The 57,671-nt window shown below is 46.2% G+C and carries 50 protein-coding genes (2 of these 50 cut by a window edge); 27 read left to right on the forward strand and 23 right to left on the reverse strand.

All coding sequences use genetic code 11. The annotated features are described in order from the left end of the window. On the forward strand, positions 1–39 hold the end of the coding sequence (locus QUA53_RS10255; RefSeq protein ID WP_333096722.1) for a DoxX family protein. Its footprint begins 510 nt before the window's first position; 39 of the gene's 549 nt are visible here — the last part of the coding sequence; the start codon falls outside the window, past its left edge; its stop codon occupies positions 37–39. 368 nt (positions 40–407) lie between these two features. Further along, positions 408–713, forward strand: a complete 306-nt coding sequence (locus tag QUA53_RS10260; protein ID WP_333096803.1) for a transposase — start codon at positions 408–410, stop codon at positions 711–713. A gap of 97 nt (positions 714–810) precedes the next feature. On the opposite strand, the gene QUA53_RS10265 is transcribed toward QUA53_RS10260, so the two are convergent. Both QUA53_RS10265 and gloA2 read right to left on the reverse strand, forming a co-directional pair. Next, positions 811–2,103, reverse strand: a complete 1,293-nt coding sequence (locus tag QUA53_RS10265; protein WP_333096723.1) for an endonuclease/exonuclease/phosphatase family protein — start codon at positions 2,101–2,103, stop codon at positions 811–813. Between the two features lie 43 nt (positions 2,104–2,146). Next, positions 2,147–2,533 carry an SMU1112c/YaeR family gloxylase I-like metalloprotein gene (gene gloA2, locus QUA53_RS10270; RefSeq protein ID WP_333096725.1) on the reverse strand — a complete coding sequence of 129 codons (387 nt, stop codon included), beginning with the start codon at positions 2,531–2,533 and terminating at the stop codon, positions 2,147–2,149. 163 nt (positions 2,534–2,696) lie between these two features. On the opposite strand from gloA2, the gene QUA53_RS10275 reads away from it, so the two are divergent. Next, complete coding sequence (locus QUA53_RS10275; protein WP_333096727.1) at positions 2,697–2,819, forward strand: hypothetical protein; 123 nt, start codon at positions 2,697–2,699, stop codon at positions 2,817–2,819. Positions 2,820–2,842: 23 nt separating this feature from the next. After that, positions 2,843–3,892 (forward strand): ketol-acid reductoisomerase, encoded by a 1,050-nt coding sequence (ilvC, locus tag QUA53_RS10280; RefSeq protein WP_333040067.1) that lies wholly within the window; start codon positions 2,843–2,845, stop codon positions 3,890–3,892. A gap of 272 nt (positions 3,893–4,164) precedes the next feature. Here ilvC and QUA53_RS10285 read toward each other — a convergent pair whose 3' ends face one another. Together QUA53_RS10285 and QUA53_RS10290 are read right to left on the reverse strand one after the other, a co-directional pair. Next, positions 4,165–4,389 carry a hypothetical protein gene (locus QUA53_RS10285; protein WP_333096729.1) on the reverse strand — a complete coding sequence of 75 codons (225 nt, stop codon included), beginning with the start codon at positions 4,387–4,389 and terminating at the stop codon, positions 4,165–4,167. Between the two features lie 332 nt (positions 4,390–4,721). Then, positions 4,722–6,380, reverse strand: a complete 1,659-nt coding sequence (locus QUA53_RS10290; RefSeq protein ID WP_333096730.1) for an alpha/beta hydrolase — start codon at positions 6,378–6,380, stop codon at positions 4,722–4,724. Positions 6,381–6,455: 75 nt separating this feature from the next. Between QUA53_RS10290 and QUA53_RS10295 the strand changes: the two genes are divergently transcribed. Continuing rightward, entirely contained in the window at positions 6,456–6,689 is a 234-nt protein-coding gene (locus QUA53_RS10295) for a hypothetical protein (protein ID WP_333096732.1), read from the forward strand. A 487-nt stretch (positions 6,690–7,176) separates the two neighbouring features. Here QUA53_RS10295 and QUA53_RS10300 read toward each other — a convergent pair whose 3' ends face one another. The 3 genes from QUA53_RS10300 to QUA53_RS10310 form a co-directional block, all read right to left on the reverse strand. Then, positions 7,177–9,180, reverse strand: coding sequence for a cation:proton antiporter domain-containing protein (locus QUA53_RS10300; protein ID WP_333096734.1), 2,004 nt, complete (start codon positions 9,178–9,180; stop codon positions 7,177–7,179). A 562-nt stretch (positions 9,181–9,742) separates the two neighbouring features. Then, positions 9,743–12,499 (reverse strand): NHL repeat-containing protein, encoded by a 2,757-nt coding sequence (locus tag QUA53_RS10305; RefSeq protein WP_333096735.1) that lies wholly within the window; start codon positions 12,497–12,499, stop codon positions 9,743–9,745. 292 nt (positions 12,500–12,791) lie between these two features. Next, on the reverse strand, positions 12,792–14,189 hold the full coding sequence (locus tag QUA53_RS10310) for an amidase (RefSeq protein WP_333096736.1): 1,398 nt from the start codon (positions 14,187–14,189) through the stop codon (positions 12,792–12,794). Between the two features lie 305 nt (positions 14,190–14,494). On the opposite strand from QUA53_RS10310, the gene QUA53_RS10315 reads away from it, so the two are divergent. Beyond that, positions 14,495–15,763, forward strand: a complete 1,269-nt coding sequence (locus QUA53_RS10315; RefSeq protein WP_333096738.1) for a type IV pilus twitching motility protein PilT — start codon at positions 14,495–14,497, stop codon at positions 15,761–15,763. Positions 15,764–15,831: 68 nt separating this feature from the next. After that, a complete protein-coding gene (locus QUA53_RS10320; protein WP_333096741.1) occupies positions 15,832–16,632 on the forward strand; it encodes a circadian clock KaiB family protein in 801 nt (266 codons plus the stop codon). A gap of 339 nt (positions 16,633–16,971) precedes the next feature. Here the strand turns inward: QUA53_RS10320 and QUA53_RS10325 are convergent, their stop codons facing one another. Then, positions 16,972–18,612, reverse strand: coding sequence for a thioredoxin-like domain-containing protein (locus QUA53_RS10325; RefSeq protein WP_333096743.1), 1,641 nt, complete (start codon positions 18,610–18,612; stop codon positions 16,972–16,974). 295 nt (positions 18,613–18,907) lie between these two features. Between QUA53_RS10325 and QUA53_RS10330 the strand changes: the two genes are divergently transcribed. Beyond that, a complete protein-coding gene (locus QUA53_RS10330; protein WP_333096745.1) occupies positions 18,908–19,627 on the forward strand; it encodes a hypothetical protein in 720 nt (239 codons plus the stop codon). Beyond that, positions 19,627–20,103 carry a DUF2726 domain-containing protein gene (locus tag QUA53_RS10335; RefSeq protein ID WP_333096747.1) on the forward strand — a complete coding sequence of 159 codons (477 nt, stop codon included), beginning with the start codon at positions 19,627–19,629 and terminating at the stop codon, positions 20,101–20,103. Before QUA53_RS10330 ends, QUA53_RS10335 begins: the two co-directional genes overlap by 1 nt. Before the next feature lie 150 nt (positions 20,104–20,253). On the opposite strand, the gene arsM is transcribed toward QUA53_RS10335, so the two are convergent. Together arsM and QUA53_RS10345 are read right to left on the reverse strand one after the other, a co-directional pair. Further along, positions 20,254–21,222: an arsenosugar biosynthesis arsenite methyltransferase ArsM gene (gene arsM / locus QUA53_RS10340; protein WP_333096748.1), complete on the reverse strand. Its 969-nt coding sequence runs from the start codon at positions 21,220–21,222 to the stop codon at positions 20,254–20,256. Between the two features lie 83 nt (positions 21,223–21,305). Next, positions 21,306–22,934 carry a hypothetical protein gene (locus tag QUA53_RS10345; protein ID WP_333096750.1) on the reverse strand — a complete coding sequence of 543 codons (1,629 nt, stop codon included), beginning with the start codon at positions 22,932–22,934 and terminating at the stop codon, positions 21,306–21,308. Between the two features lie 642 nt (positions 22,935–23,576). Between QUA53_RS10345 and psaA the strand changes: the two genes are divergently transcribed. From psaA to QUA53_RS10370, 5 genes are all read left to right on the forward strand, one after another. Next, positions 23,577–25,871 carry a photosystem I core protein PsaA gene (gene psaA / locus QUA53_RS10350; protein WP_333096751.1) on the forward strand — a complete coding sequence of 765 codons (2,295 nt, stop codon included), beginning with the start codon at positions 23,577–23,579 and terminating at the stop codon, positions 25,869–25,871. A 110-nt stretch (positions 25,872–25,981) separates the two neighbouring features. Then, complete coding sequence (gene psaB / locus QUA53_RS10355; RefSeq protein WP_333037061.1) at positions 25,982–28,210, forward strand: photosystem I core protein PsaB; 2,229 nt, start codon at positions 25,982–25,984, stop codon at positions 28,208–28,210. 456 nt (positions 28,211–28,666) lie between these two features. Next, the gene (locus tag QUA53_RS10360) at positions 28,667–29,314 is read left to right on the forward strand and encodes a hypothetical protein (protein ID WP_333096753.1); all 648 of its coding nucleotides are present in this window, start codon (positions 28,667–28,669) and stop codon (positions 29,312–29,314) included. Positions 29,315–29,747: 433 nt separating this feature from the next. After that, positions 29,748–30,287 carry a group 1 truncated hemoglobin gene (locus QUA53_RS10365; RefSeq protein ID WP_333096754.1) on the forward strand — a complete coding sequence of 180 codons (540 nt, stop codon included), beginning with the start codon at positions 29,748–29,750 and terminating at the stop codon, positions 30,285–30,287. Between the two features lies 1 nt (position 30,288). After that, positions 30,289–30,630 (forward strand): hypothetical protein, encoded by a 342-nt coding sequence (locus QUA53_RS10370; protein ID WP_333096755.1) that lies wholly within the window; start codon positions 30,289–30,291, stop codon positions 30,628–30,630. A 108-nt stretch (positions 30,631–30,738) separates the two neighbouring features. On the opposite strand, the gene QUA53_RS10375 is transcribed toward QUA53_RS10370, so the two are convergent. Both QUA53_RS10375 and QUA53_RS10380 read right to left on the reverse strand, forming a co-directional pair. Further along, positions 30,739–30,933 (reverse strand): hypothetical protein, encoded by a 195-nt coding sequence (locus QUA53_RS10375; RefSeq protein ID WP_333063872.1) that lies wholly within the window; start codon positions 30,931–30,933, stop codon positions 30,739–30,741. Between the two features lie 231 nt (positions 30,934–31,164). Continuing rightward, positions 31,165–31,377, reverse strand: coding sequence for a helix-turn-helix domain-containing protein (locus QUA53_RS10380; RefSeq protein ID WP_242717445.1), 213 nt, complete (start codon positions 31,375–31,377; stop codon positions 31,165–31,167). A 175-nt stretch (positions 31,378–31,552) separates the two neighbouring features. Between QUA53_RS10380 and QUA53_RS10385 the strand changes: the two genes are divergently transcribed. Then, on the forward strand, positions 31,553–32,023 hold the full coding sequence (locus QUA53_RS10385) for a hypothetical protein (RefSeq protein ID WP_333096758.1): 471 nt from the start codon (positions 31,553–31,555) through the stop codon (positions 32,021–32,023). A gap of 41 nt (positions 32,024–32,064) precedes the next feature. On the opposite strand, the gene QUA53_RS10390 is transcribed toward QUA53_RS10385, so the two are convergent. The 8 genes from QUA53_RS10390 to QUA53_RS10425 form a co-directional block, all read right to left on the reverse strand. Then, entirely contained in the window at positions 32,065–32,271 is a 207-nt protein-coding gene (locus QUA53_RS10390; RefSeq protein WP_333096760.1) for a hypothetical protein, read from the reverse strand. 271 nt (positions 32,272–32,542) lie between these two features. Next, positions 32,543–33,865 (reverse strand): CO2 hydration protein, encoded by a 1,323-nt coding sequence (locus QUA53_RS10395; RefSeq protein WP_333096761.1) that lies wholly within the window; start codon positions 33,863–33,865, stop codon positions 32,543–32,545. Positions 33,866–34,042: 177 nt separating this feature from the next. Beyond that, positions 34,043–35,599, reverse strand: a complete 1,557-nt coding sequence (locus QUA53_RS10400; protein WP_333096763.1) for an NADH-quinone oxidoreductase subunit M — start codon at positions 35,597–35,599, stop codon at positions 34,043–34,045. Positions 35,600–35,711: 112 nt separating this feature from the next. Next, a complete protein-coding gene (locus QUA53_RS10405; RefSeq protein WP_333096765.1) occupies positions 35,712–36,431 on the reverse strand; it encodes a carbonic anhydrase in 720 nt (239 codons plus the stop codon). 104 nt (positions 36,432–36,535) lie between these two features. Next, positions 36,536–38,395 (reverse strand): NAD(P)H-quinone oxidoreductase subunit F, encoded by a 1,860-nt coding sequence (locus QUA53_RS10410; protein WP_333096767.1) that lies wholly within the window; start codon positions 38,393–38,395, stop codon positions 36,536–36,538. 324 nt (positions 38,396–38,719) lie between these two features. Further along, the gene (locus QUA53_RS10415) at positions 38,720–39,724 is read right to left on the reverse strand and encodes a glycosyltransferase (RefSeq protein ID WP_333096770.1); all 1,005 of its coding nucleotides are present in this window, start codon (positions 39,722–39,724) and stop codon (positions 38,720–38,722) included. Positions 39,725–40,063: 339 nt separating this feature from the next. Next, positions 40,064–41,179 (reverse strand): phospho-N-acetylmuramoyl-pentapeptide-transferase, encoded by a 1,116-nt coding sequence (mraY, locus tag QUA53_RS10420; protein WP_333096771.1) that lies wholly within the window; start codon positions 41,177–41,179, stop codon positions 40,064–40,066. Positions 41,180–41,309: 130 nt separating this feature from the next. Next, the gene (locus tag QUA53_RS10425) at positions 41,310–41,549 is read right to left on the reverse strand and encodes a DUF3134 domain-containing protein (RefSeq protein ID WP_006631296.1); all 240 of its coding nucleotides are present in this window, start codon (positions 41,547–41,549) and stop codon (positions 41,310–41,312) included. A 411-nt stretch (positions 41,550–41,960) separates the two neighbouring features. On the opposite strand from QUA53_RS10425, the gene QUA53_RS10430 reads away from it, so the two are divergent. The 6 genes from QUA53_RS10430 to QUA53_RS10455 all read left to right on the forward strand — a co-directional run bounded on the left by QUA53_RS10430 (position 41,961) and on the right by QUA53_RS10455 (position 45,878). Next, positions 41,961–43,637, forward strand: coding sequence for a glycosyltransferase family 4 protein (locus QUA53_RS10430; RefSeq protein WP_333096772.1), 1,677 nt, complete (start codon positions 41,961–41,963; stop codon positions 43,635–43,637). A gap of 149 nt (positions 43,638–43,786) precedes the next feature. After that, positions 43,787–44,371: a PAP/fibrillin family protein gene (locus QUA53_RS10435; RefSeq protein WP_333096774.1), complete on the forward strand. Its 585-nt coding sequence runs from the start codon at positions 43,787–43,789 to the stop codon at positions 44,369–44,371. Between the two features lie 321 nt (positions 44,372–44,692). Then, complete coding sequence (locus QUA53_RS10440) at positions 44,693–44,917, forward strand: hypothetical protein (RefSeq protein ID WP_333096775.1); 225 nt, start codon at positions 44,693–44,695, stop codon at positions 44,915–44,917. A 327-nt stretch (positions 44,918–45,244) separates the two neighbouring features. Then, positions 45,245–45,538, forward strand: a complete 294-nt coding sequence (locus QUA53_RS10445; protein ID WP_333096779.1) for a DUF433 domain-containing protein — start codon at positions 45,245–45,247, stop codon at positions 45,536–45,538. Next, the gene (locus QUA53_RS10450) at positions 45,535–45,717 is read left to right on the forward strand and encodes a hypothetical protein (RefSeq protein ID WP_333096781.1); all 183 of its coding nucleotides are present in this window, start codon (positions 45,535–45,537) and stop codon (positions 45,715–45,717) included. Before QUA53_RS10445 ends, QUA53_RS10450 begins: the two co-directional genes overlap by 4 nt. A 26-nt stretch (positions 45,718–45,743) precedes the next feature. Next, positions 45,744–45,878 carry a hypothetical protein gene (locus tag QUA53_RS10455; protein ID WP_333096782.1) on the forward strand — a complete coding sequence of 45 codons (135 nt, stop codon included), beginning with the start codon at positions 45,744–45,746 and terminating at the stop codon, positions 45,876–45,878. Here the strand turns inward: QUA53_RS10455 and QUA53_RS10460 are convergent. Beyond that, a complete protein-coding gene (locus QUA53_RS10460) occupies positions 45,860–46,039 on the reverse strand; it encodes a hypothetical protein (RefSeq protein ID WP_333096784.1) in 180 nt (59 codons plus the stop codon). The two genes, QUA53_RS10455 and QUA53_RS10460, sit on opposite strands and share 19 nt — an antisense overlap. A 6-nt stretch (positions 46,040–46,045) precedes the next feature. Here QUA53_RS10460 and QUA53_RS10465 point away from each other — a divergent pair, with 6 nt between their 5' ends. From QUA53_RS10465 to QUA53_RS10480, 4 genes are all read left to right on the forward strand, one after another. Further along, on the forward strand, positions 46,046–46,861 hold the full coding sequence (locus QUA53_RS10465) for a PD-(D/E)XK nuclease family protein (protein ID WP_333096786.1): 816 nt from the start codon (positions 46,046–46,048) through the stop codon (positions 46,859–46,861). 233 nt (positions 46,862–47,094) lie between these two features. Beyond that, a complete protein-coding gene (locus tag QUA53_RS10470) occupies positions 47,095–49,650 on the forward strand; it encodes a DHH family phosphoesterase (protein WP_333096788.1) in 2,556 nt (851 codons plus the stop codon). A 350-nt stretch (positions 49,651–50,000) separates the two neighbouring features. Then, complete coding sequence (locus QUA53_RS10475) at positions 50,001–52,307, forward strand: serine/threonine phosphatase (protein ID WP_333096790.1); 2,307 nt, start codon at positions 50,001–50,003, stop codon at positions 52,305–52,307. Positions 52,308–53,119: 812 nt separating this feature from the next. Then, entirely contained in the window at positions 53,120–54,361 is a 1,242-nt protein-coding gene (locus QUA53_RS10480) for a protein kinase domain-containing protein (protein ID WP_333096792.1), read from the forward strand. 172 nt (positions 54,362–54,533) lie between these two features. Here QUA53_RS10480 and QUA53_RS10485 read toward each other — a convergent pair whose 3' ends face one another. After that, a complete protein-coding gene (locus QUA53_RS10485) occupies positions 54,534–54,752 on the reverse strand; it encodes a DUF4327 family protein (RefSeq protein WP_006631282.1) in 219 nt (72 codons plus the stop codon). Positions 54,753–55,388: 636 nt separating this feature from the next. On the opposite strand from QUA53_RS10485, the gene QUA53_RS10490 reads away from it, so the two are divergent. Further along, positions 55,389–56,369 carry an aspartate carbamoyltransferase catalytic subunit gene (locus tag QUA53_RS10490; protein WP_333037021.1) on the forward strand — a complete coding sequence of 327 codons (981 nt, stop codon included), beginning with the start codon at positions 55,389–55,391 and terminating at the stop codon, positions 56,367–56,369. A 137-nt stretch (positions 56,370–56,506) separates the two neighbouring features. Here QUA53_RS10490 and QUA53_RS10495 read toward each other — a convergent pair whose 3' ends face one another. Next, positions 56,507–56,899, reverse strand: a complete 393-nt coding sequence (locus QUA53_RS10495) for an SH3 domain-containing protein (RefSeq protein WP_333096793.1) — start codon at positions 56,897–56,899, stop codon at positions 56,507–56,509. Between the two features lie 636 nt (positions 56,900–57,535). Here QUA53_RS10495 and QUA53_RS10500 point away from each other — a divergent pair. Further along, positions 57,536–57,671 carry the start of a molybdenum cofactor biosynthesis protein MoaE gene (locus QUA53_RS10500; RefSeq protein ID WP_333096805.1) on the forward strand. It continues 356 nt past the right edge of the window, so the window shows 136 of its 492 coding nt (coding positions 1–136); the start codon lies at positions 57,536–57,538; its stop codon lies beyond the right edge, outside the window.

Raw genomic sequence — 57,671 nt, forward strand, 5'->3', positions numbered from 1 at the left:
GGTGCATATTCGCTGGATGCTTTAATTTTTAGAGGCTAAATTATGGGCTGGCAGTCCGTTAGCTAGACTATTAGCATTTCGCGATCGCTCTTTACCTATTGTGCGATCGCAGTTTTGGCCTAAAGCGAGGCTGACTCTGCTAAATAAATAGTAACCCGAGCAAATAAAGATGAACAAATATATAAAAGACTGAATCAAGTTCTTGCCAGGATAGAAAGAAGCTTAACATACGCCTCCAAAGAAGTATTATCACCAAAACCATCAATCATTAATTAAATAACTAAAAATTGATAAAATAGCCTTAATTAAAAGCCAATGTAATTACTGTGCTGTATTAATAGATGTAATTAACTCAATGACCCTTATCGAAGAATGAATAAAACTTCAATTTAAATAAAATAATAAAAATAGCCCGATTAAAAAATATGTATTTCGCTCTCAAGATAATGCCTGACTTAAAAGAAAACTTTAGAGAAACTATTGAGCGGGAAATAAATTGGCGAGAGCGATTATGTAAACCTGGAGAATTACACTTGAGAGGAAAAAAATATTTTTCTGACAGCCGGCACACTATTATCCGTTGGCTAGATGAGATTATTGCTTACTTTGATAATATGAGTATAAGTCGTGGTGTTGAGGGTATAAAAAACAAGCTCCAGTTCATAAAACGTTCTGGTTATGGTTGGAAAAATCTTGAAAAATACTCTCGTTAGATGTTTGCTTACTGGCACTTTAATGGTGAGTTTTGCTGATCAACTAATCAATAGCCGAGTTAATCAATAAGTTGTGATAAAATATAGCATCCTGCCTTCAAAGGACCAAATCTGTAATTAATGGCAAATGATCCGAACCGACATTGCGACCAGTACGAATCTTCAAAACACCAATTTCTTTGCTGACTAGAAAGTGATCGATCGGAATATAAGCCAGCGGCATAAAAGTCGGCCAAGTCGGTAAAATGCCAAAACCCGATCGCGCATTTCGCAAATTTCCGGTTTTTACCATATTTTTGTAGAACGGCGACCACATTGTGGTATTGAAATCGCCAACCACAATCAGCGGATTTTTGACTTGGGCTGCATACTCGCCGATGCCTGCTAGCTGTTTATTGCGATCGATAAAACTCTCTTGTTTGACTGGCACAGTCGGATGAGCAAGAATCAGAGAAATGATTTTACCTTGAAATTTAACATCCGCCGACAAGCTCTTTCTTCGATTTGAAAAGGCTTTAACAGAGGAATTTTCTAAAGGCAGCTTGCTGTATATTGCACTGCCAAATCTCTCAGATTCTTGCTGGGTAGAAAAGTAAGGAAAAATCTCGCTTAAAACCGATAATTCTTTTGCCCAAGTTGAGTTAACTTCTACAAAAACCGCGATATCAGGTTGTTCTGCTTTAACCAGCGAGATCACCTCAGAATATCGCCGATTACTCCTTAAAACATTTGAATGCAAAATCCGCAAGTTGTGTCCGGGAGTTACTGCGGCAACTGCTGGCGCTGGAAAATACCAAGGCACAATTTCCGCCAAATTAATGATAATGCAAAATGCGCTCACCAGCAGCCATAGTTTTTTTGAGCGCACGAGAGCGAAAAATATAAAAGTAGAGAAACCAACCACTAGGTATTGTAGTTTAAAATGAGAACTCAATTCAAAAAAAATGTTGAATTGTCCTAAATAACCGACTATTGACAATACGACATTTACAGTTGCTGCGATAATAAACCATTTTAAAATTATGTGTTTTAAACTAAGGTTTTTGTTGGGTATGCTGTGCATCACCGCCCATTTAAGCTTGATTTTAAGGTCGTTAGTAATCGGCAATTTATCAATTTCTCTTACCAGTTGTTCTTCCTGTTCCAACTCTCGCCGCTTTTGATAAAATCTCACCAGCAAGCTATCTATCACAAAATAACTAAACGAATTGGCAACAAATCCTACAAATACCAACACACCTAAGCCGATCAGCATACCAAAGGAACCGCCGACTTTGACCAAACCCGACCAAACGGCGGCGTCACCTGTTTTTCCTGTAGCTAATATGGCGATAAATAGCATTAAAGTAGGCAATCCTACCGTGATTGTGTTTCTGATGAGAGAGTCCATTGTTTATTTTCTCTGCTAACCTTTTTTAGATTGGCTGGTTGCTCTAAATTTCATAAATTTCTAACGGTAAGTTGTCGGGATCTCGGAAAAATGTAAACCGTTTTTCTGTAATCTCGTCAAGGCGAATTTCTTCTACTTCTACTCGTTGAGATTTTAAGTATGTAACTGATTCTTCGATGTCATCAACTGCAAAAGCTAAATGTCTCAAACCGCAAGCTTCAGGATTGTTAATTCTTTCGGGAGGATGGGGAAATGAGAAAAGCTCAAGGGTGTCGCCGTTTCCGACTCGCAAATCTAGTTTGTAAGAATTTCTCTGGGTTCGGAAAGTTTCTTTGATAATGGAACATCCCAATACTTCTACATAAAATTTTTTGGAGGCTTCGTAATCAGAGCAAATAATCGCCACATGATGTATTGCTTTTATTTTCATTTTAAAAAACTTAGTTAGTTGCGTTTTTCTGAGATGTTGCACCATTCTCAATAAGCTTTTTATGAACAGGATTGCCGGCCTGTTCCACAAAAAGTGAATTTTCTCGCTTCACAGGCTGGAAATCCTGTTCTTGAGAATCGTCGAAGATGTGAGGTTTGTTCAAATGCACAGCACGCTATTAACAATTATATTTGACGATCGCAGACTCGGCGAAACACCCTGCGAAATTCAGCGCGATCGGTCTTTATTTTCCCCCGCACAAATCTTAATTGAAAAAATTATGTAAAAAAAGTACCCTACTTTGATAAAATGAGAGTTTTGCAGTCAATCACTCAATTTGCATCTCAGGAAACAAGCACTATGGCCCGTATGTATTACGACACCGACGCGAACCTAGACCTCTTAGCCAACAAAACGATTGCTATCATCGGCTACGGTTCCCAAGGACACGCCCACGCCCTCAACCTCAAAGACAGCGGCATGAATGTCGTTGTCGGTTTGTATCCCGGTAGCAAATCTGCCGCCAAAGCAACCGACGCGGGTTTAACAGTTCACCCGGTAGACAAAGCAGCCGCCGCCGCTGACTTCATCATGATTTTATTGCCCGATGAAGTTCAAAAAACTATTTACAAAGAACAAATCGAACCGAACCTTTCTGAAGGAAATGTTTTAGCATTTGCTCACGGTTTTAACATTCACTTCGGCCAAGTTGTTCCCCCTGCCAATGTAGACGTAGTAATGGTTGCCCCCAAAGGCCCCGGACACTTGGTGCGGCGCACTTACGAACAAGGGGAAGGTGTTCCCAGTTTGTTTGCAGTATATCAAGATGCTTCCGGTCAAGCGCGCGATCGAGCAATGGCCTATGCTAAAGGTATCGGCGGCACCAGAGCCGGCATCCTGGAAACCACTTTCCGCGAAGAAACAGAAACGGATCTTTTTGGCGAACAAGTAGTTTTGTGCGGCGGTTTGAGCGCATTAATTAAAGCTGGATTTGAAACTTTAGTTGACGCCGGATACCAACCGGAATTAGCTTATTTTGAATGTTTGCACGAAGTTAAACTTATCGTTGACTTAGTAGTAGAAGGAGGCCTCGCCAAAATGCGCGACAGCATCTCCAATACCGCAGAATACGGCGATTTAACTCGCGGCCCCCGCATCGTCACGGATCAAACCCGCGCCGAAATGCGGAAAATTCTCAGCGAAATTCAATCCGGCCAATTTGCCCGCGAATTCGTGCTCGAAAACCAAGCCGGCAAACCAGGCTTTACCTCCATGCGCCGTCAGGAAGCAGAACATCCTATTGAAGAAGTTGGTAAAGATTTGCGAGCTATGTTTAGCTGGTTGAAAAAGCACGCCTAATCAATTTTAGATTTTAGATTTTAGATTTTAGATGGGAAGACCAATCTAAAACAGTCCTGGAGGCATAACCTCTATCTGTAGGGTGTGCAATGCACACCTTACTGCTTTGATGAAAATCTAAAATTTCAAGTTTAATCGATTTGAGATTGGAGGAAAAATCTAAAATCTACAATCTCAAATCGTATTGTTTGGTTGTGCTTCGCTTCACCCAACCTACAAGAAAATGGCTAAGTATTGTTATAGAAACTGGCTTTTTCGCTGGTAGGTCAAAACTATCGACTGGGACTAGGAGTTTTTTGCAATTTTTCAATATCCTCTTGCCTTTTCTCGTTGAAATCTCTCGGCCTCAACCAATCTGGCCACAACCCGACGAAAAACTTCCGACTTGCCACGCTAGTATCTCTTACAGGTTTGGGGAGAAAAGTTAAGGTGTCGCCGTAAAGGGTAAACAGGGCTGCAAACAGCAGCAACAGCGGGATAAGATTTTTTTTAAGCATGGCAGTTTGGGGGTAGAGTTTGTGAAAGCGCTTTGTTATATTTTGCCCTTGCACGGACAAAATATATCAGAGACAGCTTAAGAAGAAAAATACACCCTTCGGGGCTACGCGGCCGCGCAGAGAACAGGAAAGACTGCTGCTCACAATATGATGTCCTCTCGAACGACCACTACAAACACTTTTATTATAGGTGTTGGACCGGACATCAAATTATTAGCTAATGACTAATAGCGGTGAGGTGCGCCGTGCGGACCCTACCTAATTATTTTCGAGGTCGAGAACTGTAGAAGATACTAGGGTTTTTGGGCGTTTACCTACTTAATTATTAATGACTACTTATTTCCTTGAATAAAAGTTTGCACTACTGCATTAATTTCAGGGGAAATTTCTGTTACCAGCCGCACCGGGATTTCATTGGTAGAGGCAAATTGGGCGTATTCGGGCGTTAGAAAAACTGCATATTTGTCAGCTTCAGGAGTTAGTTGAGCGGCGGTGGCTAAAGTTACAGCTTTTATATAATTGCGTATGCTAGCAGCTTGGTCGCCGACAAATTCATCCCCGGTAATGACTGTGCTAGGTCTCCGAACTTGGTTTAAAGTTGTACTGGTATCTTTGACGCTTAAGTGGGTTCCTCCTACAAAACCGACTAGCCATTTGGGAGATGGAATCTTTGGGAAGCCGGCAATTTGTTCGGCTAAGGCGGGAGTGGTTTTGTCCGCAGAAGATGCTACTATTAATGTAGGAATTTCAATTGAACTCAAACCCGTTTCTCCAAATAGTAATGATGTGATAGGATTCATGGCGATCGCCCTTTTAATCCTCCCATCCCGCAATTGATACCGTTCTTCGGGCAATCCGGCCGCCGCGCACTGAATGCCTTCGCCTAAGCTGAACCCAATCAAATCTCCCTGACACCGCTGTTTGAGTCCACTCAATTGCAGTTCGGCGCCGGCCACGGACAAGGCTGTAGCGCCCCCGAAAGAATAGCCAATTATTACCGATGGATCGAGCGCCATTTTCCCCTGCAAGTTATCATCAGTTTGGTTCAATTTTGTCAGTTCGTCGAGTACAAAACTGATGTCTTTGGGACGGTCTAAAAACTCTTGAGGAGCTAGCAAGGGACACTTCCCCGCCATCGCAGCATTGGTATTCGTCTCGTTGCTGCCTGGATGTTCTAAAGCTGCTACTACATAGCCGTGAGACGCCAAATGCTCCGCTAAGTAGCGCAAATCCGTGCGGACGGAACCCAACCCGTGAGAAAAGACGATCGTCGGTTTGTCGGCTGTTGCAGCTTTCGACCAATACACATCCACCGGAATAGGTCGATTGCGGGCGCTATCGTTCAAATCTAGCGCCCGTACCTGCACCGAATTAGGGCCGGGTTGGGTTGGATCGAAAGGCAGGTTAAACAGGGGTTTAACCGGTGCTAACTGAGGTGCGATCGCCGCCATAAAGCGCTGAGTTTGCCAAAAACTTGCGTTCATATTTCCCAAAACTGCGAAAGCTCGATCGAGATCTACCACGACCCGCGAGCTTGGATAAGATTCAATAAAACTCAATACCGATAAGCCTTCCGGCGCGTTGGCTCCCTGCAGCAGAGCCGCTCGCAACGCTTCCACACCCCCACCGTCGCCGCTGGGTATCACTGTAGTCAAATCCGTCAGGATGGCAGTGCCGATGCCCGTATTTAGCAAGTTGCTCAGGCCGACTACATTTAAGGGAATTTTCGCTTGCAGCGCCCGAAAAATTTTACTCCGCTGTTCGGAGGACAGGAGATTGGCATAAGCTTGCAGTTTTGCCGGGACATTTCCTGTTTCTGCGAGTTCGCGCAAATCTGCAACCGATATTGAAGATTCTAAAATACCTTTGCGGACAACAACCGTTTCTGCAGCTTTTACAGGAGATGTCACGTCGCTGAAAGGATTAATCGAAATCGAACCCAAAACACTCGCCACCGAAGAAAACCATCTGAAATTTGGTCTGATGCTCATTTTTACCTTATTGAACTAGAGGGGGTAGATCACCATATTCTCAAAATTCTCCCAGATACCGAGAAATTGTCCTAGATGCCGAGAAATTGTCTTCATCGGGGTGCGATCGGCAAAGCACCTACGCATATTTACTTGCCGATCGCACATTCGGTACCTAAGTACACTTCTTGTGCGGGTGCTAACGATGATGAGTTGAAGGATTTTTTTACCGACCGCCCAAAAAATACAAACTTCACGAGTGAAAAGAGCGAGCAGATCGCCCGATTAATTTTCCGGAAACTGCACGGCGCGTGTCCTGACTGGGGGTAATATTAATTCTGATGATACCGGATTTGATATTTTTTAAGGCACTAAGCCAAATTGCGGTAAGGGCAAGATTCAAAATAGGGTCTATCGATTAGCTATCAAAGTTTTGCCTAAAAACTATGTACGGCGATCTAGTGTATTTCAGATTCGCGCAGCGGAAGTTTTGCTAGCAATTCCGTTGAATTAGGATTAAATATAGGACTTAAGCTAATCCGCATTTAAATTGCATAGTAAAATAATTTTTTCCTCTTGTGGGGTGGGCATCCTGCCCGCCCTCAACATACAAATTAAATGTACAACAGCTTACACAATTGTCACAAATAGGGGGTTAAATTTTAGGTATGTAGTTGCGATTGTGCGCTCTTAGCTTAAGAAAGATCGCACAAGCATAACTACATACCTTTGTTTAATTTGCCACTTGGCTTTAGTCCTCCAACATTAACCCCAGATGAATGCAGATTCATAACATCATCGGCGGTTAAAATCTTCCTCAAGATACAGGAAAATAAACAACAAGCATCGAAATATTCTGGTGAGTCCGGGCGATCGCTTCCGGTTCTTTGAGAGTTCCCGGTTTTTCCCACAAATTCTGTTGCTGAGAAATTGTTGTTAAAATCAGCAAATCGTGTTCTAACAAATTCTGCGAAACTAGCTTGATAAAATTTCCCCGCACCAGATTTACTGGTATCTCAGAAAGAATTTCCACCTCCGCCGCACTTTTCTGGCTTTTCTCCCGTTGTGTCGCCACCAACAACACTTGCAAACTCGCCTTAAGTTCCTCTGCCAAACTCTTAGCAATATCCACGGTTTCCTGAAACCCAAACCGAGTCAACTCGCTGTCAGTTACCGCCAAAATAACTCTGGCTGTATTCTGGAGAGGATCGGGAAATCGAGCAATCAGTACGGGTACGGGCGATCGCCTGACCACATTATCAATGATGCTGCCAAAAAAATTGTCGCGAGTCGTAGAAAATCCCTTCCAACCGCAAACAATTAAACTAGCCTCGCGTTCGGTTGCACTCCGAAGGATTCCGCGATCGATCGCATCATCTATCCTCGCGATCGGTTCAACCGCACAAGCAGCGGCATGAGCCACAGTTTCCGCAGCCTTCAAAAGTTGAGTTTGCTGCATTTTCTCTGCGGGCAAAATTGCTTCCCCGCGATCGGACAAAATATGCAGCGGTAGCAAAGTTCCCTGAGATTTTTTGGCTAAAATCAAAGCCAAACGCAGCAAATTATCTTCCGTATTCGGATTAGCAACAGGCACTAAAACTCGCTCTCCCCATGAAAGCTTTCCCAAACTAGGAGTCGGCAAACTCGACCCCGGCTGCTGCATTTGTTGACCCCACCGAGATACAATCCAAGGAGAAGCGACACAAGTTACTAAAATCATGGCAATGATGCCGTTCACCGTTACGCGATCGACCAATTTAATCTCAAAAGCAACCGTAATCGCCGCCAAAGTAGAAGCAGCTTGAGCAACAGAAAGACCGAACATTACCATAATGCTGGGAAACTCAAAACGAAATAATTTCCCCGGTAGCCAAGCTGCCAAAAACTTGCTCACCACCTCAGCTACAATCATCACCGCAGCCACCAACAAAGACTGCGGCTGCTTTACCAAAATTAGCGGGTCAATTAACATCCCCACAGAAATCAGAAAAAACGGCACAAACAGCGTATTGCCAATAAACTCAATCCGATTCATCAAGGGACTCATTTTGGGAATAATTTGAGTAATGGCAATTCCCGATAAAAACGCACCAATAATTGCCTCAATTTCAATTAGTTCTGCTGCGTAAGAAACTAGAAATAGGGTAGCCAGTACAAATATAAATTCGGCATTTTCGTCGTGACCAAATTTCTTAAAGAACCAGCGACCAATTTTGGGAACTCCCCACAAAGTACCAAAAGTGTAGATAGCAAGAGATGGAATTAGAAACAGCCAGAATTCGAGAGTGAGATTTCCTTTGAAAGCTTTGACAACAATTGCCAGCACCAACAGGCCCAACACATTCGTAATTAAAGTCCCGCCCAAAGTCGTAGTAATAGTCTGAGTTCGCATCAATCCCAATTTGGTGAGAATTGGCAGCGCTAAAAGTGTGTGCGTAGCGAAACAAGAAGCGACTAAAATTGCAGCCAGCCAGCTATATCCCAACAGCAGCATCGCTCCTGTCCCCAATATCATCGGTAGCGAAAAAGTAGCCAGCCCAAATATGACAGCTTTGTCCGCATTGAGTTTGAGGTCGTCGAGGCTAGTTTCCAGTCCCGCTAGGAACATCAAAAACAGCAATCCTACAGTACCTAACAAAACAATAGTAGCGTCTCGTTGCAGCAAATTGAGACCGTTGGGCCCGACGATTACGCCAGCAATAATTAAACCAACTATTCCCGGTAGTCGCAAACGCTCAAATAACAGCGGCGCGAGTAGCATGATTGCTAAAAGAACCAGGAAAACGGGAACGGGGGCGGTAATTGGCCCGGAAGTTAACATAAATTTCACCCTAAATATTGGCAGCGAACTGCTACCATATTTAAAAGGAAATAATCAAAATGTCTATCAATCTAAAGAGGTATTATCAATAATCGACAGCGTAATTTTTAATAAGTAAGGCTGGGCGGTAGCAACGGGGTTTATGGGTAAAATATGGGGTTAATGACTAGAAATTGAGTGCTTCACGAACTCGGATAAAAAAACTATCTTTTTCAGTCTGGGAGGCACAAAAACCTGGTTAAGAATCAAAATAACAGGTTGTGAGCGATCGACTTTAACGCCGAAACCTGGTTTTTTATCCTATTTTCGTCCACCACTATTTAGGTATCAAATGCAAGGGGACACATATCTATATCCCCAGATGGAGCGTGGCAAACTCGCTCCTAATTCAGAAACCCGGTTTCTTAAAAAAACCGGGTTTTTCACCACAACAGACAAATTAAATGGGTTAGTCTTGGACGCGAAAAAACCTGGTTTCTACGCAACGTACTTAACCGTAGCCTTACGGTAGCTAAGTATGTATTTGTTGTCAAGATTTGTCCATCTAATTTTCAATGATAGGCTAAGCGATCGACACAATACTAGCTCGCTCGTAAGGCAATCTGTTAGTCGGCAAAACATCCAGATTAATTTGCAACGAATCCAAAGCCGGATTTTCGGCTAGCAGCTTTTGCGTCAAACTCTTATTAAGAATTTCCCAGAAATCCGTTTCATTGGGATAATTAGTCAAGAAACTGTCGATGCTTTTGTAAATCGGCACAAAGTCTGGATACTCATCCTGCGTAATTCCTGGTTTGTACTGATATTTGACATCAATATTGAGGTTATTCAAACCCTGGTGATCGATCGAGTAATTAGCAATCTTGAAATCCCAGGCTTCGCCTAATTTACCATCTTGAGTGCGAGTAACGGTACTGCTGCGCTCGTAAGGCAATCGGTTCGTCGGTAAAACATCCAAATTAACCGTCACCGACGAAAGTGCCGGATTATCAGCAAGCACTTTTTCGGTCAGATTTTTGTTGACAATTTCCCAAAAATCTGTTTCGTTCGGGTAGTTAACTAAAAGATTGTCAATGCTCTTGTAAATGGGAACAAAATCAGGATACTGATAATTTTGAATCCCGTCTTTGTACTTATAATTTACATCAATATTCAGGTTGTTTAACCCTTGATGATTAATTGGGTAATTTGCCAATGTAAAATTCCATTTCTGCGTCAGTTGAGCATCGGATGGAAAGAAAGCAATTCCTATTGGACGCTGTAACTTGCTGTCGGGAGGGACAAAAATAGAACTGTTACTCGACCCAGGATTTCCCGATATGGGCAGCGGTTCGTCAGTCTTGCCATTATACCGCAAAACGGCGCCGGCACCGTTAGCATTAGCGCGGTTGTCAAAGCCAACTGCAAACAAATTGCCGATCGGCGAAAAGGCCAAACTACCTACATAATTGCTACTGGGCGAAGTATCAGTATAATTGGTAGATAAAACCTTGACCAATTCCCCACTTTTTAAATTGTAGCGCCTGATATCGTTAGCAAAATCGCTGACATAAAGGTCGCTGTCAGCGGGCCCGATTGCCATTCCCAAAAGACTTGCAAATCCCTGACCCCGAGGCGAAGGATCGGGCGAAGCAAAGATACTTAACTGCCGGGTTTGCGGGTTGTAACGCAGCACCTGACTGGGGAAACCTGCGCTAAAATCTGCTTTACCATTGCGAGCAACGCTCCCCTGCGTTGTCACGTACAAATTGCCGTCAGGAGCAAACAGTAAACCGTTCGGGCCATTCAATCCTCCCGCTTGCTGATTTCCCGAAGCAAATACATCAATAAACTGTCCTGTTTTGCCGTTATATCGGAGAATTTGGTCACTCAAAAAACTGCTGACATAAAAATTACCGTCAGGGCCAAAAGCTAAACCGTAAGGGCGAAACAATCCGCCAGTTTCATCGGCCGCCGTGTTCGGATTATCGCCGACAAACTTGTCAATAAAGGCGCCAGTAATTCCGTCATACCGCAATACCGCAGAGGCTGTCGGTTCTCCCGAATTTCCGGGCTTGTCGCCGCTAGTAACGTAAATGTCCGACTTATCATCGCCATTGCCATCGGGTCCAAAAACGATCGTATCTGGATTGAACAAACCGCCGCTTCCCGGTGGAATAAATTCCCCGAGAAAATTGCCGGTATTGCCGTCAAACCGAAGTACATTATTTCCCCTGCTATTGCCAACTAGGAAAGTTCCTTGAGGATTGCTGGGTTGAGTGCGAGTAACTTTGCTGGTGCGGTTGTAGGGCAAGGTTTGGCTTGGCAGAACGTTGAAATCTATCTTAATTGCTGCCAAGGCAGGATTTTCGTTGAGGATATTTTGAGTCAAGTTTTTATTGACAACTTCCCAAAAATCAGTTTCGTTCGGATATGAGGTTAAAAAGTTATCAATGCTCTTGTAGATTGGCACAAAATCGGGATATTCATTGGGAGCGATTTCCGGCTTGTACTGGTAATCTATATCGAGATTGACCTTGTTCAATCCTTGGTGATTGATTGCGTAGTCTTTGACTGAAAACTTCCAATCTTCTGTGATTTTGCCCGATTGACTGCGGAAAACTGTACTGGCGCGCTCGTAGGGCAATTTCTCCGTTGGCAAAACTTCCAGTTGAATCGTAACATCTGTCAGTACCGGATTTTCATTAAGCACCTTTTCCGTCAAATTTTTGTTAACAATTTCCCAAAAATCTGTTTCGTTCGGGTAGTTAACTAGGAAATTATCAATACTTTGGTAAATGGGAACAACATCTGGATATTCGTTCGGGGTAATTCCCGGTTTTAACCCGTAACCAACTTTGAGGTTGAGGGTGTTTAAACCTTGGTGTTCGATGGTGTAATCTTTAAAATTGAAAGCCCAGTTTTCATCAGGAAGTAGGGAAGAAGTTTGGGATTGCGTGAGTTCTGGCACGCCACTACTATCACCAACAGCAAAATCCATCCCTGTTAGTTCGTCTCTCTGAACTTGATTGGAGACAGCGGTCTGGGATTTTAGACTACTATCAACTTTAAGATTGTCGCCTCCTGACGATTGGAGACCGCTGTCGGTGGATGGCCCAAAAAGCCCGATCGCACTACCAGTCGCAGCAGCCGGCAAATCTGGTTTTTGAGTCAAATCGTAGCTGTTATCAAATAAAATATTGGTATCGCCTACGGCAATTGTCCCTATCTGATTTAAGCGATCGAACTTACTGTCAAATAAGTCTAGTATTTCCGCTGAAACACCCGCAACATTTCCCGGAATCGGATTTTCTGGAAACCGTCCTGCTGTGTTAAACATAAGCTATTTTTTTAGATACACCCGCCATCGGGAATAATTTTGAAAAAAATTGTACCTTCTTTCCCCAAAAAGTCAAGTACCTTAAGAAGTGTTTTATATTTACTTACCAAAATTAAAGCTGAAATTTGTCCTTTTTCTCAATCCTCTCGTTTCCCCTTGCATCAATATTGTTCAAATGTCAAACAGTCAATAGAAATTTATGCGAAAAACCGGATTTCTAGTTCCCCGCAGACATATCCTGATTTGGCATACCCCTAAAAAAGGGAAACGTGCTTTTATCCCTGGCTATTGTCTATTTAAAATCTAAAACCGGGAAAGGTTTCGCCGCTTCCATCTGCGCCGCTAAAGCAATTAAAGTTGCTTCCGCCGCCGGCCGCCCGATAATTTGAATTCCCACGGGCAAACCGTTGTTATCTAAAATAGCAGGAAGTGCGATCGCAGGCAAACCGCTAGCATTAAACGGCGGACAAGGAGCAACCCAATTAATAATGCGCTGCAAAGTTTCTTCAAAACTCAAATCCGCCCACTCCCCAACCCGGATTGGCGAGTGCATATAAGTTGGCAAAACTAACACATCAAATTTTTCAAAGAATCCCACAATCCGCCGTGAAATCACCTGCATTTGATTCACCGCCCGCAAATATTCCCCAGCGGAAATAGTTCTTTCTAACAGCCAGCGATTCATCGGTTCCAAAGCAGGGCCTGGAATGCCGCTTGCCGCCGCCCCCGACTGCCAAATTGCGATAAACGGTTCGATTAAACCCGTAAAATCCGGGCATCCAGGTTCGACATCGTGACCCAAATCTGTCAGTAACTTGACGGTTTCGAGTACCGCTTGCTGACAGATAGGCGCAGCCTCGCCCACAGGGGAAATAGTCGTAGAAAACGCAATTCGCAGTTTGCCCGACTTTTGGCGGGAAGCCTCTAAAAAGGTCGGATTTGAATCTGGTAGCCAGTACGGATCGCCTGTCGTGTAACCTGACATCACATCCAAAAGTGCGGCGGCGTCAGCTACAGTGCGCGCCAGTGGGCCGTTTGTAGAAATGCCGCTGAGGTAATCTCCGACAGGTGCCCAGGAAACTCGCCCCCGCGATGGTTTAATGCCCACTAAGCCGCAGCAGGAAGCTGGGCCTCGAATCGAACCGCCGCCGTCTGAACCTTGGGCGATCGCACACAAACCCGCTGCTACAGCCGCCGCTGAGCCTCCGCTGGAACCTCCGGGCGTATAGTCTAAATTCCAGGGATTGCGCGCGGGCGGGAAACCTTCTGGTTCGGTGTAAGGTAATGAGCCAATTTGAGAGGTGGCTGTTTTGCCCAGAATGTTAAATCCCGCTGCTTTGATCCGCCATACTACTGACTCGTCGTAGGCAGAGATGTTACCCAGCAAAGCCTGAGTGCCGTAAGTACAGGGAAGGCCGGTAACGGGTGTCAAGTCTTTAATGGCGATCGGCACTCCGAAAAAAGGTGGCAATTCCTGTGGCTTGTTTAACCCAGCTAGTTTTTCGGTTTGAGATTTAGCCAGGGCGATCGCCCGCTCGGCCGTTACAGTAAAATAACTGCCCAGCTCAGGATTTAATCGCTCAATCCGTTCCAAGTAGAGATTTACAATTTCTAAAGGCGACACTTCCAGGGTGCGGATCGACTCCGCCAGCTCCAAAGCTGGAGTAAAAGCCAGATCGACAGAATTCATCCGTTTAACTCCTTAATATTTGGGCAAAGTATAATTTAATACTGTTGAGTTGCTGAAAACTCTTTTCCTTAAGAAGTTTATCCAAAAAAGTCAAAAATCCATATTCGATCATATATCGAGAGGGATGGCATCCTCCAATTGGCAGAATAGTTGCTTAGTATTGCAGCACTACGACCCCCTCTTAGGATAGACTTAGAACAACAGTTAAGCTTTTGTGCAAGACGCGCACAATGGCGATCGGCATTGTTCAACTCCCACAAATCATCTGTTCGAGTCAGCCTTCTCACCAACTTAAGGTAGCGCATATGACACAACAGCATCCGCCAGCTCCTCGCCCGCCCGTACCCGGAGCCCCCCCACCGCCAGGAATGCCCCGCCCTCCAGCTCCCGGAATGCCCCCCAGAGCAGCAGGAATGCCACCCGCACCGCCCCCGGCACCCGCACCAGCAGCGCCACCCGCACCAGCGCCGCAATCCTTCGCCACACCTAAAAGTCAGAGCTCTAGCAGCGGCGGAGTTCCGAGTTTGAAAGAGCTAGTAATCCGAGCCAAAGAAGAAGGAGTATCCGACCTTCACCTCGGAGTAAACGAAGTTCCCCGCTTCCGCACCCGGGGCGAGATTGCCGACATCGGCTATCCACCGACGGATTTAGATACGTTTTTTGGCTGGTTGCGGGAGTGCATGAGCGATGAAGAAATTGAAATTTTCCAAAAAACCTTAGACTTTGACGGCGCTTTCGACTTCGGGTTCGTCCGCATTCGGATCAGTTGCATGGACTCCTTGGCCGGCCCGGCAATGGTACTGCGGCTAATTCCTGCCAAAATAATGACACTGGAGGAATTGAAACTGCCGGAGGTATTTAGGAAAATATGTGGCTACCACAAAGGGCTGATTTTGGTGACAGGCCCGACAGGTTCGGGTAAGTCTACCACCTTGGCCGCGATGATCGACTACATCAATAAGACTAAAGCCTACAACATCATCACGATCGAAGACCCGGTAGAATTCGTACACGAAAGCAAAAAATCCTTGATCAAGCACCGGGAAGTCGGCAGGCACACCCTCAAGTTTATGAGCGCTCTCAAAGGCGCTCTGCGACAAGACCCGGATATGCTGCTAGTAGGAGAAATTCGGGACAGAGAGACGGTGGAAATCGCCCTCAAAGCCTCTCAAACCGGTCACTTAGTTGCAGGAACCCTGCACACCAACAGTGCGGTTAAGACCCTGAACCGGATTCTTGATATGTTCGGGGCGGAAGAACAGGATGCCATACGGGTCTCAATTTCCGAATCCCTAGTGGCGATTATTGCTCAACTGCTGTGCAAAACCACAGACGGAAAGCGGGCTGCTTTCCACGACGTGATGATCAATACCGACGTGGTTAAGGAATACATTCTGAAGGGCCAGAATGAGGAAATCAATCAAATCATGATCAAAGATACTTATGAAGGCATGACGACGATGAATAAGTCGCTCTACGGCCTTTATCAAGAAGGTCGAATTACTGAAGAACTTTGTGTAGAGAACTCGCCGTTCCCGAACGAAATGGCTCAGATGCTCCGAGGTCGAGTCTAAAGGTCGAGTGTTAACAGTTAGCAGTTAAAAGTTAACTGTTAACTGTTAACTTTTATTGGTGTACTGAATTGAAAGTCGATCGCCCTATTGTGCCAGAATTTTTCAAAGGCATTGCGCTGTTTACACCAGGGGGAGACTTAATCTATTGCATAGACCCCCGCAAGCAAACTCGGTGGCATTTGCAGTTGTGCGTAGCTCTACAGGAGATCCTCGGTTTGTCGGAACCGCCGCATTTTCTGATACCTTGCTACACGGCAACCGTTGACTCCTGGCTCGATCCAGGCGATAGGCAGGTGCGGGTTGCTGCCGAGGCTTACCCCCCCGTGCTGCGACATCAAACGCTGCTGAACGCCATTTTTGGGACTGGCGACTTAGTGTGGCATCCCCGGAGCGAAGAAATGTGCGAACCGATGGCAATTGCTACTTATCACGAACAATTCCCCGAACTTTGGGAAAATCACGACTTAGTTGTACAGTATGCCAGCCCCGAAGCTCGATCGGACTGGAGCAGTTCGCTCTTAACTCCCTTGGGCTTTCCGCAACCGCAGCAGACTCGGCTTCCCAAACCAACAGCACTCACCCCACCGCCACAAACTCAAGGGTACGTTTTGCGTCTGTTTGTTTCCGGCAGCAACCCCAGCACTGAACGCACCCTGGAAACTTTACACCAGTTTTTAGAGAAATGCCTCGATCGTCCCTACACTTTAAAAGTAATTGATGTTTTGAAACATCCAGACCAAGCTGAGGCAGATCAGATTTCAGCAACTCCTACTTTGATTAAAATCTGGCCGAAACCCGTGCGACGAATTGTCGGCGAATTGAATGATAATGAAAAAATAGTACGCCTGCTGAGCTATTCGGAATTTTAGATTGGGGCGAGGATTTTTGCGATTATTTAATAAGGGCGATCGCGGTTTTAGTAGCCCTGGAATTAACAACATTTAGTAATTCACTCCTGGACGCAAAAAGTAGTTTGGCGTTCTACTTATATCGGTTAGGTGTTTTTGGGCAGTACACCCTAAATATAAAGGTTCTGCATCCCGAAGTGAATTGCGGGTGAGGTACAGCACTCACCGCGAATAATTCGGGTAACTTACTTGGCTTGCAAATTGTGGTAAGGTGCGCCGAAGAGCACCTTACTTTACCACAATCAATCTGGCAATCAGGAGAATTGAGACCTGTGCCTGAAGTCAAAAAAGTCGATCGACTTAATCAGGAAGACAAACATCCGGAGCGCACAAACTGGGGAAATCCAAAGTTGTGACTTCCAGCGTATCCAACTCAACTCGTCGAATTACATGATTGTTCGTATCAGCAACAAACAAATGAGGCCCGATCGCACTCAACCCTGAAGGTTCAAAAAATCGAGCCCTGAGACCTTTAGCATCAACCAAACCTGCTGTACCATCTCCAATCATGGTTCTGCACGTACCGCCCCGGTGGTCGATCCGCTTAATTTTGTGATTGTAAGTATCAGCCACCCAGAGGTAATTTTGAGCGTATTCAACACCCAAACAGTGCTGCAACCTGACCTCATCACCGCGACCATCTTTATCCCCAAAACCAAACAATTCACCGCTACCGCAAACAGTGCGAACCTTCGGGTCTTCATCTATACCCACAGCGCGAATCGAACTAATTTCGCTGTCAGCAACAAACAACTCCGATCGATCCGTAGCGAGGCCGCTGGGCTGAGAAAAAGCAGATTCTGCAAGATTCCCGTCCACACAGGATTCTCTGCCAATACCCGCATAAGTGCCGATCGTGCCAGTGTCTAACTGCATTTCCCAAATTTGGTGGGAACCCGCCATTGCAATAAAAAGTCTATTTCCAACTCTTTCTAAATCCCAAGGCGAATTCAATTGCGTTTCTAAACCCTTGCCGCTGCGGGGTGAAATTTCGTGACTTTGTTCGCCCGTACCAGCAACAGTTTCTACCCGTTGAGTCGTAAAATCAATCTTTCTGAGAGCATGATTTTCCGTATCAGCAACATATAGAATTTGACTTTCCGCATCAAAAGCCATACCTTGAGGTGCAAAAAACTCAGCCTCTTCAAAGTCCCCATCAGTTAAACCCGGTTTGCCGCTACCGATGACGTGCAGCACCTCACCTTCGAGGGTGCTGACAACAATCCTATTGTGGCCGGAATCGGCAATAAATAAGCAAGAACCGACTAAGTTTTGTATGACTGAATTAGCAGGCCCCGGCAATACAGTTTCATCTACAGATTCATTTTCCTGACTCATTTCGCCCAAAAGCGCGCCCTGTTGGTGAAGATGTTTGGCTTCCGTTGCAGCGATCGCAAATGCCAGCACTTTACCGGGAAAAGCCAGCGGTGTTGATACAGGTTTGCGCTGTTTTTCTAAGCGAAAACTGAGTTGTTTAAAGTTAAGTGCATTTTTATCTTTGTATTCAGCAATTAACTTGCCAACTAACTCGTCAAGTGCTTCTCTATTCCCTTCACCCGAAACAAAGCCAACGACATAACTTTCAGGATCGATCACCATTAAAGTCGGCCAAGCGCGAACCGCGTAGCTTTGCCAAACTTTCATGCCGCTGTCAACGATTACAGGATGTTCGATATCGTAGCGGAGGATAGCTTGGCGGATGTTTTCTACTTCTTTTTCGTTTTCAAATTTAGCCGAGTGAACACCGATAACCGTGAGGGAATCTTTATATTTTTGTTCGAGGTATTTTAAGTCGGGCAGGACGTGCAAGCAGTTGATGCAGCAGTACGTCCAGAAGTCGAGGAGGACAACGCGCCCTTTTAAGGATTCAATGGATAAAGGTTTTTCGGTGTTCAGCCAGGGGTAGTTTCCGGGGAATTCTGGTGCTCTGACGCGGGGCATGGCATCTCCTGGGTAGGATGTGAATGATTTTTTTACTTCTTTAATTTAGCGGGAAGTTTGGCACGATGGGGAAAAGGGAAGCTTAAACAAGGGCTTGTGGTACAGGTCGGAGTGCCTGTACCACAAGAGGGGGCGAGGGGTGCGATCGGGCCTCACTGTCCTTGTTGCGTATAAATACTCAAAGAATCCCTCGGTAATTAACATCTAAAAATCTTAGCCAAGATGCTTGACATTCCTGGATGGCAAGCTTAAGCTATGTCTATGAACCTTAGCCAAGGTTTTTAGGAAATAGCAAATGTCCAAAATTATCTACGATGTCATCCAGCGTTTTGAGGTAGAAGACGGGATACCCCGCCTGATTTCAACCAATATTCAAGTTATTGAAGGTGGCCAAGATTTGATGTCTTTGGCTATTAGTTTGTTAAAGGAACTTGGTTTCTACGAAAAGTTTGAGGAGAAGCGAACCTCTCAATATATAGGATACAGAGTTAAGAAGCCAGGGAAAGGGGATAAACGTTATCAACTTGTTTTTCAAGAGCGAAAGGATAGTTTGTTTATTTCTATTCGTCAAGATCTCTTAGACGAACATATACTCAGCTTTAAGTATTGGACCTTGGTAGAAGTAGAAGCTGAACTTACAGCAGGAGCCGTCTGGGTGTTACCCAGTAAAAAAGAGCTTTTTTTAAATTTAATCGATCCGCGGTTTCCTGGCCTGGTAGAAGGAAAAACCTGGGGAAAGTTTTATATAAATGAAATTATAGAACAACTAATAGATTGTTCTGATATATCACAAAAAATTAACGTTTCTTTTGCTTCCTGTAAACGCACAATTCTCAAGATTCCCCTTAAAGAAAATGAAAAATTTCCCCTTGAAACATTAAGTAATAGGGACAGCTACGTCATACTCAGGGAAGATAAACTGTTTCCCTACGCATGGCAGGTTTCTATCAGTTCAAGTGAAGTTCTAGAAGAGTTCCTGGGTCACTTTGCAAAAATTCTCATGGATGCACAATAATGTCTGTCAAAGCCAAAAGACTGGTCAACCCTTACGAAGAAAGAATGCTCGAATTTCTTCATACCTGTGTAGACAACAACTATAAAATTCATACACAGGTTAGCTTGTCCCAAATTTGCGAACAAGTCAGCAACCTTGACTGGGAACTAAAAAAGTTTTTATTTAGGAGTGCTGTGGATGCTCTAATCACAGACTTGAACTACAATCCTTGCCTAGTAGTAGAGTTTCAGTCTCAGTACCACGATAGCCCAGAAGCGAAAGAGCGCGATCGTAAAAAAGCTACTTTACTTGACTTTGCCAAAGTTCCCTTAATTTACTCGCGGGTAAAAAATTGTGGTTTGTTATATCTATCCTCTCAAAATGAGGAAGTAGTTTACAATTTATACACGGGACAAAACAGGGAAAATGCCCAAGCGCTAATCAGACAGTATTGCAGGGAATCAGTCGCGCCTCAACTTCAGCTTATAGCTTGGTAACATACCTTATCAGAATTTTGATTCTGCCCAAATCTACCGGGCGATTGGAAATCGCGACTAAACACACAAAACCCGCCTGCGCGGGTTCTCAAGAGTCCGCGCAGGCGGACTTCGTTTGTGTAGGCGCAGTTTAAACAGTCGTTTTTTCACCTAACAGCAACCGCCGCCGTTATAATGCCAAGTCGAATCCGTAATTAACACCTTATCGGGCATCAATCCCCCCAACTTGCCAGCAGTTTTATCGCACACCGCGGCTGGAACTCCCCGCTGCAAAACGTGACCCGCCCCGTCATCAAATAACTCTTCCATCCCCGTATAAATCGCCGTCTTGCCAGTGAAAATGCAAGCTCCGTCATCCGGTACATCCACTTTGAAAGACACCGAATCCAGGCTTTCTAACAGCAAATCGACATCCAATTGATAATTGTATTTGTCCAGCAATCGGTAAGGACGGCGCGCCCGCACTTCGACTTGGCCAAAACCAACGTCCACAAGGTGTTGAACGTATTCTTCGTATGTCAGAGCACCGGACAAACACAAAGCCCGCAAGCGTTGGTCTTCCTTCAAATGCTGCGGAATTGGCCGAGTTGCGATCGGATCGCTCATCAACAATCGGCCGCCCGGTTTTAACACCCGATAAGTCTCTTTTAATGCTTTAGCTAAATCCGCAGGTTCAAAAATATTAAACAAGCAGTTTTGGGCGACAACATCTACAGAAGCATCCGGCACCGGCAACGAAAAAGCATCGCCTTCACAAATTTCCACAAAACTAGCATCAAACCAATCATTTTCGTGGGCGGCAATTTGTAAGTTTCGTGCAGCCGCATCTCGCATTGCTGGAACCGGATCGACGGCAATAACCGCTCCTTTGTGTCTAGAAAAATATGCAAATTGTAGTGCTTCCAAGCCGCCGCCGACGCCTACATAAAGCACGAAGGGATTGCCTACAAGTTCGGCGGCGTGAACGGTTGTGCCACAGCCATAATTCATTTCTTGCATTTGTTCGGGAATTTTTAATCCTGGCAATTGCAAGGGGCTGCTTTGGACGCAGCAAAGTCCGATTTGGGGTGTTTCGGCAACATCGCTGTAGAATTTGGCTGCTGTTTCGAGGTAGGTCATTTTTTAGTGTCCTAATTTTTGATTTTTGACCGCAGATGGATCACGGGCGGGACGCCCATGCCACGAAGCCCAGAAAGTTTTTGTTAGGTGGCAAATTCGACTTTTTGTTCGGATTTGGGCGGATTTTCTGGTTCGGAAACTGTTGTTTCGGGAGAGGCTAATTCGCTGGTTGGCTGGCTAGGAGTTTCAGCGGCCACTGGTGGCGTTGGCAGTACCAGATTGGGAGACTGTTCTGGTATCGCGGGAGCGACTACTTTTGGTACTGGAGCTTTTCCTGTTATTTCTGGGAGGGTTGGTGGCTCTGAAGGATTAACAGGTTGGGGTTCTTGACGCAGGAAGTTGCGGAACCGATTGTAGTATCCTTTATATTCCTGTTTTTTTGTTTGGGGAGATGCTGTTGGGATGGGTTCTATTATTTTAACGGGTGCAACAACTTTGGGGGTTTCTAACTGTGGAGTTGCTGTCGGTGTCGGTTGTATTACTTGAACAGGTTCTACAATTTTCGGGGTTTCTAACTGTGGGGTTGCTGTCGGTGTCGGTTGTATTACTTGAACAGGTTCTACAATTTTCGGGGTTTCAAGTTGGGGGGTTGCTGCCGGTGTCGGTTCTATTACTGGAAGGGGAGCAATTTCGGGAGCGACTGTTGGCTCTAAGCTCGGTTGGGTAACAGGGGTTTCTGGAACCGCTGGTGAGGGTTGGACAACTGGTGTTTTTTCTAATGCAGGTGTCGGTGTCGGTTCGGGGGTTGGGGTTGGTGTCGGTTCGGGGGCTTGGTAGGTGCGATCGACTATACCGCGACTTTCTGCTGCTGTTAGTTCGCCCCGCACTAATTTAGAAAGAGGATCTTGGCCGAGCGGTTGGAAATTTATCAGTCTGACTGTATTATTAAAGGCGTTTTTGACGATATTTCCCCATTCGTCAATTAATTCTAGCTGTACCCAGTTTTTCCCTGGTTTGAATCCTTTAAGATATATAGGTTGCCATTGGTCGATCGCAAAGCTTTGGCCGTTGACTGTGGCTCGAATTTTCCAATCGAGTATTTCATCTTGGGAATTTTCTTGCGCCACTTCGTGGGAGGGGGCATTTGTCAAGTAAAAGTCCAGCAGGATGGGTTCTGCCCCATAGCTGCCTTGGGGGCTGTTGTACGTTAATAAGGGTAATGTTCGATCGGGATTATTGTCGTCTGTTTTGGTAAAAACGTGAAAGGTGGTTTGAGCAGCGGCACCTTCGTTTTTAAAGCTTTCTTCCCAAGGGCGAGCGGCGAACACCTGCAGGGTATGGGTCCCGGGTTCTAAGTCGGAGAGCGTTAAAGGTTGGTTGATGTCGTAAACTGCTGCATAAGGTTGGTTGTCTAATAAAACTTGCAGATGGGGGCCCAAACCGAAGTTTGCATCTTTGAAAATAGGCAAGTCCTTCACTTGGAACTGAACAGACACATTTATATCCTGAAGCACTTCGTCAGGTTTTGGATTCAAAATACTAATTTGAGGCTGGTAGATTTCTAGAGCCTGACGCAGTTGTTGAATGGCTTCTGGGGGAGAAACCTCTGAGATTTTGTTTACCTGGGCGGTAGCTGAGCCGCTATTGTTCCCTGATTTGGGCAATTCGGAATGGCCCGCGCCACAACTTGCTAAACCCAAAATTAATACTGCTACTGCGAACAATGCCAGCAGCCTGCCTGCAACCGTTCTGTGCCAATTGATCCCAATCACGCAACCATACTCCTAGAAGCCTTCTCATAGGGAACTATAGCCCAAAAATGAATTTAGTATTGGGGAATTGCCGCTCATGAATTCCAAAGGGTCCTAGGAGGCAGGATTGAGGCAGCAGCGGCAACCCATCCTCTCCGACTATTAATTCGCGCAGATGTTTTCCAAAACATATATCTACAAATGAGTATTCCTAAATTACTTTATCTTTGAGTTTTGTAAAGTTAATGGCAGTACCCCTTGACTTTTTTGAGGGATTGTGGAATTTAAAGGCGTTATTACATCAAGAATTGAACCTTTTTTAAGTATTGTTAACAAGCGATTAATACTTCTCTAGCAAGCTTATAATTCATAAAACTCCCTCAAAAGGAGCAGCCGTATCAAGTCTGAATCAAGGACGCGATCGGTGGCTCATCTGGCGAGAAGAGTTGGCAGTACCCAGTCACATTGTTAGCGACACTGGGAAACTGGCTTCTTCAAAGAAGCAAAATGCTTGGGGAGACGATGCACCTGCGTCTAGCTCTGCAAAGAGTAAAGTGTAGTGCAGTGTCGGCTTTTTCGAGAATCCCCCGCCTAATCAAGCGCGGGGAGTGTCCGGTACAGTATTCAGTTCTCGTTCCTTGTCTTACCGAGAGGAGAGTCTTCATGACCATTAGTCCTCCAGAGCGAGAGGTAAAAGCTAGGGTAGTAGTCGATAAGAATCCGGTTCCAACTTCTTTCGAGAAGTGGTCAAAACCCGGTCATTTTGATCGCACTCTAGCTAAGGGGCCAAAAACCACCACTTGGATTTGGAACCTCCACGCTAACGCTCACGACTTTGACAGTCATACAAGTGACTTAGAAGACGTTTCGCGCAAAATCTTTAGCGCTCACTTCGGCCACTTGGCAGTAATCTTCGTGTGGATCAGTGGCGCATATTTCCACGGCGCTAAATTTTCCAATTACGAAGCTTGGCTGACAAATCCTACAGCCATCAAGCCCAGCGCTCAAGTGGTCTGGCCGATTTTTGGTCAAGAAATTTTAAATGCAGATGTAGGCGGCGGCTTTCACGGAATTCAGATCACCTCTGGTCTATTCCAGTGGTGGCGCGCCAACGGCATCACTAACTCATACCAGCTATATTGCACTGCGATCGGCGCCCTGGTAATGGCAGCTCTGATGCTATTTGCCGGTTGGTTCCACTATCACGTCCGCGCTCCGAAACTGGAATGGTTCCAGAACGTGGAATCGATGATGAACCACCACTTGGCTGTGTTGTTGGGCTGCGGCTGCTTGGGCTACGCGGGACAGCAAATTCACGTGTCGCTGCCAATCAACGCTTGCATGGACGCGATCGATGCAGGTGCACCGCTGACAGTCGGCGGCAAGCTGATTAAAACAGTTGCCGACATCCCCCTGCCGCACGAGTGGATTTTGACACCGGGCTTGATGGCTGACATCTACCCGAGTTTCGCTAAAGGTTTAACCCCCTTCTTCACCCTCAACTGGGGCGCATACACAGACTTCCTGACCTTCAAAGGCGGTCTGAACCCCACCACAGGCGGTTTGTGGCTGACTGATACAACACACCACCACTTAGCTTTGGCAGTGCTATTCATCGTCGCTGGTCATATGTACCGGACGAACTGGGGCATCGGCCACAGCATGAAAGAAATCCTAGAGAACCACAAAGGCCCCTTCACTGGTGAAGGTCACAAAGGTCTCTACGAAATTCTGACTAATTCTTGGCACGCGCAACTGTCGATTAACTTGGCACTGATGGGCTCTCTGAGCATCATCGTCGCCCACCACATGTATGCGATGCCTCCGTATCCGTACATCGCGACCGACTACCCAACTCAGCTATCCCTGTTCACCCACCACATGTGGATTGGCGGATTCCTGATTGTTGGAGCAGCCGCTCACGGAGCAATCTTCATGGTTCGGGATTACGATCCCGCTGGAAATGTCAACAACTTGTTGGATCGCGTGATCCGGCATCGGGATGCGATCATTTCCCACCTGAACTGGGTTTGTATATTCTTGGGCTTCCACAGCTTCGGTCTGTACGTTCACAACGACACGATGCGAGCTTTCGGTCGTCCTCAAGATTTGTTCTCGGATACCGGGATTCAGTTGCGTCCGATATTTGCCCAGTGGGTGCAAAACATCCACGCTTTGGCTCCGGGTACAACAGCGCCTAATGCTACGGAAATCGTTAGCCACGCTTTTGGCGGCGGTGCAGTAGTAGTCGCCGGCAAAGTAGCGATGATGCCGATCGAGTTGGGTACGGCGGATTTCATGATCCACCACATCCACGCTTTCACTATTCACGTTACAGTCCTGATTCTTTTGAAGGGCGTGTTGTTTGCACGCAGTTCTCGCTTGGTTCCTGACAAAGGCAACTTGGGCTTCCGGTTCCCTTGCGACGGCCCTGGCCGGGGCGGCACCTGCCAAGTTTCTGGTTGGGATCACGTGTTCCTAGGCTTGTTCTGGATGTACAACTGCATCTCGATCGTGATTTTCCACTTTAGCTGGAAAATGCAGTCGGACGTGTGGGGAACAGTATCGCCAGACGGCACAATTTCTCACATTACCGGCGGCAACTTCGCACAAAGTGCGCTCACGATTAACGGCTGGCTGCGGGACTTCCTCTGGGCGCAAGCTTCTCAGGTGATTCAGTCCTACGGTTCGGCACTGTCGGCCTACGGTCTGATGTTCCTAGCTGGACACTTCGTCTTCGCCTTCAGCTTGATGTTCCTGTTCAGCGGCCGTGGCTACTGGCAAGAACTGATTGAGTCGATTGTTTGGGCTCACAACAAGCTCAAGGTAGCTCCGTCGATTCAGCCTCGCGCTCTGAGCATTATTCAGGGTCGGGCTGTGGGTGTAGCTCACTACCTCCTAGGAGGAATTGTCACTACGTGGGCATTTTTCCTAGCGCGAATCATTTCGGTAGGGTAAACTACCCCTAGGTTTTGGATTCTCGATTTGGGAGGAATCTCAAATCGAGAATCCAAACTCCGAACCGAATCCCTTCAATTTTGTTCAGGATTCAGGATTAATCAAGGCTTATGGCAACGAAATTTCCAAAATTTAGCCAAGACCTTGCCCAAGACCCGACCACACGGCGGATCTGGTACGGGATTGCCACAGCACACGACTTTGAAAGCCACGATGGCATGACCGAAGAAAATCTTTACCAAAAGATTTTTGCTTCTCACTTCGGCCACCTAGCAATCATTTTCTTGTGGACTTCGGGCAGCCTGTTCCACGTAGCATGGCAAGGTAACTTTGAACAGTGGATTAAAGACCCCCTAAACGTCCGCCCGATCGCTCACGCGATTTGGGACCCGCAATTCGGCGCTCCTGCTGTAGAAGCTTTCACTCAAGGGGGCGCTTCTAACCCGGTGGATATCTCTTACTCTGGTGTCTACCATTGGTGGTTCACCCAAGGGATTCGGACAAACGCCGACCTGTATCAAGGAGCTATCTTCTTGCTACTACTGGCGGCTGTCTTCCTGTTCGCAGGTTGGTTGCACCTCCAGCCCAAGTACCGCCCCAGCTTGTCTTGGTTCAAAAATGCTGAATCTCGCCTCAACCACCACTTGGCTGGTTTGTTCGGTGTCAGCTCTTTGGCTTGGACTGGTCACATGGTTCACGTTGCTATCCCCGAATCTCGCGGACAGCACGTAGGTTGGGACAACTTCTTGTCTACCCCGCCTCACCCGGCCGGTTTGGCTCCGTTCTTCACTGGTAACTGGGGCGTATACGCCGAGAATCCAGATGCAGCGAGCCATGTCTTCGGTACTTCCGAAGGCGCTGGAACCGCAATTCTGACTTTCTTGGGTGGCTTCCATCCTCAAACAGAATCCCTGTGGCTGACAGACATCGCTCACCACCACTTGGCGATCGCTGTTCTGTTTATCGTGGCCGGTCATATGTACCGGACTAACTTCGGTATCGGTCACAGCATCAAAGAGATGTTGGATTCTAAGGCTGGTTTGGTCGGCGGCAAGAGTGAAGGACAGTTCAACTTGCCTCACCAAGGCTTGTACGAAACCTACAACAACTCGCTGCACTTCCAACTGGCATTTCACCTCGCTGCTTTGGGCGTGATTACCTCCCTGGTAGCACAGCATATGTACGCGATGCCTCCCTACGCTTTCATAGGTAAGGACTTCACGACTCAGGCTGCGCTTTACACCCACCACCAGTACATTGCTGGATTCATCATGGTCGGCGCTTTCGCCCACGGAGCTATCTTCTTGGTGCGGGACTACGATCCTGAAGCAAACAAAGGCAACGTGCTCGATCGCGTGTTGCAGCACAAAGAAGCGATTATCTCTCACTTGAGCTGGGTGTCGCTGTTCTTGGGCTTCCACACTCTCGGCTTGTACGTTCACAATGACGTTGTAGTTGCTTTCGGAACTCCTGAAAAGCAAATCTTGATTGAACCAGTGTTCGCACAGTTCATCCAAGCTGCTCACGGAAAAGCTCTCTACGGCATGGATGTGCTGTTGTCTAACCCTGACAGCATTGCTTCTACCGCTTGGCCCAACTACGGCAACGTATGGCTCCCAGGCTGGTTGGATGCGATTAACAGCGGTACTAATTCTCTGTTCTTGGCGATCGGACCTGGCGATTTCTTGGTTCACCACGCGATCGCACTAGGCTTGCACACCACCACCTTGATCTTGGTCAAGGGCGCTCTGGATGCACGCGGTTCTAAGCTGATGCCGGACAAAAAAGACTTCGGTTATGCTTTCCCTTGCGACGGCCCCGGCCGTGGCGGTACTTGCGACATCTCTGCTTGGGACGCGATGTACCTGTCTGTATTCTGGATGTTGAACACCCTAGCTTGGGTAACGTTCTACTGGCACTGGAAGCACCTGGGCATCTGGCAAGGTAACGTGGCTCAGTTCAATGAGTCTTCTACCTACCTGATGGGCTGGTTCCGCGATTACCTCTGGCTGTATTCTTCTCAGTTGATCAACGGTTACAACCCGTATGGTACTAACAACTTGTCAGTCTGGGCTTGGATGTTCTTATTCGGACACCTCGTTTGGGCAACTGGTTTCATGTTCCTGATCTCTTGGAGAGGTTACTGGCAAGAGTTGATCGAGACTTTGGTTTGGGCTCACGAGCGCACTCCTTTGGCTAACTTGGTTCGCTGGAAAGACAAGCCTGTTGCTTTGTCCATCGTCCAAGGTCGTTTGGTTGGCTTAGTTCACTTTACTGTGGGCAACGTCCTCACTTACGCGGCCTTTGTAATTGCCTCGACAGCCGGGAAATTCGGGTAACTCTGAACTCTGGTTTCTAGGTAATTAAATGAAATCCCCTGCCTTCTGGCGGGGGATTTTTTTGTATAGCAGAAGGAAGTTCGGCAACGAGCAATGTACGGGATGTAACGGATGGAATAAGATCGATGCGTCGAAGCAAAATGCAGTTCGATTAATGTTCACCGGCGGGACGCGAAGCGGTTGGCTGAGTCTGTCAAGCAGGAATCAAAGTGCGATCGCATTCCCTATCTTTAACATGAGCCTGTAGGCAATTCACAGTGCATGAATACTTGCAATACCAAAAACAATATATGTTTTATTTCTGGGATGTTGGATTCGGATACAAGTTTGGCTCTACTGCACGCGGTGATTGGAGTGCCTTGAGATGCTCGCGCTTTATGGAATACAATCCTTGACAGCGACACAACAATTCTGTGGCAGGGGACTCAATCGTATTACCCTTAGCCTCGTCAAAATATGGGAATTACAAGTCAGCTTAAAGAAATATCGTTAGCGACGTTTGAGACGCTGAAAAAAGAGCCAGCCCTCGTTGAGGCTTTTCTTAGCGCAAAGTGGTTGCATGAATCCACTTTTTGGGAAACGGCAACCCATTGGCCTGCTGCATCTGCCGAACTGATAAAGCGAAATTGTGAGACAGCATTTTTCAAAATACCTTCCCTGCGAGAACAGTTCGTTTCTGAGTGGGAAACACCAGACCTAGACTCGAACAAAAACTTTCAACAACTTACATTCTTATTGGCTGGATACATACCAGGCTACATTTTCGATCGAGCTACTATTCCAGAGATCAAAGCAAACACATATCTTATGGCAAAAGCCAAAGGGGAAGATTTTTTCCCTTTTCTGGTAATTGACAATTCGAGATGGGATGGTTTGCCTTTGGTGAATGCTATCGGTGCTGGTGGAGAGATTGGTTACAGTACGGGATATGGAGTGGTGCGGTATCTTCTGCCTGATGAAATTACACGGATATTGAACGGTTTGGTCGCGCTGGGAGAACAAGGGTTTCAAAGTCGCTATCTTCGAGAAGCCGATCGAGATGAACCGATCTCGTTGATTAATTGGGCAGAAGAAGAAATCTTGGAGTGGTTGACCGACTACTAAAATGAAATGTTGAATTACTATCAAAAAGTTTCCGCCGATCGAAATGCTATGTTACTTTACTTGAGCTAGGCTTTTCATCTAACATAATATCGATTGCTTCGATCGAATCTTAGCACTTTGTACCCGATCTTTTAGCTGTGGCGAAAAATGCTTAAGCGCGTCTTGACAAGAGGCAACACAATGTGAATGTGAAGTTAATCAGCAAATACTGACTTAATTAAGAAATATCAAGAAATATACCATAAGATAATTAGATGGTAAAGTTATCCAATTGATGTGACGAGCGCTCGCTTTTTACCATCACGCGAATTGAAAGACTAAGTTTAATTGGGCTTATACTTCGGCTTCCGGCTTCTTAAGCCTATGTATCTGTAAATGACTTAGTGCTGAAGATTCAATTAACCATATTACCATCACAGTTGGAGATTTTTCAATGAAACTCAGTAAATCTTTGGCAATGTTGTTGACATTAATTTGTATCACAGTCATAGTAGTGACTACTTTCAGATTAAGCCCTAGTTTCGCTCGTTCTACGCCGGCGATGTCAGCACAAGAATCAGCAGAAAAAGTAACTACTGATCTGATTGCACAAGGTGCCGGAGGAACATCTCTCTACACTAGGCTAGGAGGCTACAACGCGATCGCAAAAGTCATTGATGATTCAGCAACTTTCATATTCGCTGACCCACTAATTGGTAAATACTTTATTGGCTTGGGCACAAACTCACAACAGAGGCTGCGTCAGTTGTTAGTGGATCAATTCTGCCAAGCGGCAGGGGGGCCTTGCGTTTATACAGGGCGGACTATGAAGCTTTCCCATAGTGGAATGGATGGAGGTCTCACGAACAATGAATTTAACGCTTTTGCTAATGATGTGTCCCAAGCTCTCGATAAAAATAGCGTCAATCAATCAGAGAAAGCCGAAGTCCTGGCATTTGTTAATAGTCTCAGAAGCAAGATTGTCGAAAAGTAATATGAAACACTCGAATCTCCTCCTGCTTTCGGTGGCATTTCTGCTACTGTCAGGAATGGTAATGGCCGACGCAGCCCATGCAAAACCGTCAGAGCCAACCACCGAGATGAAAGTTCCAGTATCCCCAATGCCGAGGCAGTCTTCTGAGCGCTTTTCCATGCCTGCTATTTTTGCTCCAACCCAAGTTCAATCCAACGATCGACCTTTTTGTTTTTATCAGCGCTCCGATAGCACTATAGTTGATTTGAGCAGACTGTGTGGGGCTAAGAGCACCGAAACCGGTACAAATACTAGATGGGAGAACGCTCCTGTTGAGGAGAAGAAGACCCCTATTTATTGGTAGAAAAATGAGAATTTGTTTCACTAGACTAATTCCATAGGAGCGCCCTTGCCTTACTTCCTCCGAAGTGCGTGAAGCGTAGCTATCCGGTAGGGAATCGCCCTCATCGCCTCAAATTTCACCATTCACCTGCATCTGATGCACCTTGTCAGCCAATTCTTGCAAGCGCTTTTCGTCTAACTCGTCAATCGCCAGCATCCCGACATAGATAATTTCCTTCAGCGTTAGTCGGGTTGCTAGCGCCTTTTTCTGCACAATTTCTTTGATGATGGGGCTCACCCCGATGGCGGTACTGGCTCTAGTCATCCAATTTTAGATTTTAGATTTTAGATTTTAGATTTTAGATTGATCCCACAGATAAATCCGAGGCCCCGAACCAAATTGCTTGATTGTCACAAAGGTAACGGGAGATTAATAACTTGGATTAAATCTTAGCACCTTTAAGCTGAGCTTTTAGCTGCGAGACAAAATGCTTAAGCGCGTCTTGACAAGACGAAACAAAAAAATTATAGTGGAAACGTGGAAAAGCAGATCGACCTATTCCTCCAAAACTTCAACCAAATCCTCAATCATCACATCAAAAGTCCGAGCTAACTTCCGCAGCAAAGTAAAGTCAACCGTTGTCAGCCCTGGACAACGAGCATAATGCTTGACAGTGTTGTACATTACCCCAGAACGTTCTGAAACTTCCTTGAATGTCCAACCTTTCTCTGCAGCTAGTTCTCTGACTTTAATTCTTACTAAACCCATGCTTGACAATGGGTGCTATAACACCTTAGAATGAATTTATCTAAAAAGCCGATCGCCCCCCGGCCTGGAAAACTAAGGGGCGATCGTCTATTAAACCTAATAAGGACTCTCTATCAACAGGTCTATTTACCATATCCAGAGGTCTACTAGCACTATATCCAGAGATCTACTAGCCATGATATCAGAAACTCCGGCAAAATCGCGGACGATCGCCGAATCCAAAATAATTCACAAATCGCCAATCCTGCATCCGCTGGCGAGATTCGTTACCGAAGAAACAGTTGCACTTCTGTTCAATATCGCAGCAGACGAGATTTACCGCATCGAATGCTGTCGCTACATGGTTTACGTTCACGCCAAAGGCATCAGCCGCTTTGTCAGCTACGCCGATTTTCCCCCTATTTTAGAAGTAAAGCCGATCGCACTTCAAGATTTTGGCAGATGGTACAAACGCTGGAAAAGCAAGCTAGCACCAGCATTTTGGACGAAATTCTACACCCACAAGTTCAAAAAAGCTGTTTCAGTTGACAGATTGCTGGAGTGGGGCCAACTGGTAGCTACTGTTAAATCGGTCATTTCTGGGGCGGCGCTGCAACAGCTACGAGATGTCTATGCCCAAGAAAAATATTTGATGGAAAAATTTTAAAGTGCGATCGACTTAATCCTACTTGAACTTTCAATTAAATTTTAAAACACTTCATCCTCGATACCGACCCACCATTCGCCCAGATTCATTAAATCTTTGTGAAGGTCAGTAAGTTCTGTCATATACTCTTCAGCAGAAATCTCCGATCGCCTTTCTTGCAATTTTTTCAGCCGCAGTTGCACTAACAGCCAAGGTTTGGAAATCCCGTCCTTTGCTTCGATATATTTGGCTAGATCGTTGCTGTCCATACTTATTGGTTATTTGTTATTGGTTATAATATCATTTCCCTTTGTATCGGAATGATATAACCGCAGAGAAATCAGAGGAAAAGAAGAGATAGAGAGCAAGAATTACGAGGCCAACTGGCTTAATATTATAGGACTTTTGAAACAATTTAAAAAAGCTCTGATTTTTCCCAGTCGGTTTCAACCGACTTGAGCTTTGAGCCAGGGGTTTAAACCCCTGGCGGACTAACGGACTGACGGATTTTTTAGCTAAGATGCCTCCCGCAAACATCCTTTACCTATAATCCGAAGTCTGAATATTCTTGAGCTTCGCAGCATATTTCATGCCGTATTCCGGGCGACAGAAGCGATCGATCTGAGACTCAAAGAAAGCCCGATTTGCCTTCAAATGCTTCGGATTCGGGTCATCTAAAGGATACAAAAGAGCAGTCCGCAAAGCTTGAATCACCGCCGAAGTTACGCAGTACATCGATCGCTGAAAAGTCACCCCAATTTGATTGAGGATATCATCTTCGCCGCGACAGCGCTGTTTGTAGAAATCCATCAAATAAGGCGGCAGGAAATGCAGCATATCTTGTGCTAGCAAAGTCGGCGGAATCCCCGCCGTACCTACCGGGAATTTGTCTGCATACAATACTCCGAAGTGGAAGTCTTTTTGGTCGTCAGGAACTTCCTTAGCTTGAGCGTTGTAAGATTTGGTGCCTCGGAACGGCGAAGTGCGATAAAATACAGCTTCCACGTAAGGTAACGCTGCTTCGTAAAGCCAAGTGAAACCTTTAGATTTCGGGATGATTTCGTAGGTTTCGCCGTCGATTTGAACGTGGTGGTAAATCGGACGACCGGCGATCGCAAATATGCCATTTACCAGGAAATCCATCGCCTGCGGGACTGTGGTAACTTTCCCTTCGTCGTACAAGTCGGAAACCTCAAAAAACACCGGCGCCATGACTTCCCAGAATAAACCGAGATTGCTGTAATAAGACATTTGGCGGCACTGTTCTAAAAACATTTCTGGAAATGCTTTGTGCAGTGCCAGCATGAACGGGTCTTTTTTGAAGTAAGCTTTAATTGCCCGATCGGCATTAGCCTTATATTCGTCACTGTCCAAATAAGGATCGAATTGATTCGTAGGCACGTACAAGCCCCGGTGCCAAAGCATTGACCTCATGCACTCTTCCGCAAATTCCATGTTAATGCGATCGTGCCACAAATGGTGAAAAAGCCGCGGCAATTTGCCTGTTTCTCCCTTCTCCATGAACTCCAAAAGTTCGGGGTGAACGCTTCCAGTCCCGCGCCATATCCGCAAATCTGCACCGTCGCCTGCATAGTGATTTTGTAAATCTAAATACTCTTGGGGTAAAAAGTATTTAAAGAAGGGAAGTGGGTGCAAAAATACTCGTTCGGCGATGTAAAGCAAATCCCGCCAGTAAAAGTCCATCGGCACTGCGTAAGCTTTCCAAATAGCGATGATTTGCATCAGATTTTCCGGCGTATCTGGAATCATCGCGCCGCCAGCTTCCAGCCTGTGAATTACTTCCGCAAATTCGTGCTTGGAAGGAGGTAGTTTAGTTGCTGGTTTATTAGGGGTTTGTACCATTGTTTTTTCCTTTGATTGACTGAATCTAAATATTTTGAATTATTGCAAAAAGCTGCAATTCTTTAACTGGTTCTCCGGCTTTGCTTGGGAACCGATATCCATGCCTGAACTGGAAAATTGGAGGCTTAGCCTCCGGATTTGCGTTACCAGGCAGAGCCTGGTAACAAGTAGATTCTCTTAGTGAGGGTCGGCGGACTTTGTTTGTTGTGTAGACGCGATGGAAATCGCCAAATGTTCAACGGGATAGTTAATAGCTACTTGGGCATTTCTGTCCGCAGGCAGAGTAGAAACGATTGCATTTGTGGTTGATTCGCTCCACTTGAGCAGCCAAGCAGGTTGAATTCCCAACACAAAAATGATGCCCGCCAAAACCAGCGCCGGCATATTTTCAGCAAACGTAACTGGAGGGTAGTAAGCCGTGGCATTATCCAACTTCCCAAAACAGGTGCGGTTGAGCAGAATTACAAAGTAAACTGCTGTTAACCCGGAGGCTAAAATGCACAGTAAAGTTGGAATTGGAAATGCTGAAAAACTACCTTGAAATACTAAAAATTCGGCAATAAAACCCACTAAGCCGGGAATTCCGGCGCTTGCCATACCGCCCAAAACTAACAGGGAACTGGCAGTGGGTAAGCCCCGCATCGGGTTCATCAAACCGTTGAGGACATCCAAATCCCGCGTCCCAACTTTGGTTTCGATGATACCTACCAAGTAAAACAGCAAAGCTAAAATCAAGCCGTGGCTTACCATTTGCCCGACAGCACCGATTAATGCCAGCTTCGTACCCGCCGCGCAGGCAACGAGGATGTAGCCCATGTGTCCGATCGAACTATAGGCTACCATGCGCTTGATGTCTTTTTGGGCGATCGCGCTCAAAGCACCGTACATCACGCTCACAGTCCCGATAATCGCTAAACCTGGAGCTAGAATTGGCCAAGTTTCGGGAAACAACTGCAAGCAGAAGCGGACTAAACCGTAAGTTCCCAACTTCGCCAGAATCCCTCCCAGCAAAATTGCTGTTGCTGGCGAAGCTTCGACGTAAGCATCTGGTAGCCAAGTGTGCAATGGCACTAAAGGAATTTTAATTCCCAACCCAATTAGCACAATTGTTAGCAGGATCAATTGCGTGTTCAAGGGCAATTCTTGAGTGGTAATCGCAGTGTAATCGAAATTTAAAGACCCACTCAGCCAAGCAACACCCAAAAACCCCGCTAGAACTAAAAGTCCCGAAACAGCCGTGTAAATCAAAAACTTCATGGCAGCGTATTCTCGCTGCTTTCCGCCCCAAATTGCAATCAACAGGTAAAAAGGAATTAATTCTACTTCGTAAAAAAGTACAAACAGCAGCAAATTTTGAGACATCAAAGCTCCGGCAATACCAGCATTGATCAGCAAAATCAAAGCATAGTAAAGCTGGGGCCGAGCCATCCCTTCGCCAGTGCCATAAATGACTAATAGCGTCAGCAAAGCACTTAAAACCAGCAGCGGCAAGGACAAGCCGTCAATGCCCAAATTGTAGCTCAAACCTAATTGTGGAATCCAAGGCAAATATTCTTGAAATTGCAGTCCCGAATTGGCTGGATCGAATTGAGTCAACAGCCAGATATTTAAAATGAAAATAGCTGCCGCAAAAGCCGAGGCTATTGAACGCAGACGCATTCCATTGATATTTCCGGGCAGGAACCCGACTACCGCAGCGCCCAACGCGGGCAACCAGAGCAAGGCACTAAGCATAATGTGTGAAGTGAAGAGTGAAGAGTGAACAATCAATTTGGCAGCCTCTTGTCTTTGATAATTTGAGAGTTTAGATATTAAACTTTTTCCCAATTATCAATTCCAAATTTCATCACGACTCAGAAAGAATAGTGACTCTGCCCGTGTCTAAATCGTAATACCCACCAACAACTTTCAGTTTATTCTCCGCAATTAACTTAGAGATAACTGGAGAGGCTTTCAACCTCTTAGCTTGCAGAATAACATTCGCTTTGACGGCATTTTCGAGACGATCGCCTGCTTGGTCTTTCGAGCTTTCTACAGCGGGCTTAATGGCATCGAGCAAACTGCCAATTTGACCGGGAACTTGGGCTCCTTTGATGGTTGCGTCTACCGCACCGCACCTTTTATGCCCGACTACCACAAGCACTTTTGCTCCCAGTACCAGCGTGCCAAATTCCAGGCTGCCCATTTCTTCTGAGGTAACAACATTTCCGGCCACGCGACAGACAAATAAATCTCCCAATCCTTGATCGAAGATAATTTCCGAAGGAAAGCGGGAATCTGCACAGCCCAGAATAGCAGCAAAGGGTTTTTGAGTTTTGGCCACTTCGGTGAGGCGCCCAAAGTCTTGGTGGGGATTTTGGCGTTTGCTGTCAACAAACCGTTTGTTTCCGTCGATTAACTTTTGGAGAGCTGCATCGGGAGTCGAGTCATTTTGAGCAATTGCCGGTTCGGGTGCAGCCAAATCAGCGCCTGCTCCTGCTGCGAGTATCCCTGTACCAATAGCACCTGCGACAAATTTGAGCGAATTGCGTCGGGAAAGATTGAATTGTCTGTTGTTTGAGTTCATCTATGCTGCCTTGTTGTATCTAGTTTGAAATCTTTGTTCAAGACTTCATGTTTTTAAGATTTTAGATTAAAACTGTCACCTAAAATCTTCAACCTTATATTTCTTTACCCGCCCACAATCAGCGACAATCGAGCTAGCAAAGGCCAGCTTACCAGCAGTCCCAAAACTGCTATTCCCAACAGAATTGTCAGGGCGTAAAACTGAGTTTGACCCGTAACGTTGTATTTGAGGCTCTGCCCGCCGAAAACCGTTGCAAAACCGATTAAGTTCACGAATCCGTCAACAATATTGCGATCGACCCAGGAGATGATTTGCGAAACCAAACCAACTGCAAATATCACTGTCACGCGGTAAAGTTTGGCGGTGTAAAAGTCGTAAGCAAAAAAGTCTTGCAGGGCTTGAGAACCGATGCGCACGGGTTTTTCCCATTTCTCGTTCAGGTAAACAAATGCTCCTGCACCGATGCCGATCGCCGTTGACAAAACTAGCAGTGCAGTGGCGGTATAATTAAAACTCGCCCCAGGCAATAACTGCCACGTTGCCAGCACGTGCGGAACGTGCAAAGTAAAGCCCATTAAAACAGTCATCGGCAAGATGAAAGGCCAGTGAACTTCTGGCGAACGTTCGGTCATTTGCTTTGGTTTGCCGCCAAAAACTAAACCGAAGACGCGCACCAAGCCAAAAGCAGTGACGCCGTTTACAAACAGCACTATTCCTAACAAGAAAGGGTGAGTTTGCCAAAGCCCGGATGTGAAGTCTTCTAAAGCCCAGAAACAGCCGAAGGGCGGCAGTCCCACCAATCCAGCGCTACCGACAATAAACGATATGGCCGATATTGGCCGCTTTCCCCACAAACCGCCGAGAGCTCGGACATCCTGAGTGACGCTGTTCCAAACTACCGAACCGATGCTCATCACCAGCAAACCCATTGCGAAGGTGTAGGCAAATATCAATGTCAGGGCTGTCTGGGCTTGTCCGGTGCCGACGGCGATAAATACTAAGCCCATGTAAGCGCTGACTATATAGGAAAGCGTGCGCTTGATGTCGATTTGGGCGATCGCAATTAATGAAGCACCAACCGCCGTCGCAGCGCCTACAATAATAGTTGTCTTCAGTCCGATCGGCGACAAAGCAATCACCGGTTGCAACTTAATCAATATCCAAGCACCAGTTTCGACAACTACGGTGTTCCGCAAAATCGTCGCCGGTAGCGGGCCTTCCATCGCCTCATCCAGCCACAGGTGCAAGGGAAACTGAGCACATTTACCCATCGGGCCGGCAATCAAAGCTAAAGTCAGCAACGTCGCTACAGTCGGGTCAAGCTTTGCAGTCTGGGCCCAAACAGCCAACTCGTCAAAATTCCAAGTTCCAGCCAGCGGCAGAATTGCGACTACTCCCATCAGCAGGAATAAGTCACCCACCCGCTTGGTTAAGAAAGCGTCGCGGGCTCCTGTCACCACCAAAGACTGATTGAACCACAGCCCGACTAGCAGGTAAGTACCCAAAGTCAGAACTTCCAAAATCATGTAGCTGAAGAACAGGGAATTGCACAGTACCAAGCCGCACATCCCAGCTTCAAACAGCCCCATCAGAGAAAAGAACCGAGCCCAGCCCCAGTCCATTTCCATGTAACCGAAAGCATAAATCTGCGCCAGCAAGTTCAGTCCGGTAATCAAAACTGTCGCCCCGACGGTGACAGCAGAGATTTCAACGGGAATGGTTAAGTCTAAACCTGCTACATTCAGCCAAGGAATCAACTGGTGTTGCGCCGGTTGGTTCCAGATAGCTGTTAGGGCTATGACCCCGTGTAAGAAAGCGAACAAGGTTAATATGGCGTTCACGTAACCGGATGGTCTTGGTCCCGTGCGGCGGGTAACTGCTGGAAACCACAGCATCGACAGAACTCCGCCGATGAGTGGATAGCAAGGTATAAACCAAACGGTCTGGACTAAGATTTGATCCATTGGCATTACTTGTAAAGGTTACAAAAATTTAAAAATCTGAGAATAATTCCGCTCGCGCTGACGACAGCATTGAAAAGCCCGAAGGCAGAAGTAAAGAAAATTTAGGGGTTTGCCTCTGAGTTTCTTCGCCTCGTCAAACCGAGCGCTTCAGAATAGACTTATTAATTTTATATTAAGTATTGCGTGAAATTTTCATATTTCTGATTCAGCATATTTATCTGTACCTATAAACTATACTTATACGTATATAGAGGGGCGGATTGCATGCAAAGGAATATTTGTCGATCGCAAGTGCGATCGAACAATCATTAATTGTCTAAAATATTAAAACCGCTCAATGTCCCAAGCTGCTAAAGAAAGTTTGGCTTGGCGCTGCCCCATCGACCTTGCCCTAACATTCAAAAGACCGATCGGCGTATTAAACAAATCTACCAGCTCGGCTGGGGCGCTCCTCTTCGAGGGCTTCGCTAACGCACTTTTGGCAGCACCCACAGGCAATTCCTTGAATAGCCATCTAGCCAGCCGATAACAATACTCCCCTGTTGTGAATTCTCGCATCAAATCGACACCGTGGAGTTCGTGCAAATATTTATTAGATTCGCCGTACCTATACCATTGACTTTGCAACTGTTTTATTGTAGAACGGTGGCGGTGTCGGACGATCGCATTTTCGGCAAAATACATTTTATAGGATGTTTCCCGCAAAATCCGCCAACACAAGTCAGCATCGCCACCACTGGTAAGGTAAGGGCGAAATAATCCTATTTGTTGTAAAACTAGCCTCCGTACAGCTAAATTTGCGGTTTGGGCGTAGGGACAAAAAGGGTGAGCGAGAGTATGTTTTTGAGATAAAGTATTTTGGCGCTCGGCGTGTTGTTCTAAGATAGTTTTACCGGGCAATGCGAGTATTTCCCCAGCGCTAATTCCTATTTGTAAGTCAACGAATGGCTTAACTAAATTTTCCAGCCAGTCAGATTTTGGGCGACAGTCTGCATCGGTAAATGCAATGATTTCACCTGTGGATGAGCGAATTCCTTGATTGCGGGCGGCGTAGGAACTTTGAATCTGATTTTCGGTGAGGTGGCGAATGGTTATTTGATTGAAATTGCTTTCTCCCCTTACCAAAGGGGGGACTGAGGGGGAGTTAAAGGCTGCTGTTTGGAGGATGGTTGAAGTGCGATCGTGACTGTTGTTGTCTACTAATAGATATTCTACTCTGTGTGGCGGATAAGTTTGCGATCGCAGGCACTCGATCAACTCCGGCAAATCCATCTCGCCGTTGTAAACAGGCACAACCACCGAAACCTCTGGTAAAAACGTTTTAGTCATTCACAAACAATCGTAAACGATAGCATAACTAATATTGAGTAAGATTAAACGAACCGCGAAGGCGCTAAGGAGGCTAAGGAAGATAAATAAGCAAATGTAGTTCTTCCTTTGTGTTATAAGCCTCTTCCCGGTTCTTCAAATAATTAAAAAGCGTTATTAAGTTCCCTTGCATTAACGGGAATATATATTGTCAAAATTATAACTTCCGAGCCTTAAACAGGCAAGATGCCTGTTCCACAAGAACCGAAGGCAGTTGTGGAACAGGCATCTTGCCTGTTTCTTTCAAATAGTAGAAAATATCTCTTACATCCCCTGTGCAATCCGTCAAGCAGTCCCTTCTCAACTGTTTCTTGTCAACATCAGAATCATTAACACTAACGCCCCATTAGTTAAATAAAAAATGCCAACAACCTGAGTTTCCAACCAGCCGCACAACTCTAAATGATGGTGCAGTGGAGCCATTCTTAACAGACGCTTGCCGATGCCATCAGGCCCTTTTGTAGCTTTGTAATAACCTACTTGAGCAATTACTGACAGCGTTTCTACAAAGAAAATCCCGCTGATAATTAATAATATCCAAAGGCTATTTGTTAATAAAGCTACCGCACCCAACGCACCACCCAAAGCTAAAGCCCCTGTATCGCCCATAAACACACTGGCTGGATTGCGATTGTGTGCTAGGAAACCGAAACAACTGCCGCTGATGCAAGCGCAAAAAATCATTAATTCTGGCGAAGTAGAGGCTACAGATGCACCTAATCCCAAAAGTGCGATCGCGCCCAAACCGCCCATCAATCCATCAACACCATCAGTAAGATTAGTAGCATTGCTTTCGGCAACTAGAACAAAACCAGCCAGTGGCCAAAACAGCAAACCTAATGGCAATACCCAACCGAAAGGCAAAGCAACATTTGTAGAAATAGCAGGTTGATGAAACATCAGCCACAGACAAAATAGAGCAGCAAAACTTATTTGCAAAGCCAATTTCATCCGAGGGGAAATACCTTTGTTCGACTTACGTCGCAGAATTTGCCAGTCATCGATCCAGCCAATGAAACCGTAAGCTAAAGTTAAAGCCGATACGGCAACAACATCTGAGTTAAACTTAGACCAAAGTAAAGCGACTGCTACCCCTGCCGGTACAAAAAATATGCCTCCCATTGTCGGCGTTCCCGCTTTTTTCAAGTGGGCTTGGGGGCCATCTTCGCGAATTATCTGTCCTGCTTTTAGTTGCTGGAGTACGGGCACAACTGCATAGCCCAACCCCGACGCAACTAAAGCACAAACAACTAGCGGGATAAATAGCGATGCAGGTAAATTCAAAAATCTATCCGCTGCTACATCTAAACCGATCGCTATAATGCCGAGCCCCAAACCCAGCAGCAGGAATAAATTCTTGCCTGTAAGTTTGAAAGGCAGACTAAAAGGGATTTTCTCATCCAAAAAGTTATCCATAACACTCCTCACCACACACTATTTGAGAATAAGCAATTGACAATGGGGGAATAGGGTGCGATACAGGAGATTGAGAAATCTCTTAGTTTTTCTTCCCTGTTTCCGGTTGATTTCTTCACCCTTCTACCCGTTATTCTTCGCCTACACTCACATCCTCTTCTACTTCCTCTTCTAAATCATCGTAAGGACTGTCGTCAACTGCCATAAGTTCAGAAATTTCTTCTTCGTGCAGATAGTCGGGTTCTTGGACATCCCTTGCTAACAGGCGATTGTTAGATTCCAACCAGTCTAAAAGAGAAGATTGCTGTTTTAATGGAATTACATCCGCAGGTAAGTGGCGAGGAATTTGACGCAGAGATGGATTGTACATGATTATCGGTTTTTAAAGACAAAGATGCGATCGAGTGAGGTAACGTTTTGCCGACGAACTGCTGCTTTGATCGAGCACTTGCAAATCGGGCATTTAGCAAGGCTAAAGCATTATACCACAGGCACTGTTTGGTTCCGGATCGGATAAGATGGGAGACCCAAAAGGCGATCGCCCCCAAGCATGGGCCTCAGAATAGCACTAAAATCCGGTCTTGCCAATCCTTCTTTAGCCGTAAGTATTGTAATCTAAGACGATCGTCTTTAAGATATCGCGGGACGCGCGGCGATCCTATTCTGCAATCTTCGCTAACGGCAAGGCGTTGATTCACAACAGTCTCCTGGTTTTTCATCAAAGCCTGAGCCCGCATGCCCTCTGGCTTCTTCAGTCAACTCTCAAGCAATAAATCTCAGAATGGATATAACGGCAGCAGTTTTATACAGCAAAGAGGGTTACCACACCGGAGGCAAAAAACTTCTGGGGCGTCATTCAGCCGGAGAAGGGTTTCTCAAAAGCTTAGTCCAACACGGAACCGCTGACTCTCTCTATTGTTGCGCCGATAGCGAAACAACCTTTAAGGAGTTTTGTTCGCATATCCAACCTTGGCTGCAAAAACCTCGGAAAGTCCGCTGGATTCCGATGGAACGACCGGATCTGCTATCTCAACCGGGGACAATTTACCGACCCGATCCGGTTCTGTCGCAGATTGTTTGGACCCGCAGATTTGTCGATCAGCGGGCCTACAGCGTTTGCGGCGTTACTCACACGATCGGTACAAAATACATCATGGGGGCGATCGGCGATTTGATCACCGCACCCATGCAGCCTTGGGACGCCCTGATCTGCACCTCTGCCGCCGTGAAAACAGCAGTAGAAGGAGTTATGACCGAGTGGTCTGAATATTTAGCCCAGCGCAACGGCGGTAAACCCGAAATTTTGGTCAAATTCCCCGTTATTCCCCTAGGAGTGGATTGCAGCGCGTTTCCGCAGGGTTTGGAAGCCGTTAATAGTCGCCGCCAACTGCGGCAAGAACTCGGCATTTCTCCCGAAGATATTGTTGTGTTATTTGTCGGTCGATTGACTTTTTCTGCAAAAGCTCATCCGGTACCCATGTACATCGCCCTAGAACGGGCATCACAACACACAAAAGCCAAAATCCACTTAATTCAAGCCGGTTGGATCGAAGATCCGAGAGAAGAACCCGACTTTAAAAATAGCGCACAAATATTTTGTCCGTCGGTGAATGCTATTTTTTTAGATGGCAGACAGCCCGAAATTAGAATAAATATTTGGTCTGCAGCCGACATTTTCATTTCGCTTTCCGACAACATTCAAGAATCCTTCGGACTGACACCAATAGAAGCCATGGCGAACGGACTGCCTGCCATAGTCTCCGATTGGAACGGATACAAAGAATCTGTACGCCACGAAATAGACGGCTTCCGCATTCCCACACTCATCCCGCCCCCAGAATCTTGTTTAGATTTAGCCCTAAATTATCTTGACGGCAGCTTAAATTGGCCGACTTACATGGGTCACACTTCCCTCGCCACAGCAGTTGACATTGATGCTTGCACCCTGGCATTGTGCCAATTAATTGAAAACCCCGAATTGAGAAAGCGGATGGGGGAAAATGCCCGACAAAGGGCGAGGGAAATTTATGATTGGAAAGTAGTAATTGCTGCTTACGAACAATTGTGGCGGGAATTAGCAGAAATTCGCCTGGCGGCACCGGAGTCAGCACCTTTAAAACCTGGGAAGCCGCCTTATCCCCTAGGCGACGATCCGTTTCGGGTATTGGGTAATTATGCGACTAGAAGTTTAAGCAATGAGATGATGCTGAGTCTGGGTGCGATCGCCACACCAGAACTTTTAAAGCAGGTACAGACAATTAGGTTTACCAGTTTTGGTGAGGATAGGAGAAGATCTGTTAGCATTCAGATGGAGATCTTGGATACAATTAAGCAAGAAGGTGCGATCGGCGTGGGGGAAGTTATCCGGCGCTACGTTAAAAACGAGCAAGAATTAGCCTACCTGTATCGGACTCTGCTTTATTTGGTGAAATTTGATATCTTAGTGATTAGTTCTTAGTCCTCGGCGATTGAAATCGCGTCTCCACAAACTTTCGTCCCTCTCGCTTGAGACTAAAGAGAATATCGGTCTGACTTTTGCCTCAAGTGCGATAATTAATCACTGTATCCCTCTCCAAATCCGTGTCATGTTTTCATTATAAAAAAACTATGCTTAGAAAATCTGCACTCTTAGAGATAATAGCTGGTAAGAATCGAGGTTTGCTGGCTACTCCCACCGACAAACAAGCGATTTTAAGCGCGATCGCCCAATTGGAAGATTACAACCCCACACCGCGCCCTATCGAAGCCGCAGAGCTTTTAAATGGTGACTGGCGGTTATTGTACACTACCAGCCGCGACCTGCTGAATCTTGACAGTTTTCCCTTGGTGAAATTGGGTCAAATTTATCAATCTATCCGCGTCAAAGAATCTAAAATTTATAACATTGGCGAACTTTACGGCTTGCCTTATTTGGAAGGAATTGTCAGTGTAGCTGCGAGATTTGAGCCAACTTCCGAACGGCGAGTGCAAGTGAAGTTTGAGCGGTCTATAGTAGGTTTAAGCAGGTTGATTTGCTATGAATCTCCGGGGAAGTTTATCGATGAGATTGAGTCGGGTAAAAAGTTCGCTGCTGTAGATTTCGGGCTGGATACTCGCGAACAGCAGGGATGGCTGGATATCACTTATTTGGATAAAGATTTGCGGATTGGACGGGGGAATAAAGACAGCGTATTTGTATTGACAAAAGAGTGATTTTGTGATGTGTGATAAAGTGCGATCGCCACTTAACTCATTCTCAATTTATCTTTCTTTCATCCGCGTTTATCCGCGTGCATCTGCGGTAAAAAATCAACAATATATCACTTTTGCAAACAATTCAACACTTACTAAAACCCTCAAATCCATAGCCGATAAAAGCTTCAGATAGGATAACCGTTAAAACTTAGCGTTAAGAATTGACAATTGACAATAATTGTGATATGTGCTTGAATTTTAATGGAAAAGGCGTTAGTACATTCCCGCCAAGAAACTTACTAACGCCTTTTGTGTACTCCTTACGAATACAACACGATTATGCCACAAAACGGTTATCAACAGGGATTCGCAGCGAATCCTGGGGCAATCGCGTACCAAAAACGGCTGTACCCTTGGGCGCTCGCCAAACTCATGCCCAGTATGCAGCGGGCGATTGTGGGGCGATTTCGCAGTCGATCGGATGCTGACGGGCACTTGCTGTGTCTGCGTCAACTGATGCCTCAAGCAACGCTTGTCGTAGTCTTTGAATTACAGCCAAACTAAAAGGAGGGTCTAACCCCCGTGGTTGCCCCTCTAAGAGTAGGGTAGACATGGAAGCATTACCCCCCTGCAAGTTGTTCACAATTCATACAAAATTGCTATATCAGCAATGCGAAATTTCCGATGCCCTTGAGGGATTGCCAAGTGCTTTACTATCGGAGACTTGGCAACTTTTAAATGAGGGAAATAGGAAGCCGGCGATGTGGTTTGCTCAACAAATTGGGAAGTTGTAGAGAGGTTGGCGAAAAGTGCCATCGCTCTTAATTTTTTACACACTTATAGCCTCAATCATAACATATAATAAAAATATATCTCCCGTGTTAATCTGCAATGAATGTACAATCTGTTTCGCGTTATGTCGCACGTCACCCTGAAATTTTGCAAAGGGAACCAATTATCGCAGGAACAAGGACTTCCGTTCGGGCGATCGTGGAATTGTGGCGTTTGGGTATTACTCCTGAAGAAATCCCCATGCACTTACCTCACCTGAAATTAGCTCAAATTTTTGACGCTCTGAGCTTTTATTTGGATAACCAGGAAGAAATAAATACTTATATTGAGCGCAATCGAATTCCTGAAGAATTGATTCATCCTGCTGTTAAAGCTGCAATGAGAAAGCCGTGAAACTGTTTGCAACTATTTATACAGATGAAGATGTTTCTAGGCTTGTAGCTACTTTACTGCTGGCTAGAGGGTTCGATGTGACGACAACCAGCGAACAGAGAATCCTGAGTAAATCCGATAGCCAACAATTAGCTTACGCAGCATCTATTGAGCGATGTTTCTCACCCATAATCGCGTAGACTTTGAGCGACTGCATCTAGATTATATGAAAGAAGAAAAACAACATTCTGGGATTATTGTAATTCCTCAAAAGAATGCCTATGAGATTGCTCAACGGGTTGCCATTTTATTAAATACGCTAACGGCTGATGAAATCGCTAATCAGCTTTTATATGTATAAAGCGATCGCACTTTGGAAAGCAAAGGGCGATCGCACTCTCCTCCAAAAACGCGATAGCTCGCTAATTTATCTGCTTTTATCTCCGTCCATCTGCCAACATCTGCGGTTAAAAAAATATCTATACCCCTTACAGTCATAAAAAATCTAAAATCTAAAATCATAAAAAAATGCTCCGACTCTCCCAAACCCAACTCAAAATCCTCGAAGAATGCCCCCGCAAATTCCAACACAGCTATCTCGAACTACTCGCCACCACCGCCTCCCCAGAGCACAAAGAAAAACTCACATGGGGAAGCCACTTTCACCTATTAATGCAGCAGCGAGAACTCGGACTTCCCATTGAATTTATCATCCAACAAGACCCCGAACTAGGACGGTGTGTGGCAGCATTTATCAACACCGCACCCGAACTTTTCGCCCATTCAGAAAATAGCGATCGCATTTTCCGCCAAGCCGAACACCCCCGCACCCTAATTTTCCAAGACTACCTATTCACCGTTATCTATGACTTGCTAATAGCAGAACCAAACGCAGCCCAAATTCTCGACTGGAAAACCTATCCCCGTCCTCAAAAATCAAAATGGATAGCCGAAAGTTGGCAAACTCGCCTCTATTTATACGTCTTAGTAGAAACCAGCGATTATTCCCCCGAACAAGTTTCCATGACATACTGGTTCGTACAATTGCAAGGAGAAGAACCGCCGCAAAAACTCACATTTTATTATAGCCAAACAGAACACGATCGCACAAAACAAGATTTAGCCCACCTATTGCAGCAGCTAACCGACTGGCGACAGCGCTATACCGAAGGCGGCGAATTCTTACCCCAAGTAGAAATTAGTTCCAATCTTTGCGATTCCTGTCAATTTGCCACTCGCTGCAACCGCACACCAGACACAAAAACTCCCTCACCATATCTTCTCGCAGAAACTCCCACAGATTGGCTACCAAATCTTGCTATAATCGACGAAATATTTATTTAATATATAAACAAGCCCCCATATTTTACTCGTTACTAGGCTCTGCCTGGTAACGCCTATACGGAGGCTCTGCCTCCAATTTTCCCGATATTAAGCGAGGCAGAGCCTCTGGAAATCGGTTCCCAGGCAGAGCCTGGGAACCAGTTAGTCGCTTAAGTTTTATTTAACATACAAACAAGCCCCTGGATTCATCTGTGGTCACAATCTAAAATCTAAAATCTAAAATCTAAAATCGAATGACAGAAACCCCTCAAAACTGGCAAAATCAACTCTTACCCCAACCCCCGGCTTGGCTGATCGAAGCTGTCAGAAACCACGCACCAGAACTCCCCGGAAACTATGCCGCCGCACTTCTGTGGTATAGAGGAATTCACAATCCCGAACAAATACCCGGTTTCTTAAATCCCAAACTTTATCAACCTGCAAGTCCCTTTGAATTCGGACTAGAAATGAACTGGGCGATAGAAAGAATCAAGCAAGCACGAAACAGCGGTGAAAAAGTCGCAATTTGGGGAGACTTCGACGCCGACGGTATTACCTCAACTTCCGTACTTTGGGACGGACTGGGAGAATTTTTTGCTCAAAATGACCAACTAATTTATTATATTCCCAACCGTTTAACCGAATCTCACGGACTCAACATCCCGGGAATAGATGTCTTAGCAAAATCTGGAATTAGCTTAATTATTACCTGTGATACTGGCAGTACAAACATCGCCGAAATCGAATACGCCACCAGCTTAAATATCGATACAATTATCACCGACCATCATACATTACCTGACCATCGCCCGCCAGCTACAGCTATTATCAACCCCCGCTATTTCCCCCCAAACCACCAACTATTTAACCTTTCAGGAGTTGGAGTAGCTTACAAATTAGTTGAAGCCTTATATCACACATTACCGGATATTCCGCAGCGCCCGCTCATAGATTTATTAGAATTAGTAGCGATCGGGTTAATTGCCGATTTAGTCCAACTTACAGGAGACAGCCGCTATCTAGCACAAATCGGCATCCAACAACTGCAAAAACAAATCGCAAATCCCACCCGCCCAGGAGTTGCAAAATTGCTCGAATTGTGCAAAAGATCGGGCGATCGCCCAACCGACATTTCCTTCGGCCTCGGCCCCCGCATCAACGCCGTCAGCCGCATTCAAGGCGATGCCAGCTTCTGCGTAGAACTCCTCACCAGCCGCGACAAAAAACGCTGCGAAGAACTAGCAAATTTAACCGAAATTGCCAACTCCCGGCGCAAATCTTTACAAAAAGATGTTGCCAAAGATGCCGCCAACAAATTAGCCAAACTCGACCTCTCAACTACTAGCGTCATCGTCCTCAGCGACCCCCAATGGCCCGTAGGTGTATTAGGATTAGTAGCGGGACAAATCGCCCAAGAATACGGTCGCCCCGTGATTTTATTCAGCACAGAAGGAAGCGAAAAAATTAATGAAAATCCCCCGGAAATCCTATTTACCTCCTTCTTAGATGCTGAATCACCCACACTTTCACCATCCAAAATTGCCAGGGGTTCGGCGCGTTCCGCCAATCAAATCGACCTTTACCAATTAGTCAAAGACCAAGCGCATTTATTGCACAGATTTGGCGGTCATCCTTTCGCCGCCGGATTGAGTCTCCCTGTTGAAAATATCCCCCTATTTACGGATGCGATAAATCAGCAACTGCGACAACAATACAGCACCGATAGTTTAACAGCAGCCCCTGTTCAAGCCGACCTAAAAATTACTGTCTCCGAATTAGGAAAGGACTTATTTCAAGAATTAAAATTGCTCGAACCTTGCGGCATGGGCAACCCCGCCCCCAAATTGCTGATTAAAAACTGCTGGTTTGACAATCTGTGGAATCAAAAAATCAAGGACTTGAAAGGGCAAAAAGTAGAATATATCAAAACAGAATTTACAATTAGAGATGAATCTAGCGATACGGGATTTCCCGGCATTTGGTGGGGACACAATCAAAATGAAGTTCCCCAAGGCCGGTGCGATGTCACCGTTGAACTCGATTTTAATACTTACAAATCGCGGTATGAAGTGCGCCTCGTATCAGTGCAAGAACGCACCGAAGACAACAAAATAAATTCCCAGACTCAAATAGATTGGATTGTAGACTGGCGCAATAGAAATAACGATGAAGAGTTGTTAGCAGCCAGCACAAACTTACAATCTCAAATGCCGATCGACAATCTAGCTTACAATTCCGAAATGGTCGATCGCCAAAACTCGATCGTCCTCAAAGAATGCCCCGCAAGCTGGGACGAATTGCGGATCTGGTTTCGGCAAGCACAGCACACTCAGAAAAAACTCGCGATCGCCTATACATTACCCCCACTCGTACCCCCACAGCAAATCTGCCAACAGCTAATCGGCATCGCCAAATACCTCAGCCGCACCAAAAGACCCGTCACCAGACAGCAACTAACCCAAAAACTCGGCATCAGCGACACATCGCTGCAACTGGGGTTTAAAACCCTAACATCTCTCGGTTTCAAAATCAATTACCGCGATCGAGCTTTCCACATCGCCAGACAACCCGAAACCGCACAGCAGCAAGACGCGCCCGATCAAATCCCCAAACCCTTATTAGATAGCCAATCCATTCAATTCTCAGTACCAAATTCCCCGATTGCCGCCCGTTTTGCAGCGCAATTCCTAGCAGCAGTCTCCGAAGAACAATTCCGGCGGAAATATTTCTGTGAAGTACCCCTCTCCACCATTGTTTCGATCGCGCGAGAAACCGTTTTCCAAGAAGATTCTACAGCAATTCCCTTCTAACTGAGATATTGCACCATTGTTAAGCATAGGCAGGATGCCCCTTCCACTCATGAGATAGCTTTGCTTATGGGTTACACACGCTGTTACCACTGGTGGGGCTGGCTTTTGGGCCCCAGAAGCGAGAGAAATTTTTGTGGGTCTGGCTTAAGAGGTCTATTCCTGACACGGCGGCAACATCTCAGTTCTAAGAAATATCTTAGTTCTGAATTCATCCCGATAAAATAAGGCATAGGGCAATGCGAGTTATCCGTTGCGAGTCAGGCCCAAAACTCATAACTCCTAACTCACAGCCCAAAACCCAAAACTCCTCACCGCCAAACTCGATCGCCCATCTCCAATTTAAAACCCCTATGCTTCTCTGTCCCCGCTGCCAATTTGAAAATCCCAATCCAAACAAGTTTTGTCAACAATGCGGAAATTCCCTAATTTACAAACCTTGCCACGAATGCGGTGCCCAAGTCGCTTTTAGCGCCAAAGAATGTCAGAATTGCGGCGTCGCAACAGGTCAAGTGTGGCGGGCCATTATCTGCGGTCGATCGAATTTTCCAGCAGTCGAGCCAGACGAGTCAACCCTACCCCCAGCCGAGTTTCCACAAAAACCAGACATAGTTCCAGAAATCGCATCGCCCCAAAACTCTCCTGAAGCAATCACAGACGCCATTAAAACAGAAATTACCACCCCAGCCGAACCCCCAACAGCAGTCGCACCAACTTCTCCACAGACCGAAGTCCCCGAATTCAGCAGCCCAGAAATAGACGCTGTGGTAGCCGTGGGGGCGATCGCACCAGCATCCTTTCAAACAACAGAAAAAAGCTCTACTACCGCACCAGAGCGCGAAATAACCCCATCTGAACAGAATTTTACAACCGCACCACAGCCTAAACAAATCCAGGAAGCAACCGAGAACCCCCACAGCCCAAACATAGCTGACACCTCCCCTCCATCTCCAGAATTCCCCATCCCCAATTCAGAATATTTAATCCCTTCCCAGCCAGCCGGAGCTTATTTAGACACTCAGCAGCGCTACCAACTCCTAGAAACCGTGCCGCCGAGAAAACGCTCAGACACAGTAGCAGTAACAGTATTGGACTGTCAGCCGCTGGAAATGTCACCCCTCAAAGCCATGCTAGCAGCCAACTCTGCTAGCGTCGCCAGACGAACATCCCCCTATACCGCAGCAATCACAGGCGGAGAAAATTCAACCAATTCCGCCTTAGCAGAGCTTTGCCAAGGCATAGCTGAACCTTATCTGGCACTTCGGTGGCAATTCTCTCAAAACCTGCCAGTCATTCACGATAGCTGGTCAGACAACGAACAGGCAGTCCTGCTGCTAGAAGACTGCTCCCAATGGCCGCTGCTGGTAGAACGGTGGAGTCAACCCGAAACTTCCACCCAGCAAATTTTATACTGGCTGCACGAAATGACAGAACTCTGGGCTGCCCTAGAACCCTGGCGCTGTCGGCAAAGCTTGTTGGAACTGACAAATTTGCGAGTCAACCCCGACTCTTCCTTTTCCTTGGCTTCTTTGCGGCTGCAATACCTCTATCCCGAACCGGCAGGCTCAAACCTGCAACTGGTAGATTTGGGGCAACTGTGGCAGGTGATATTTAGCCAGTCCGATCATCATCGCACTCAGTTTGGCGCCTTCCTCGAACTGCTGCAACAAATGTACAGAGGCGAGATTAACACAATCGAAGAATTGCGATCGCGCCTAGAAACAGTTCCCCTCGAACTCCAACCCGCACCTTCACCAAGCTCAACCCCGACGCGCCGGCCTTTCCGCGGCACCGACGAGTCGCACCCCGACGTTGGCGAAGTATTAACCCAGCCCATGCCACTCCAGATTTACAGCTTAGAAGACGCAGGCCTCACCGATGTTGGCCGCACGCGCGACCACAACGAAGACTTCTTCAGCATCTGGACTCAGCTAAACAAACTCGAAAGTTCCTTCGGTCGTATTTTTCAAACCAAAGGGCTTTACATTCTCTGCGACGGCATGGGCGGACACGACAGCGGAGAAGTAGCCAGTCAACTAGCCGCTGAAACTCTCAGAGAATTCTTTCAAACCCGTTGGGAAAATCAACTACCTCCGGCAGACACCATCCGCGAGGGAGTCCTGCTAGCCAACAAAGCCATCTTTGAAATCAATCAAAAGGACGGACGCTCCGGCAGCGCCCGCATGGGTACAACTCTAGTCGCAGTCTTAGTTCAAGACACCCAATTCGCCGTTGCCCACGTCGGCGACAGCCGCCTCTACCGACTGAGAAAGGGACAAACCCTAGAAAAAATCACCTCCGACCACGAAGTTGGGCAGCGCGAAATAAAGCGCGGGGTTGACCCGGAAACTGCTTATGCCCGTCCCGACGCCTATCAACTAACTCAAGCCATCGGCCCGCGAGACAGTAATTTTCTCAAGCCTGACGTGCAGTTTTTAGACTTGTGCGAAGATACTTTGTTGATTTTGGCTTCCGACGGCCTGACAGATAATGATTTGTTGGAAACTCACTGGCAGAACACTCTCGAACCCCTGTTCAATCCCCAAGCCGATCTCGACCAGGGAGTTGCCCAGTTGATTGAACTCGGCAACAAACGCAACGGTCATGACAATATCACGGCAATTATCATTCGGGCGCAGGTAGGCGCATTTCGATTTTAGAATTTGGATGCTGCCAACTTTTTCAAAGGTGGCACATTCCCCCTGTGACGGCATGGGTTAAACCTGCAACTGTTGCAGAGAAAAAAAACAGATTCTGCCGTTTCCGGGCAACGTTTTACTGCTCGCTCTGTTTTCTAGGTATCCGGTGTTAAAACAGCTTAGGTTTGAGTGTTCAAAAACTGATTACAGACCCATACGATTGCAGAAAAGCTGTGAAGTACCAACCATTTATCCGTAGCCTTAATTTTGAGATTTTGTTCCGGGAATCTACCGGAAAAAGTATCTTGATAGTAAGTTGATTCATCATAGTTGAAAGAGCTTTCACTTAAAAAAATAGTTAGTATAATGAAAAAAAAATAACTAAAATGAAGTGAGTCATCAGGCGGGATGATGCAAAATCTGTTTTATACTAGATCGCTATCGGGGCAAGGTGGACATAGGTGGGAAGTGTCAGCCCTACATATATGTGGGGCTGACATCACAATCTGCTGCTACATCAAATTTACGTAAAAGCTTAGGGATTGTTTACTTAGTTTTTGGTGTTGCAATTGTTAAATCGATCGACTGTGTTTTAAGGGGCGATAGACACCTCACAAATTTTATGAATAATTGTTCCCAAAAAACTATTTATAAATTCATGGTTTATGGAATATTTAATCACAATCAGGATATTATAAAGGTTTAGTGAAACTCACCTGTAAAGCTCATAATTAATTTTTAATCTCTAATTTTTCAAAGCCCTACGCCCCTAATCTGTAAGTTTCCGCCAACTCTCACTGCCACATCAGGGAGTTCAACCACATCAATCGAAAATGCTGCTGACTCTTTTAGATCCAGACAAACAGACCCCCCTGCAACAGTGGAGTTTCGAGAGCGAATCCATTATTCGCATCGGCCGCTCTCCTGAAAATCACGTTGTGATCCCCAATGCTCTAGTGTCGCGGCAGCATCTGGAATTGCAAAGAGTTAATAGCGGGAGAGCCAGCCAGTGGTACTTAGTCAATTCCGGGACAAATGGCACTTTGGTGAACGGTATTCTCATGTCTCAGGGTTGGATATCCGACGGTGCCCTGATCCAGTTGGCGCGGGGCGGTCCAATTCTGCATTTCCAAGTGGTTACTATTGAAGTCGGTGGCAAGATTGAGGCGAACCCCACCGTCAATCTCGTGGCACCGAGGTGTACCCACGCGGGAAACCCGCCGGGGAATTTATTCTGCATCCACTGCGGCGAACCGATTAAAGTCGATCGCACAGTCCGTCACTACCAAGTGCTGCGAACTTTGGGGCAAGGCGGTATGGGGACAACCACTTTAGCCTGGGATCGAGATAAAGCGAAAGCTCAACAACCCGGAAGTTCCCCCGCAGCTTCTCTGGTAGTCCTCAAGGAAATGAATGCTGATATGGCTCAAATAGTCAAAGCTCAAGAACTGTTTGAACGTGAAGCTAAAACTCTCAAGGCCCTCCACCATCCGGGAATTCCTCAGTTTTTTGACTTTTTTGTGGAAGGGGGCAAAAAATACTTGGTGATGGAAATGCTCCACGGCGAGGATTTAGAAAAACGCATCTACAACCGCGGGCCTGTTGCTCCCCAACAAGCAATAGAGTGGATGATCCAAACCTGTGAGGTTTTGGACTACATTCACTCTCAAAAACCCCCGATCGTCCACCGGGATATTAAACCTGCTAATTTGCTGGTGCGCCACCGCGACAATTGCATTACAGTGCTGGATTTTGGTGCCGTTAAAGAAATCGGCACTCCTCCAGGGACTCGCATCGGCGTTGAAGGCTACACCGCACCAGAACAAGACCGGGGACAGCCTCTCCCTCAGTCGGATTTATATGCTATTGGACCTACTTTGATTTTTTTGCTGACGGCCCAAAGCCCTCAAAACTTTTACGGCAAAATAGCTGGAGGTTACGGGTTTAAGCTCGAAAATATTCCGACCATCGCCCCCAAGCTGCGGGAGACCATTTTGCGAACCACGGCAGCTAAGCCTGGGGATCGCTTTCAAACTGCTCAACAATTAGCTCGAGCTTTAGCAGCTTCCCTTTAATAGAAGTCAAAAGTCACAAGTCAAAAGTCACAAGTCAAAAATCACAAGTTATTAGGAAGAGGGCAAAGGGAAAAGGGAAGAGGGAAGAAGCTAGCAACGGAAATTTATGAAAGAAAATTTACCCGATCGCCTCGAAATTTCTCTTCGACACCCCAGTCCTCCATCTCCTCTGTTATTCCTCGTCCCAAGCTTCTACAGCTATCAACTCGCTCACGGGGTCTTGCATAGAAAAATCAAACTCTAGCAATTGCTGTTTCCAGTACGGCCATTCGTCGCCGTAAAGCAGAGCTATTTTCCAAATACTGTCTGTCGGTTTGATAATGTCAGACGTGACGAGAGAATGCACCTGACGCTGGAACTTAACCATCGGCTGTATAACCTGCTGGCTCATAATACCTCTTGAATTGTTTAAATCTTGTGTAATTACCACTTCCCAGCTCTCACTTTTTACCGCAGTTTCGCCAAGAACAGTCTCGCCAAGATACGTGTAGATTTTTGTCGGGAAGCTACATATTCAACTTGTATCTTAACAGAGTTCGTTTTGACAAGGGCCTATAAGCAGGACTGAAGAGTCAAGACCGACTTCAAAGAATTAATCATCTTTAAAATGTCCCGCTATATGCTGTCGATCGACAGTGGGAGGTTGGCCGCCTCGATTGTTTCCACATAGTGGTAGATGCAAGGGCTGCGTTCGGGTTGTTCTTGACAAGGCTGAGTTTGCGTAGGAGAAACTGCAACTACTCTTTCGCTGCTAGAGCGTAATTTCCGCTTTCCTGCGGGTAAACCACACCTGTTTCGCCTTCGACGCTGGGTTCGCTGTGAGAGTCGGTTCTGAGCTACATAAACTGATTATAACTCTACTCACCGCAAAAGCGATCGAAAATTGTTGGATACTGTTAATCGCCACCCCTAAATGTCGATCGAACATTCAAAGGCGACAGCAGAGCGGGCGTACCAGCAAGTTCCAAACCCATCGTCCGTCCTGATTGAGTCAATCTAAAATCTAAAATCTAAAATCTAAAATTGTATGACTTGGACAAGGCGACACATTCTCACTCTGGCTGATTTTACCTCGGACGAATACGATACGGTGCTGCAAACTGCAGCCAGTTTTCGGGAGGTGCTCGGCCGCCGCACGAAGAAAGTGCCGGCCCTGCAGGGTCAAGTGGTCGCGAATTTGTTTTTTGAACCTTCTACCCGGACTCGCAATAGTTTTGAGTTGGCGGCGAAGCGGCTGTCGGCGGATACGCTAAATTTTACGCCGGGAAGTTCTTCTCTAACGAAGGGGGAGACGATTCTGGATACGGCTAAGACTTATCTGGCGATGGGAACGGATTTGATGGTAATCCGGCACGAACAAGCTGGAGTTCCCAGCACGATTGCTTCGGAAATGGATCGCTTGGGTTCGAGAGTCAGCGTTCTGAATGCTGGAGACGGCCAGCACGAACACCCATCGCAAGGTTTGCTAGACTTATTTACTATTTGTGCTCTGTTAGATACCGAACGTCCGCGGCTGGAACTTTTAGCGGGCAAAAAAATTGCTGTGGTGGGGGATATCTTGCATTCGCGGGTTGCTAGGTCTAATATTTGGAGTTTAACGGCTTCTGGGGCAGAGGTTCATTTGGCCGGGCCGCCAACTTTGCTACCGCTGTTGTTTGCTGAGTGTGGCGATGGTAGGGAAGGCAAGTTATTTTTGCATTGGCAGCTTGAACCTGCTTTGGCCGATGCTGATTTTGTGATGACTTTGCGGCTGCAAAAGGAACGGATGAGCGACCATTTGCTGCCGAGTTTACGAGAGTACCATTCTTTGTACGGGATTACGCGCGATCGACTGAAACTCTGCAAGCCTGATGTGAAGGTGTTGCACCCTGGTCCGGTTAACCGGGGCGTGGAAATTAGTTCGGATTTGATGGACGATGCCCAGTTTAGCCTGATTTCTCAGCAAGTTACCAGTGGGGTGGCGGTGCGGATGGCATTACTTTATCTAATTGGCGGCGGTAAAGTTTAGGCTGTTAGTTTTTAGTCAGGAATTTCGGATATTCCATTATTTACAGGATCGATCGCCTCTTTAAAATAATCGTTACCCGGTAAAACCGGGTAACGATCGACACTCTTTATAGAAATGTAAAGTGCTCTAGTTAAGAGTTAGGAAAGCCACGAGGCTTTCACCCAGCCGCCACCTTTGAGTTGAGCCCAGCCGTTTCTGTAACGACCGGTCAATGCCACATTGTCTCCATTGTATAACTTGCCGATGACATGAGAACAGCCATCGGGGCGGTGACGGATATTCAGTCGGCCGCCGTTGGTGGCAACTTCAGCGTAGCTGTGACGGCTGTGACCGCCACAACGGGAGTAGCCGCAACTTGCCTGCGCTTCGCCTGGGACACCCAGAACAGATAGAGCTACTGCCATACCTGCAACGCCTATCCATGCAGAATTAGGAATTTTCAAGCCCAGTTGGTCTAACGACTTGACTTGGAGTTCGGACTCTGGAGATTCATAAGCAACAAAAGAGTGGCTCAATGCTAGTGCTTCCATAGTTTCCTCGTGATTGTTTTTAACATTTATTGGTGCAGACTCAGGTCGAAACCTCAATTAACAGCCCAAACTATTAACTTATGTTTCATAAAAGGCACATAAGGGCGTTACGGTTTTGCTTTTGCCTAGTATCCGCCAATTTGCCTCAACCCTGCACAGGTATATCATGTCATCTAAGTAGCTTTCCGGAACAAAAAAATAAATAAAGTTTACATCTGCTGTTAAAAATTTTGCCGACGCGGATCAGAACTCCGGGCAAAATTAAACTTAAGTGTGTCATTAAAAAGGGAAAGAAGTTATCGATTGGGGTAGGGAATTGGTTGTACTGAGTTGCGAATGACACTAATTATTTGGGTGCTTATTTATTGAATTACTAGAGCAATATCGGCAGTTAATTTTATCGAACAAGCATCCCGCTCGTCTTCCAGCACAATCTTAATTTGGTTCTGGCCAGTCATAGTGTAGCCGATCGCACTTGTGCAGAAGGTGGGGGCAATGGCGTTGGGTCCTTGCCCGTGCTACGAGATTGGTCTAAAAATTAGTCTCCCTGTGTCCCCGACAAGAATGCAAGACAAATCCATCGCGACTTGATTTGTGTCAAGATCAATTAACTTATCCAGCACCACTTCTTTGGCAATGAACTCTAGCGCTGCACTTTCGATCGGCACAATTCCTCAACGCCATGAATCAGACAGCTTCGCCATTACCTTAGCGCCGTTGTCTGTAGAGGAAATATACGCTTTGGCAGATGACCCCGCGAACGGAGCCGTGG

Origin of the sequence: Microcoleus sp. Pol12B3, assembly GCF_036701355.1 — a bacterium.
In the GTDB taxonomy this organism is placed as follows: domain Bacteria; phylum Cyanobacteriota; class Cyanobacteriia; order Cyanobacteriales; family Microcoleaceae; genus Microcoleus.

Bases quoted from the DNA above. Each gene is read 5' to 3' on its own strand.
- QUA53_RS10265 (WP_333096723.1), bottom strand. From the start codon at position 2,103: ATGGACTCTCTCATCAGAAACACAATCACGGTAGGATTGCCTACTTTA.
- gloA2 (WP_333096725.1), bottom strand. From the start codon at position 2,533: ATGAAAATAAAAGCAATACATCATGTGGCGATTATTTGCTCTGATTAC.
- QUA53_RS10275 (WP_333096727.1), top strand. From the start codon at position 2,697: ATGCACAGCACGCTATTAACAATTATATTTGACGATCGCAGACTCGGC.
- ilvC (WP_333040067.1), top strand. From the start codon at position 2,843: ATGAGAGTTTTGCAGTCAATCACTCAATTTGCATCTCAGGAAACAAGC.
- QUA53_RS10285 (WP_333096729.1), bottom strand. From the start codon at position 4,389: ATGCTTAAAAAAAATCTTATCCCGCTGTTGCTGCTGTTTGCAGCCCTG.
- QUA53_RS10290 (WP_333096730.1), bottom strand. From the start codon at position 6,380: ATGAGCATCAGACCAAATTTCAGATGGTTTTCTTCGGTGGCGAGTGTT.
- QUA53_RS10295 (WP_333096732.1), top strand. From the start codon at position 6,456: ATGCCGAGAAATTGTCTTCATCGGGGTGCGATCGGCAAAGCACCTACG.
- QUA53_RS10300 (WP_333096734.1), bottom strand. From the start codon at position 9,180: ATGTTAACTTCCGGGCCAATTACCGCCCCCGTTCCCGTTTTCCTGGTT.
- QUA53_RS10305 (WP_333096735.1), bottom strand. From the start codon at position 12,499: ATGTTTAACACAGCAGGACGGTTTCCAGAAAATCCGATTCCGGGAAAT.
- QUA53_RS10310 (WP_333096736.1), bottom strand. From the start codon at position 14,189: ATGAATTCTGTCGATCTGGCTTTTACTCCAGCTTTGGAGCTGGCGGAG.
- QUA53_RS10315 (WP_333096738.1), top strand. From the start codon at position 14,495: ATGACACAACAGCATCCGCCAGCTCCTCGCCCGCCCGTACCCGGAGCC.
- QUA53_RS10325 (WP_333096743.1), bottom strand. From the start codon at position 18,612: ATGCCCCGCGTCAGAGCACCAGAATTCCCCGGAAACTACCCCTGGCTG.
- QUA53_RS10330 (WP_333096745.1), top strand. From the start codon at position 18,908: ATGTCCAAAATTATCTACGATGTCATCCAGCGTTTTGAGGTAGAAGAC.
- QUA53_RS10335 (WP_333096747.1), top strand. From the start codon at position 19,627: ATGTCTGTCAAAGCCAAAAGACTGGTCAACCCTTACGAAGAAAGAATG.
- arsM (WP_333096748.1), bottom strand. From the start codon at position 21,222: ATGACCTACCTCGAAACAGCAGCCAAATTCTACAGCGATGTTGCCGAA.
- psaA (WP_333096751.1), top strand. From the start codon at position 23,577: ATGACCATTAGTCCTCCAGAGCGAGAGGTAAAAGCTAGGGTAGTAGTC.
- psaB (WP_333037061.1), top strand. From the start codon at position 25,982: ATGGCAACGAAATTTCCAAAATTTAGCCAAGACCTTGCCCAAGACCCG.
- QUA53_RS10360 (WP_333096753.1), top strand. From the start codon at position 28,667: ATGGGAATTACAAGTCAGCTTAAAGAAATATCGTTAGCGACGTTTGAG.
- QUA53_RS10365 (WP_333096754.1), top strand. From the start codon at position 29,748: ATGAAACTCAGTAAATCTTTGGCAATGTTGTTGACATTAATTTGTATC.
- QUA53_RS10370 (WP_333096755.1), top strand. From the start codon at position 30,289: ATGAAACACTCGAATCTCCTCCTGCTTTCGGTGGCATTTCTGCTACTG.
- QUA53_RS10375 (WP_333063872.1), bottom strand. From the start codon at position 30,933: ATGACTAGAGCCAGTACCGCCATCGGGGTGAGCCCCATCATCAAAGAA.
- QUA53_RS10380 (WP_242717445.1), bottom strand. From the start codon at position 31,377: ATGGGTTTAGTAAGAATTAAAGTCAGAGAACTAGCTGCAGAGAAAGGT.
- QUA53_RS10385 (WP_333096758.1), top strand. From the start codon at position 31,553: ATGATATCAGAAACTCCGGCAAAATCGCGGACGATCGCCGAATCCAAA.
- QUA53_RS10390 (WP_333096760.1), bottom strand. From the start codon at position 32,271: ATGGACAGCAACGATCTAGCCAAATATATCGAAGCAAAGGACGGGATT.
- QUA53_RS10395 (WP_333096761.1), bottom strand. From the start codon at position 33,865: ATGGTACAAACCCCTAATAAACCAGCAACTAAACTACCTCCTTCCAAG.
- QUA53_RS10400 (WP_333096763.1), bottom strand. From the start codon at position 35,599: ATGCTTAGTGCCTTGCTCTGGTTGCCCGCGTTGGGCGCTGCGGTAGTC.
- QUA53_RS10405 (WP_333096765.1), bottom strand. From the start codon at position 36,431: ATGAACTCAAACAACAGACAATTCAATCTTTCCCGACGCAATTCGCTC.
- QUA53_RS10410 (WP_333096767.1), bottom strand. From the start codon at position 38,395: ATGGATCAAATCTTAGTCCAGACCGTTTGGTTTATACCTTGCTATCCA.
- QUA53_RS10415 (WP_333096770.1), bottom strand. From the start codon at position 39,724: ATGACTAAAACGTTTTTACCAGAGGTTTCGGTGGTTGTGCCTGTTTAC.
- mraY (WP_333096771.1), bottom strand. From the start codon at position 41,179: ATGGATAACTTTTTGGATGAGAAAATCCCTTTTAGTCTGCCTTTCAAA.
- QUA53_RS10425 (WP_006631296.1), bottom strand. From the start codon at position 41,549: ATGTACAATCCATCTCTGCGTCAAATTCCTCGCCACTTACCTGCGGAT.
- QUA53_RS10430 (WP_333096772.1), top strand. From the start codon at position 41,961: ATGGATATAACGGCAGCAGTTTTATACAGCAAAGAGGGTTACCACACC.
- QUA53_RS10435 (WP_333096774.1), top strand. From the start codon at position 43,787: ATGCTTAGAAAATCTGCACTCTTAGAGATAATAGCTGGTAAGAATCGA.
- QUA53_RS10440 (WP_333096775.1), top strand. From the start codon at position 44,693: ATGCCACAAAACGGTTATCAACAGGGATTCGCAGCGAATCCTGGGGCA.
- QUA53_RS10445 (WP_333096779.1), top strand. From the start codon at position 45,245: ATGAATGTACAATCTGTTTCGCGTTATGTCGCACGTCACCCTGAAATT.
- QUA53_RS10455 (WP_333096782.1), top strand. From the start codon at position 45,744: ATGAAAGAAGAAAAACAACATTCTGGGATTATTGTAATTCCTCAAAAG.
- QUA53_RS10460 (WP_333096784.1), bottom strand. From the start codon at position 46,039: ATGATTTTAGATTTTAGATTTTTTATGACTGTAAGGGGTATAGATATT.
- QUA53_RS10465 (WP_333096786.1), top strand. From the start codon at position 46,046: ATGCTCCGACTCTCCCAAACCCAACTCAAAATCCTCGAAGAATGCCCC.
- QUA53_RS10470 (WP_333096788.1), top strand. From the start codon at position 47,095: ATGACAGAAACCCCTCAAAACTGGCAAAATCAACTCTTACCCCAACCC.
- QUA53_RS10475 (WP_333096790.1), top strand. From the start codon at position 50,001: ATGCTTCTCTGTCCCCGCTGCCAATTTGAAAATCCCAATCCAAACAAG.
- QUA53_RS10480 (WP_333096792.1), top strand. From the start codon at position 53,120: ATGCTGCTGACTCTTTTAGATCCAGACAAACAGACCCCCCTGCAACAG.
- QUA53_RS10485 (WP_006631282.1), bottom strand. From the start codon at position 54,752: ATGAGCCAGCAGGTTATACAGCCGATGGTTAAGTTCCAGCGTCAGGTG.
- QUA53_RS10490 (WP_333037021.1), top strand. From the start codon at position 55,389: ATGACTTGGACAAGGCGACACATTCTCACTCTGGCTGATTTTACCTCG.
- QUA53_RS10495 (WP_333096793.1), bottom strand. From the start codon at position 56,899: ATGGAAGCACTAGCATTGAGCCACTCTTTTGTTGCTTATGAATCTCCA.